Origin of the sequence: Pseudomonas sp. NPDC087615 (assembly GCF_044743445.1) — a bacterium.
GTDB lineage: Bacteria > Pseudomonadota > Gammaproteobacteria > Pseudomonadales > Pseudomonadaceae > Aquipseudomonas > Aquipseudomonas baetica_A.
The window spans coordinates 170733-227695 of the sequence record NZ_JBIUWM010000002.1 but is presented as its reverse complement, the minus strand read 5'-3'; the positions used below and the strand labels follow the sequence as shown (position 1 = coordinate 227695).

The window sequence follows — 56963 nt, the reverse complement described above, 5'->3', positions numbered from 1 at the left end:
CAGGCATTCAATGCCGAACGACAACAGCAACGCCCCGCTCATGCCCCAGATCATCGCTTCCGGGGTCAGCAGAATCTGATAGCTGTAGCCGTTCCAGGTTTCCTTGCGAATATCCGGATCGGCAGCCAGCACCACTTGCAGGAAGCGGATGTACCAAGGCCCCTGCATCGCCTGGAACTGTTTATCCAGCGCCAGTTGACGATTGAGCAACGTGCTCAGGCTGTCGGCATCGCTGCGAAACACTGGGTCTTCACTGGCGCGGTAATGGGCGACCAGCGCCTGCAAGTCGCCCTTGAAGAATTGCTCGGCCGTGCCCTGGAAACCGCGCAGGCCGGTCTGCGCCTCGATCAGATGCGCCTCGACCCGTTTCGCGTAATCGTTGATGAACCCAGGCACCTGGACACCAATCAACAGGCCCGCCGCAAACAACACCAGCCGTAGATAACTGAGCAACATGGGGTGCAATCCTTATTCGGTAGTGCCCTGGCTTACGCATTCGCCGCGTCGCCACAGGCTCCATTGGCCCGGTTCGTAGCGGGTCCAGTTTTCATTTTCGGTCAAAGGCTCGGTGGCAATCACCGTGACCACGTCGTTGGGCGTGGTTTCGGCCTGGAAATCGACAATCACATCGACATCCTTCAATCGCGCCGGGCCGAACGGTGCGCGTCGGGTGATCTGTGCCAGTTTGGTCGAGCAATAGCAGAACAGCCAGTCACCATCGCTGAGCAGGCAGTTGAACACGCCTTTGCTGCGGTAGTCGGCGCACGCGGCGACCAGGTCCGGCAACAGCACTTCTATATCGACCGGTTCCGGAAACGCTGCACGCACGCGGTTGAGCAAATCGCAGAATGCCGCTTCGCTGTCGGTATCGCCGACCGGACGATAGAAACTTTTGATCGGGGTGAAATCGGCGAGTTGACCGTTGTGCGCAAAGCACCAGTTGCGTCCCCACAGTTCGCGGACGAACGGATGGGTATTGGACAGGCAAACCTTGCCGACATTGGCCTGACGAATATGGCCGATGACCACTTCGCTCTTGATCGGATAACGCTGCACCAGATTGGCCACTTCCGACTCGCAACTGGCGGCCGGGTCCTGGAACAGGCGCAAGCCACGGCCTTCATAGAACGCGATGCCCCAACCGTCGCGGTGCGGGCCGGTGCGACCGCCGCGCTGCATCAGCCCGGTGAAGCTGAACACGATGTCGGTCGGCACGTTGGCACTCATGCCCAGTAATTCACACATGTGCGGGCTCTCGGGTTACAGACGCGGCTCGACCCGCATGCGCTGCGGATTGCTCGGCACTGGCGCACGACCGTAACGGTCATCACCGGCACCGCCGAACGGCTGATCATCGTCGCGTTCATCCGCGCGGGCTGCGGCGTTGGCGGCTTTGGTGGCTTCAGCCTGTTCGCGGCGAGCGCGTGAAGCACGCTCGATCGGAAAGCGGATCAGCACGAAAACCAGGTAAATACCAAAGGCGATCATGCCGTACATGAACAGGTCGGAAATCGCCCGCCAGGCGTTGTTGCCGACCTTGAACGCCAGATCCAGCGTGGTGATGGCAATGGCCGGAGCGACCTTTTCCTTCACCGGGTCAATGATGGTCGGGCTGAACAACAGCACCGCCATCAAGACACGCAGCGGCTCGCGCAGCCAGCGCCACATCCAGCGGGTCAGGCGCATCCATACCAACAGGCAGCCTACAGCGGCAAAGGCGTAGAGGCCCCAGGCGATCAGATAGTCGTTCTCGGTCATGGTGTCCATGGCAAGGCAGGCAAAGAGGCGCTTATAGTAACGACTTTTCGCCCGCCAGGCTTGTCCCAATAGACACACAACCTGTGGGATGAGCCTGCTCGCGAATACGGACTGTCAGTTGAAACATTGTTGTCTGACCCACCGCTTTCGCGAGCAGGCTCGCTCCCACAGGGTTTGCGCTGGTACCCAGAGCTGCGAAACCCCCTATTCCGTACATTGTCCGAGAGCCATTCATGCCTGAATCCGCGAACGCCATCAGTGCCCCGATTGCCCACAAGGCCGCCGGCGCCGACCCGTATGCCTGGCTGCAGGAGCGCGACACCGACGCGGTGCTCGACTACCTCAAGGCCGAAAACGCCTGGCAAGAGACGCAAACCGCCGATCAGGCGCAACTGCGCGAAACGCTGTTCGAAGAGATCAAGGGCCGGATCCTCGAAACCGACCTGTCCCTGCCCTCGCCATGGGGGCCGTATCTGTATTACACACGCACCACCGCCGGTGACGAATACGCCCGGCACTACCGCTGCCCGCGTCCTGCCGACGACAGCCTGACCCTCGACGAAAGCCGCGAGCAATTGCTGCTCGACCCGAACGTGCTAGCCAATGGCGGGTTCTTTTCGCTTGGCGCGTTCAGCATCAGCCCCGATCACCAGCGTCTGGCCTACAGCGTCGACGCCTCGGGCGAGGAGGTTTACACGCTGTTCGTCAAGGAGTTGGCCAACGACAAGGTCAGCGAACTGGCCTTCGAGGATTGCGACGGCAGCATGACCTGGGCCAACGACAGCCTGACCTTGTTCTTCGGCGTGCTGGACGACACTCACCGCCCACACAAATTGTTCCGTTATCGCCTCGACGGCACCGCTGCCGAAGAGGTGTTCAACGAAGCAGACGGACGTTTCTTCCTGCATTGCTATCGCTCCAGCTCCGAACAGCAATTGCTGCTGTCGCTGGGCAGCAAGACCACCAGCGAAGTCTGGGCGCTGGACGCCAATCAGCCGCATCAGCCCTTCACTTGCCTGGCGCCACGGGTCGAGGATCACGAATACGATGTCGATCACGGCCTGCTCGATGGCGAGTGGACATGGTTTATCCGCACCAACCGCGACGGCATCAATTACGCGCTGTATCAGGCGCCGGACACCGGCGTCGCGCCGAGTGAAGCCGACTGGCAGAACCTGATCGCGCACAGCGACAGCGTGATGCTCGACGACGTGAGCCTCAACACCCAAGCCATGACCCTGAGCCTGCGCGAAGGTGGCTTGCCGATCATCGAAGTTCACCCACACGGTCTGGCGCCTTATCGCGTGCAATTGCCGGACGCGGCCTACAGCCTCTATGTGCAAAACAGCCTGGAGTTTGAAAGTGACCGGATTCGCCTGCGTTACGAGGCGTTGAACCGTCCGGCCCAAGTGCGCCAACTGATCCTCGCGACCGGCGAGCAAACCGTGCTGAAAGAAACCCCGGTGCTCGGCCATTTCGACGCCGACGCCTACGTCAGTCAGCGTTTGTGGGCGAACGCGCCGGACGGTACGCAAGTGCCGATCAGTCTGGTGATGAAGCGCGAAATGGTAGGCAAACCGGTGCCGCTGTACCTGTACGGTTACGGCGCATACGGTTCAAGCCTCGACCCGTGGTTTTCCCATGCACGCCTGAGCCTGCTCGATCGCGGCATGGCCTTCGCCATCGCCCATGTGCGCGGCGGCGGTGAGCTGGGCGAAGCCTGGTATCGCGCCGGCAAGCAAGAACACAAACACAACACTTTCAGCGATTTCATTGCCTGCGCCGAGTTCCTGATTCTCAACGGCATCACCACAGCGCAAAAACTGGCGATCAGCGGTGGCAGCGCCGGGGGCCTGTTGATTGGCGCCGTGCTCAACCAGCGTCCGGATCTGTTCGGCGTAGCGATTGCCGAAGTACCGTTCGTCGACGTACTCAACACCATGCTCGACCCGGATCTGCCACTGACCGTCACCGAATACGACGAGTGGGGCAACCCCGAAGAGCCGGACGTCTATGAACGCATCAAGGCTTACGCACCGTACGAAAACGTCGCCGCGCAGGACTACCCGGCGACGCTGGTGATCGCCGGCTACAACGACAGCCGCGTGCAGTATTGGGAAGCGGCCAAGTGGGTAGCGAAACTGCGCGCGACCAAAACCGACAACAACCCACTGCTGCTCAAGACAGAGTTGGGCGCCGGGCACGGTGGGATGAGCGGGCGTTATCAAGGATTACGTGACGTAGCGCTCGAATATGCATTTGTCTTCAAGGTTTTGGGGCTGGCCTGAGGAACTCCGTCGGTCACTTGGGTCTTAACTACAGACCCAAGAGGCCGATACCCCACAAAGGTCGATGTACAGCCTCGAAAATGTGAAAACAAAAAGATCGCCAAGACATGTCTGAGCCCACTTTACTGAACAACGAAATCCGCGACTGGCTGATGGACTGCGGTCTGTTCGATCAATTGCAACTTGCAGACTTCGCCGCCGCCTCCGGCTACTTCAGCATCAGCACGGTGGCCGAGGGCGAAGCCATCTTCCGCGAGGGCGATGCTGGCAGCTTCATGTGCATCCTCCACACCGGCCAGGTGGCCGTGCAGAAAACCGGCCCCGACGGCCAGACCATCACCATGGCCACCCTGCGCAGCGGCCGGGCATTCGGCGAAATGGCCGTGCTCGACGGCGAACGGCGCTCGGCGACCTGCATCGCGGCGAGCAACTGTCAGTTGCTCAACCTGGGCAAAGACTCGCTGGAAAAAATGCTCAACGACGCACCGAAAATCGCCGCCAAAATCATCCGCGCCCTCGCTGTATCCCTCTCCAAACGCCTGCGCATGGCCGACGGTCAACTGGCGGCGCAACAGGTCTAACCGCCGGGAGATTTGGCTTTGGTGCCGGTCGGTTCAATGCCCGGCACCGGCTGATCCTTGCTCGGCGGACTTGGCATTTCGATCGGCACCAGCGGCGGGCTACCACTGCCGGCGCCAGACTTGGGAATATTGATCGGCGTGATCTGCGGATAGGGTGTTGGCGTTGCGGTGCCGGGCGAACCGGGTTGCGGCATTGGGCTGACCGGAATGGTCTGCTGCGCCTGCACGGCACTAATCGAGAGCGCGGCCAGGGCAATGACCGTTAGAATGGTGCGCTTCATCAAGGGCTCCGTTGGCCTTAGTCTGCGCTCAGGCTACTCCCAACGGGCCTGCTTGCCTTCCCCCTTGTAGAGATTTCCATGAAACGTTTCGTTCTGCTCGACACCACGCCGATCCCTGAAAACGGCGGTGCCCTGTGCCTGTTCGAATATGGCGAGGATTTCGTCATCAAAATTCAGGGCGGCGATGGCGGGCAATTGATGAACACGCGCATGCACGGTTCAGAAGATGCGCTGGCCGAGATCCCTTGCCGCAAGGTCGCCGGCCGACCGGATTCGCGGGTGCTGATCGGCGGGCTGGGCATGGGTTTCACCCTCGCCTCGGCGCTCAAGCACTTGGGCAAGAGCGCTGAAGTGGTGGTCGCTGAACTGGTACCGGGCGTGGTCGAATGGAATCGTGGGCCGCTCGGTGAAAAATCCGGCCGCCCCCTGCTCGACCCGCGCACAGTGATCCGTCAGGACGATGTCGCCAAGGTGCTGCAAAGCGAACCCAATGGCTTCGACGCGATCATGCTCGACGTCGACAACGGCCCCGAAGGCCTGACGCAGAAGGCCAACAGTTGGCTGTACTCCGCCGCCGGGCTCAATGCGTGCGCCAAGGCCCTGCGCCCCAAAGGCGTGCTGGCCGTGTGGTCGGCCAGCGCCGATCGGCAGTTTTCCGACAAATTGAAGAAGGCCGGTTTCAAGGCTGAGGAAGTGCAGGTCTTCGCCCACGGCAACAAGGGCACCCGCCATACGATCTGGATTGCCGAGAAGCTCAAAGGCTGAGCTAAACTGCGAACATAACCGTCATCAGTCTTTCTACAAAGGTGAACCCATGAGTTCGTCCACCCCAACCAACACGTCGAAGCTGGATCGCATCCTCGCCGACAACCAGCGCGACAAGGAAATGGGCTACCGCGACAAGGCCCTGAAAATGTACCCGCACGTCTGCGGTCGCTGCACCCGTGAGTTTTCCGGCAAGCGTCTGAGCGAACTGACCGTGCATCATCGTGACCACAACCACGACAACAACCCGCAGGACGGTTCGAACTGGGAGTTGCTGTGCCTGTACTGCCACGACAACGAACACTCGCGTTACACCGACCAGCAATATTTCAGCGAAGGCTCGCTGAGCACGCCGACGATTGCCAAAGCGACGCATAACCCGTTTGCGGCGCTGGCCGGGCTGATGAAAAAAGAAGAGTAAAGATCTTCATTGGCCTGACGGGCCTCTTCGCGAGCAAGCCCCACATTGGTTTTGTGTACAACGTCGATCCAATGCGGGAGCGCGTTTGCTCGCGAAGGCGCCCGCCCAGGTACCGCCAATCCATGACCTGACCACAACCACCCAATCCCCGTATAATCGCCCTCTTTTTCCCGAAGGCTCCCCGCTCGTGGCAGACAAACGTTACAGCTGCATTGGTTTGTACAACCCCAAATCACCGGAGAACGTCGGTTCGGTGATGCGCGCCGCAGGCTGTTATGGCGTGTCGACCGTGTTCTACACCGGCAAGCGCTATGATCGCGCCGCCGACTTCGTTACCGACACCAAACGCGTGCACTACGACATCCCGCTGATCGGCATTGATGACCTGAAAAAGATCCTGCCGCTCAACTGCGTGCCCGTCGCCGTGGAACTGGTCGAAGGCGCCCGTCCGCTGCCGGAATACACCCACCCGGATCGCGCGCTCTACATCTTCGGCCCTGAAGACGGCTCGCTGGATAAAGAGATCCGCGACTGGTGCGAAGACGTCGTGTACATCCCGACCACCGGTTGCATGAACCTCGCCGCCACGGTCAACGTCGTGCTCTACGACCGCATGGCCAAGGGCCTGAACACCCGCTCCGGGCCGAAATTCCGCTAAAACGTCACACATCCGATGGAACAAGCTGTCCGCCCGCGCAGTCAGCTTGTTTATCCATTACCCAATGCCTGGAGAAAGATCATGACCGAGCTCAAACGCGTCGAACGTATCGAATCCACCCCGTTTCAGAGCCGTTCCGAACAGAACGTCGAAGGCTGGGAGCGTATCGGCTCGCTGGCCGGCGGCGTGATCATGGTCGGCAAGGGCCTGCGCCGTGGCGGCGTTTTCGGTTTGATTCAAGTAGCGATCGGCGGTGTGGCCATGGCTCGGGGGATTACCGGGCACAGTTCGGTGAAAAGCCTGTACGAGAAAAGCCGTCAGGACATGAATAACGTGCGGGCCAGGATCGAGCGTGCCGGGGAAGAGTTGAGCAAGCTGAAGGCCAATGCCGAGGCGGCGACCAGCACGGCGACGGTGACTGGCAATGATTCGGTGAAATCGCCGAAAGCCGGGGGCTGATTCAGGATTTGCTGTGAGGTTACCGGCCTCTTCGCGAGCAGGCTCGCTCCCACACTGGTTTTGTGTTCGACACAGATCAAATGTGGGAGCGAGCCTGCTCGCGAGTGGCGATGTTACTGAAGTAAAGCGCTATCAAGCACTTTGGAAGACTCGCCCAGAACACGCTCGGCCAGTTGCACAAACGCCTTGGTACTCACCGTCCCCAGATGCATCGCCCCACGCAACACGTCATCCAGCGAGCGCTTGTTGCGCGTCTTCAAGCGAATCTCGCCATCGAGCTCCTGCAACATCACCACCGCCCTTGAAACCTGCGCCGGGCTGATCTGTTCGCCGCGCAGCGTCGTGACCTTTGCGCCATCCCTGGCCAATTTCGCCTGCAAACTCTGATAGCGCTCATCGCTCATGCCGCCAGCACGGCGCACCAGTTCGATCGCGTAAAACTCGGCAAAACCCTCGCTGATCCAGTCGCTGCGCTGCTCGTCATTGATTCGTGCGAACACCTGAGCCAACTCACGCACCAGCGCGCTGCTGCCACTCTCACTGACCAACGGCAAACGCGTGTTGAGATAGATCGACTCGTGCGCGCCCAGGCTGCCGCGCCACATCGGATCGCTGGCGCCGACGACCAACAGTTTGGCCGGATGGCGCGGATACAGCGCCTGCACTTGCGGCCAGACAAACGTCAGCAACGTCAGCACGTCCATCCGGCGCATCCCCTGCCCTTGCGGCGAGGCCACGGTGACTTCGGTTTCACCCAACCGGGTGCGACGGCTGCCGAGGTGGCCGGCCAGCATCCAACCGGTCGGGCGGTCGAACAAGCGTGATGGATTGTCGATGCGGAATTTGTTCTTGCCGATGCGTGGCCAGGCGGTTTCGATGCTTTTCCAGCCGTCGGGCAATTCAAATTGAAGGCGCGAGACCAGTTCGGTGCCGTCCTGTTGATCCAGCTTGGCCGGCGGCACCAAATCGTCACCGCGCATCAATGCCCAAGTTGACGTCATGCGAGTGTCGAAGCTGCCGTTCTTGCGGCCGTGGCTGATGCGCACGCGATAGGTCAGGCTGGCCTTTTCGCTCGTCGGACGCCAGACTCCGCGCGCCTGCTTGCCCGGCGTCAGTTGCCATTGGCCATCGGCCTTGAAGTCGCTGTAATGGCTGCCGTCGCCGAGGTCGAAATCGAGGCTGCGCACAACAGCGCCCTTGGCCAGGGTCAAACGCACCTCAGCCTGATCGCTTTTTGGCAACAAGCGAACGTGATAATCCAGGTCGACTTTCTTCGCCGCCCACACCGGCGCGCTCAACGCCAGCAGCCCGGCGATCAACGCCCGCCGCATTCCCACAGCCATACACACTCCTTGTTGAAACTTGAATCCGTGGACGCTTAGCCGGCCCGAAAAATCAGATGATCTTCCCAGTCGTCTTCCGGCACGCTGCCTTCGGCGAGCATGCGCCCGGATTGGGAAATCCGCTCGTGGTGCACCGCATCGCGATCACCGCACACCAGGTGATGCCATAACGGCAGATCCTTGCCCTCGCTGACCAGCCGATAACCGCAGGTCGGCGGCAACCATTTGAACGCTTCGGCCTGCCCCGGCGTGAGCTGGATGCAGTCCGGGACAAACTTGATGCGATTCGGATAATCGCTGCACTGGCAGGTTTTCAGATCCAGCAGTTTGCAGGCGATGCGCGTGTAATAGACGCTGTTGTCTTCCTCATCCTCAAGCTTTTGCAGGCAGCACAGGCCACAGCCGTCGCACAGCGATTCCCATTCCTCGTGATCCAGTTGATCGAGGGTTTTGCGTTTCCAGAACGGTTCGACTTTGGCGGCCATGGCTCAAGCATCAACATCAGGTGGTGAAAAGGCCGCCAGTCTAGTGCCAGCGGGCTTGCGGGCCAAGCGCTGGCGACTGTCGGTAAAACGCGCTTGTCAGCCCAAGCGCCGCCCAGTAGGGTTTTGCCTCGCTTCTTTTAAAAACGTAGCCAGGAATTTCTTGATGAGTGCCAACCCTCGCGTTGCCGATTACGCCATTCACCCGCAATTCACCGATCGCTGGTCGCCCCGCGCCTTTACCGGCGAAGCGATCCCGGAAGAAACCCTGCTGAGCTTTTTCGAAGCCGCACGCTGGGCGCCGTCGGCCTACAACTCGCAGCCATGGCGTTTTCTCTACGCGCGCCGCGATACACCGAACTGGGAGCGCTATCTGGGCCTGCTCAACGAATTCAACCGCAGTTGGGCGCAACATGCCTCGGCGCTGGTGATCGTCATGTCCAAAACCACCTTCACCGCCCCAGGCGCGACTGAAGAAACCCCGGCACTGTGGAGCACTTTCGATACGGGCTCGGCGTGGGGCCATCTGGCGCTGCAAGCGAGCATCAGCGGTTGGCACACCCATGGCATGGCCGGTTTTGATCAGGAACTGACCCGCCAGGAGCTGAACATTCCAGAAGGTTACGCACTGCACGCCGCCGTGGCGGTGGGCAAGCTGGGGGACAAGGCGACCCTGGCCGATTACCTGCAAGCACGCGAGGAGCCTAGCCCACGTCGTCCGCTGAGCGAACTGGCGGCTGAAGGTGACTTCACCCTCTAAGCGGCAACACAAAAAAACAGTGGGAGCAGGCTAGCTCGCGAAGAGGGCGTGTCAGTCAACGTTTCTGGTGACTGAAACACCGCTTTCTCGAGCAGGCCCGCTCCCACTATTGGATCGGGGAAACTCAATAGCCGCGGTTGAAATCCACTTCCCCGCGCAACGCCTCACCGGCCTGATACGCCCGCAGGTTGTCGACAAACAACTGCACCATCAACGCTGGTGAAGTCGGCGCCGAGCTGTGGCCGGTCAGCAACAAGCCCCACGCCGTCCAGAATGGATGACGTTGCGGCAACGGCTCCTGCCGGCAGACGTCGACCACCGCGCCCGCCAGATGCCCTTCCTTCAGGGCCTCCACCAGATCCGCATCGACCACCGCGACACCGCGCCCGGCATTGATGAACAACCCGGTCGATTTGAATTGCTTGAACAGCGCCGCGTCGTAGATATCGTGGGTGTGTTCGGTGTTGGGCAACAGGTTGACCACGTAATCCACTTCGCCTACCAGCCGTGGCAAATCGGCCATCGAGCCCACTTCGACAAACGGCGCCTGCTCTCGGGCGCTGCTGGCAATACCGTACAACTCGACGCCAAACGGCCGCAGGAACTGCGCCACGCTCAGGCCGATGTCGCCGGTGCCGACGATCAGCACCTTGCGTCCGACCAGACTCTGGCCCGTGCGGTTGTCCCACTTGCGCTCGACCTGGCTGACCAGACGCGCCAACACTTCGCGTTCGTGGCCGAGCATGTAAGTCAGCACGTATTCGGCCATCACCTGACCAAAAATTCCCACCGCGCGGGTCAAGCGGTAATCGCGGCGCAAGCCATCAGCCAGCAGTGGCGTGATACCGGCCCAGGTCGATTGCAGCCATTGGGGTTGATGGCCCTGACGCAACAGGGTCGCTAGCAGATCCGGCTGCCCCAGCCAAACCGGACAATCGGTGGCCTGACGAGCCAGTTCAGCGGAGTCGCCGCTGGTCAGTACTTCGAGCTCCGGCGCTGCCTGACGCAGCAGCCGGGCGTATATCGCGTGGTCGTGTTCAGCAATCAGAACGCGCATCTTCAAACCTTTCGCAAACCGTGCAGACAACCGCCGTATTTCGGGCGGTCATCGCGGTAAAAACAGTTCCAGGGTTACCAGAGGCCCAGAACAGGGCCCCGCCAATCAGATCGGGTCGTTGCGTCGCAGCAACTCTTCAGGCAAGTGTTCGATGTACTCATCCTCAGCCGGCGGCATTTGCAAGTGATAGCCCTGCTTTTCGAGGTTTTCCAGGACCACAACGATGTCTTCGCTGGCCAGTTTGCGCTCGGGTGACAGCACCAGATCGAAAGCATGTTTGGCTTTGCCGAAGGCCAGCATCAGCGCTTCGGGCACTTGTTCAAGTGCATCGCTTTTGAGTACATAAAGGTACATGCCGCTGCGCTTGGAGCTTTGGTAAATGGAGCAAATACGTTTCAAGGCTGTTCTCCGGCGGTGGCCAGGCTGTCGAGCAGCTTCTGACCCATGAGTTCGCGGCGCCAGCCACGCAGCGACTCAGGTAATTGGTAAGGGCCCTCGGGGAAACCGCTCTTGAGCAGTGCTTCGAGGGTTTTCTTGCGCAGCATCAGTTCTGGCGCGATGTTCAGGCGTTCAGCTTCGGCCTGACCGAGCGCGCGCAATTGCTTGATCAACGTAGCCGCTTCGATCGGCAACGGTTCCGGCACCGCAGGCGGCCATTGATCGGGGCCCACACTGCCAGAGCGCTTGATCAGATCAAGTAGAAATTCGCCGTCCTGACGCACGGTACGCGGGTGCATGTCTTCGATCTTGCCCAGCGCACTCAAAGAGTCCGGTTGCGTACGGGCCAGCGGCCACAGCGAATGCTCACGCACAACGCGGTTGCGCGGCAGGTCTCGGGCGCGGGCTTCGCGCTCGCGCCAGGCACACAGTTCACGCAGCACGGCCAGTTGCGCGCGGGACAGTTTCCACGCCAGTTTGGCCTCGCGATACACCTCGTATGGATCGGTTTCCCGACGCAGGTTGGCAACCAGCTCGGCGCCGTCCTCCAGAACCCAGTTGAATTTGTCGTCAGACAGTTTCGGACGCAGCTGGACGAAAACCTCCGCCAGATGCACGGCATCTTCGGCGGCATAGCTGATTTGTGTCTCGGACAACGGTCGCTGCAACCAATCGGAGCGGGTTTCACCTTTGGGCAGTTCGATGCCGAGCACGGCCTGCACGAGCCGCGAGTAGCCCATCGAGAAACCGAGGTTCAAGTAAGCCGCGGCCAGTTGGGTATCGAACAGCGGCGCCGGCATGCTGCCGGTCAGGCGCAACAGGACTTCGAGGTCTTCGCTGCACGCGTGCAAAACCTTGAGTACCGCCGGATTTTCCAGTAACGCGGCCAGCGGTTGCCAGGCGTTGATGGTCAGCGGATCAATCAGGTAGGCGCGTTTGCCGTCACCCACCTGCAACAGGCCGGCAATCGGGTAGAAGGTGTCGACCCGCATGAATTCGGTGTCGAGGGCCACGAAAGGCAGTTGCTGCCACTCGGCGCAAAATTGCGCGAGGCTTTCGTTGTCGCGAATCCAGTGAATATCGATGGCCACACGGCTCTCCCTTGAAGAATGGCGCGCAGTATATATCGCCACTGGCGATTTACGCGCCTGCGAAGGACAAGAGCTGTAACGAAATGTCCTGCCAAACAGCAAGAATAGTCTGATAGAGGAAGCAGGCAGGCCCGTCGTATCAGGACAACGGGCCCGAAACTGCTCAGTCCTTGGCCAACACGCCATCAATCCCTGCGCCACGGCAACCGGCAAACATGTCCAGGCCCGGCTGATAAACCTTGCTGCGTACTTCAAGCAAGCCGAGCATCGAGTGAAACAGGTTGTCCTGACTCAACGGTTTGTCTCGGTTCATTTGCAGGCAGTGAGTATCGACCGAATAAGCCTTCTGATAACTGTCAGAGAACCACGCCAGCATCGCCACATGTTTCTGTTGCTCCGGCGCCAGCATGTAAGGCGTGCCGTGCAGGAACAAATTGTATTCGCCCAATGACTCGCCGTGATCCGACAGGTACAACATGGCGGTATCAACCTTGTCCTGATTGGCGCGCAGTACATCGATCAGGCTCGACAACACATGGTCGGTGTAAACCAGCGTGTTGTCGTAACCATTGACGATACTTTCTCGGCTGCAATTGTTCAGCGCGTTACTTTCACAGACGGGTGTGAAGTGTTCGTACTCCTTCGGATAGCGCTTGAAGTATTCCGGGCCATGACTGCCCATCTGATGCAGAACCAACACAGTGTCCTTGTCCAGATGATCGATAAAGCCTTGCAGACCTTGCAGCAGGATTTCATCACGGCATTCGCTGTTGGCGCACAGCGCCGGGTCTTTGAGGTTGCTGACATCCTGCAGCGTGACCCGATCGCAAGTGCCTTTGCAGCCAGACTGGTTATCGCGCCAGATCACGTCGATACCGGCACGCTTGAGCACGTCGAGCAGGCCTTCTTCGTTCTTGGCCTTGCTGGCGTCGTAATCCTTGCGGTCCATGTTGGAAAACATGCACGGCACCGAGACCGCCGTTTCAGTGCCGCAGGAATGTACGTCGGTGAACGCGATCAGCCCGGCTTCCTTGTCCAGTTTTGGCGTGGTGTCACGGTTATAACCCAGGATGCCGAAGTTCTGCGCCCGGGCACTTTCCCCCACGACCAGCACGGTCAGGGATTTGCGTGGCTGTACTTTCAAGTCCGGATTGCGTTGGGCGTCCTCGCCGATCTTGACGAACGGCTGGTGCGCCGAGGCTACTTGCTCACGCAGGTAACCGGCTGACGCGCCAATGTAGTTGCTCGGCACCAGCATCAAGTGCAATTCATGATGATTGCGAAACAGCGAGGAAAGCCCCTGATAGTTGGCCAGTGCAACCCCACCGATCACGGCAGCCGATACGAAACTGACAATAACTTTGCTGAACAACTCGCGATGCCAGCGACGATAGTTGACCGGCACTTTCCACAACAACCAGGAAGGCAACACACCAAGAAACAGCAAGTAAGCAAACAACTTCAACGACAGCAGATCACGAACTTCCGTGGCATTGGTTTCGGCGAAGTTACGAAGCATACCCGCATCAATCATGACGCCATACTGACTCATGAAATAAGCCACACCGGCACTGATCAAGAACATCAGTGTCAGAATCGGCTTAAGCAGCGGACGAAAGGCGAGAAAGGTCAGCACGATGTTGAACGCGGCAAGGATCATCACGCCGAAAGCCACGCGCATGGCAACGCCGTTGCCATCTGCGGCTGTGATCTCGACCAGGTGCTGCCAGAGCACAAAATTGAAACCGATCAACAGAAAGGCACTGGCAATCAACGTCACCCACTCCGGGCGCACGGAATCTAACTTCAACATAGTGGTGGGTTATTCCTGAAAAGAAGAGCCCCGGTTAATTGTGAAAAATTCATTAACCAAGGCCTGCCAAACTGTAGACAGGCAACCATCAATTTTTCGTGAAAAAGACGCCAACGAATAGTTAGGGCTTGGTAATAAGTCAACATCCGTAAAGTATTTGAGAGTGGTTCAGATTTGCTTCTGTTCTTTGCTCGCCCCCCCCCCTGTGGGCGCGAGCAAGCCCACGGAGGGGGATTCGCGGTTATCGAATATTTAAATACAGCAGCGGATTTTCTGGTTTGCCCGCACCGAGTGGCCACGCGCCTAATCCTCAGCCCTGATATCAAAGGCCTGACGATGGAACACATCCGCACCACCTCCCGCCCCGCCGTCGGGCTAATGCTCGCGATCATTCTGGTCGCCCTCAATCTGCGACCGTCGATGGCAGCCGTCGGGCCACTGCTTTCGGCGATTCGCGGCGACATCCCGTTGAGCTTCAGCCTCGCGTCGTTGCTGACCATGTTGCCGGTGATGACCATGGGAATGGCGATGTTTTTCGGTATCGGTATCAGTCAGCGCCTGGGTGAACAGCGCACGGTGCTGCTGTCGCTGCTGATCATTGCTCTGGCGACGCTGTCACGGCTGTTTATCGACTCGGCTGGCGACCTGATTGTCAGCGCCATGTTGGCGGGCATCGGCATCGCGCTGATTCAGGCGTTGATGCCGGCGCTGATCAAATCGCGCTTCGCCGACAACGTGGCGCTGTGCATGGGCTTGTATGTCACCTCGATCATGGGCGGCGCGGCGATTGCGGCCTCATTCGCGCCACTGGTGAGGGTACAAACCGGTAGCTGGCGCCTGGGCTTGGCCATTTGGGCGGCGCTGGCGCTGCTGGCGTTCGTGTTCTGGTGGTCGCAACGCAGGTCACTGCCAAACACCATGACGGGGGCGGCGAGAAACGAATCGTTTTTCTCCAATGCTCGCGCCTGGTTACTCGCAATCTTCTTCGGTCTGGGAACAGCGTCCTACACCTGTGTACTCGCTTGGCTGGCACCGTACTACGTGGAAAAAGGCTGGAGCGAACAAAACGCAGGGCTGTTGTTAGGTTTTCTGACGGCCATGGAGGTCATTTCCGGACTCATAGTCCCGGCTATCGCTAATCGCAGCCGTGATCGGCGCGTGGTACTGATGGCGCTGCTCGGCCTGATCATCGCCGGTTTCTGCGGGCTGATCCTCATCCCGCAACACCTCAGCCTGCTGTGGCCGTGCCTGTTGGGCCTGGGCATTGGCGGGTTGTTTCCGATGAGTCTGATCGTCGCCCTCGACCACCTCGACAACCCGCAGCGCGCCGGTGGCCTCACCGCATTCGTGCAAGGCATTGGTTATCTGATTGCCGGCCTCTCACCATTACTGGCCGGGATGGTCCGCGATCAACTGGGCAGCTTCGAATGGGCCTGGGGGGCGCTGACGGCCATGATGGTGGTCATGCTGCTGATGGTGTTGCGTTTCGATCCCCGGCATTACCAACGACATATCCGGTGACCGCAAGCACGCAGTAACTGAAGGCTTCTGGCCATGTTTTAGCGCTTTGTCGGACGACGTCGTGTTGCTAAAACTTTCTGTCCCACAACTGTCCGTGAAATATCCTACAGGGCTTTCTCCTGGCACCATCGTTCCGCTAGGATCGTTCGCACACGTTTGCGCGGATTCAGCGCAAGGAGCACAGCGAGACAGAACGGATGCTGAACAGTAACTTGCTTCGAAAGCTCGACATGCAGGATCTCATGGTGTTTATCGCCGTGTATGAGCAGAACAGCGTCACCGATGTATCGGAAACGCTGTTTGTCAGCCAGTCCACCGTCAGTTATTGCCTGAAAAAACTGCGCACCAGTTTCGAAGACGAACTGTTCATCAACACACGCACCGGCATGCGTCCGACCTACAAGGCCTGCACCATGTACGGCCATGTACAGAAGATTCTCGAGAGCATCAATCTTTGCCACGCCGGCGCCCCGGTGTTTGATCCTACCCAGCAAGCGGTCACTTTCAACATCTGTGCCCCGGAATACTTCGAACAACTGATCCTGCCGCGTTTATTGAAGCGCTTCGACTTCAATGATTTGCCGGTGATGGTCAACATGCACAAGTTTGAAACCGATGTGCCAGCGGATGAGCTACGCGACGGCAGCCTCGATCTTGTGATCAGCTTCGGCCCCAACTTCCACCGCAACCACGCTGACCTGAAGTCTCGGATGCTGCTGGAAGATGATTTGGTCTGCGTCTTCGACAAGCGCGCCACGCCACTGGAACCGCGCCTGAGCTTGCAAGCCTTCACCCAACGCCGGCATGTGTTCCCGACACCCTGGACCTCCACCACCAACATGGTCGATGGCTGGCTCGCGCGACAGGCCCAGAAACGCCAGATTGTGGCGCGCTCGAACAGCTACAGTGCCGCGTTGAAATTGATCACCGGCACCGACTTCATCCTCACCCTGCCCCGACGCATTCAGCGTTTACTGACCAACGAAGCCGTGTTTAACCACTGTGAGGCGCCCAACGGCTTGCCGGGGTTCACGCTCGACATGCAGTGGAGCCAGAACGTCGATCAGGACAGCGCCAACGTCTGGCTCCGCGAGCAGATAATCCAGGTATGCAGCGAGCTGGATGCGGCCTGACGCTTACATGCCAATGGCGGTTTTGCTGTAGCAATCACGGTCGATATCAAGCAGTTCAACGCACAACTGCACCTCAATGTCGGCAGGCCATTCGCAAAGTTCTTGCAACACCGTCAGCAGGCTTTGCGACAGCTGTTTCTTGATCTCCGGCGAACGGCCGCTGAGCAGGGCCAGTTTCACATGCACGAAAGCACGCTGGCCCATGGTGGTGCCAACCTTGAAGGTTTCCACTTTCACCGCACGGCTCTTGATATCGAACTCTGCCGCGAACTGACCGGAACCCACCAAGGTGTTGTTGAGCCGGATCAACGCGACATCAGCGTTCAGTTGCGGCAGGTTGGCGGTGTATTCCATGTGCAGGTGTGGCATCGGGATGCTCCAGTCGGGCGGCAGAAAGGCCGTACATATAACACAGCTGCGCCCTACTCCCTTGAGGCTTTTTCTGACACCACGGGTGACGATGTCTGACGTAGCGCCAAGGTTTCCCAGACAGCGACCACGATCACGATCGTCGTGGTCAGCGCGCCCAGTTGCAACGCTGAAAACCAGTGATTCAACGCCAATGGGAAGGACAGCATCAGCAGAACCAGCCCGGCCAGATGCGATAAGGGTGGCAGCAGCCGGTCGGCCATGACCCATTTGAACAGCGCATTGCCGAGCAAAAACAACCACGGTCCGGCAATGATGGCGAGGATGCCAGCGTCACTGGCGTGATCCGGGTGCACCAGCACCAGCTCATCGGCCACGGCACTGACGATCACCCCGGCAACGATCAGCACATGCAGATAGGTGTAAGCGATCCGCGCCTGGCGCCCAGGATCAGTGGAATGAGCGATGCGATGGTGCGCGCGTTCGGCGCCGCTGTCGAAATACACCCACCACATGGCGATGCTGCCCAGCACCGAGACGAGAAAGGCGAGCAATCCGCCAGCACTCAGCGGTAAATCGGCAAACGTCGCGCCGGTCACCAGCAACGACTCACCCAGGGCAATGATCACAAACAAGCCACAGCGCTCGGCCATGTGATTGCCTTCGACGTTCCAGTCGCTCAGCGACGAACGCCCAAGGCCCGGTACCCAGAAATACAGCGACGGCGAAATCAGCTCGATCAACAAAGCCGCCGACCAGCACCACAGGCGTTGCTCTGCCTCGACAAACGCCCCGGCCATCCAGAAAACCCCGGACAGCATCAGCCAGACGAGGATGCGCTGAAAGTTGCGGGTCATGCTCAGCGATTCGCCGCGCACCGCCCAAATGGCAAACAACGTGCGCCCGACCTGCATGAACACAAACGCTGCAGCGAACATCAAGCCGCGTTCGGTGAATGCCTTGGGAATGGCCGATGAGAGCAACAAACCGGCAATCATCAAGCCAAACAACCCGATACGGATCGGTAGTTTTTCCGGGTCGAGCCAATTGGTGATCCAGGACGTGAAGATCCACACCCACCACACTGCGACCATCAGCAACGCTACCTGCACCGCGCCGAGAATCGATAAATGGGCGAGCAAGGAATGCGACAACTGAGTGACGGCGAACACGAACACCAGATCGAAAAACAGCTCGACCATGCCAACCTTGCCACTGTCGAGACTGCCGCGCCCACGCAACAACGAACGGGTGATGCTCATGGCACAGGTCTCCGCCAGATTCATATTTCACAGCAAAGCAGGCAGACACCCTCCCGGCAAGTTGAACACCGTCCCACAGGGCTATGCCGTGTGTTTTACAGCGGTGTCGGGGGCCGCTCGCTCATCAAGGCTTCAAGCCGCGAACGCAACCAGCGCTCCGCCGGGTCGCTGTCGACGTGGCTGAGCCAGACCATCGACAGGTCGAGTGTCGGCGTCTTGAACGGGAACGGTTCCTTGAACAGCAACCCGGAGGTGGCCATGGCGGCGGCGGCGTAATCCGGCAGGCTGGCAATGAGGTCCGTGCCGGCCAACAACGCCGGCAGCGCGCTGTATTGCGGCACCGACAGCACCACCTGACGGGTACGGCCAAGCTCTGCCAGCCACTCGTCGGCGAAACCACTGACGTTGGCGGTGTGGGACACCAGGACGTGGGGACGTGCGCAATATTCATCGAGGGTCAGCGGTGTATCGCAGGCGTCGGCACGCAAGATGCTCGGCTGAATGTGCCGCAACAGTTTGCGTTTGGCGTTGGCCGGCAGGCCACGGGTCTGACTGATACCGACCGTGATGTCGCCGGCGGCCAGCAGATCGGGAATTCGCCAGTAGTCGACGTGTTGCACCACAAACACCACGTTCGGTGCTTCCTGACGCAAAGCGCGCAACGCCGGCGGCAACAGGCCGAATTCGACGTCATCGGACAGACCGATGCGGAACGTCATGGTACTGACCGCAGGATCGAAATCACGGGTCAGGCTCAATGCCACTGACAACGAATCCAGCGCCGGTTTGAGGTGACGGAAGATATCTTCAGCGCGGGCCGTCGGCTCCATGCGGTGCCCGACACGAATGAACAACGGATCGTTGAGCATCGTGCGCAAACGGTTGAGCGCCGAACTGATGGTCGGCTGACCGAGAAACAGCTTCTCCGCCGCCCGGGTCACGTTGCGCTCGAGCATCAAGGTTTCGAAGACCACCATCAGGTTGATGTCGGCCTTGCGTAGTTCATTGCGATTCATTCACTGCCCCCGCTCCCCGGAATACGGGCAGTGTAGAAAGGCCTGGGGTATGCCGTCTACGAATGTCTGAATCAGTTGAGAGTCATCGCCTTCAATCCCAAGGCCAGCAGTCGTTGGTCATTGCCCATACCTAACGCCTGAGGACTGATCGCGTCGGCAAACTGCAATCGTAACCGCAGTAAACCGTCTTCCCTGATACGTTGATGCATGGCCGGCGTCAGCTTCAACTCCAAAGTGTTGCCGTCGTTTTTCTCCAACGTTGTAGTCAATGCCTGAAGACCATTGATTGTGGCCAGGACACCCTGTCTGGTATGGGTCGCAGACACCAGCGCGGTAGCGTCCAGGCGCAGAGTTCGCGCGGTATCAGGGACACGCATGACGATTTCGGCGTCGACCCCGCTGGACCACACCCCCCACGATTCAGCATCCGCCCAGCCTCGGGCGAGAAACACACTGCCCGCCGCACCATAACTGAACTGAAGAGTTTGCCCAGGCGAGAACTCGGGAACCAGTTGCGCAGGCGTCTGTTCAACGGACACCTGCAGGCAGCTACCACACTGCTTCCAACCAGGCGCCAGCACGTAGAACCCGTCGATGCGCGCGAACAAATCGTTACGCGTATTGACGGTCGACACCGCCTGCAGCAATGCCCGATCGCTGAGCAGATATAGCGAGTCGGCTTCGTATTGCCCGGAGTCAAGCATTTCAGAGGTGTGTCGATCAGCGCGCTGCCATTGATCCTTACCCATGCGCCCAAGATACACGGCGTCGGTTGGCAACCCATGACTGGCTGCGAATGAGGCGACCTTGAGCCATTGCGCTGAGAGGTTTTGCGGCAGGATCCAGCGAATTTTTTTGTAGTGCGCTGCGGCGCTCTGCCAAAAGGGATCCTTAAAAGGTGTAGCCCAATGCGCGGACGGCTCCACCATCAACATCTTGCGCACCAGAGACCATCCACTGCGCGTATCTGCAACCTGAACCACAAGTGCCAATGACAGCAGGCAGATGGCCGTTCGCGGAGGGTTAGCGCGAATCACCAGAAACACGATGACCAGGATAATGGCGTAGTAAACCGGCCAGAACATACGCCCCGAAGCCCGAAAAATGTTAGCAATCGCGATGATATTGTCCGGCAGTGGATAAACAAAATTCAGCCCACCCACCGCGATGTTGTTGGACAGTGCAAACACCGTCAGCCCCACCAGAGCGAGCAGCAGAAAGACATACCGGCGCAATGCCACACCCAGTCCGGTTTGGCCTCGCAAAACACCCACCAGCCCACAAACAGCCAGCAACAACAATCCCAGACCGAGGAAACCGAACCCCTCCGAATCCCCCAGACCATTGGGTAGATCCTTTAGGACATAAGACCAGTTATTGGCATTGAACAACGTCAGCACGTTGGCACGGTACAGGCCAAAACCGTCAGAAACAGCATCGGCGCCATTGACCGAGAAGTAACCGGCCTGCCAGCAACAGAAACTGACCAGCGTGAACAGCAATACCAATTCGGCCGCCGCGTTACGCAGCGTCAGCCTCGACTTGAAGCAGCGCGCGGCCAGATCGGCCAGCCAGATCAACGCCACCATCGCCAGTAGATACGCATGTATCAACGCCGTACAACCCAACAGAACGCCCCAAGCCAAACGTCGGCGCTCATCGTAGGGACGCAGCGCCAGGTACAAGGCAGCGAGAATCACGAAATGCCCGGCTAGCGACAGATGCACCGGCATGCGCACAATCATCGGCGGAGCAAACAGAAACAGCGCTGCGCCCAACGCTCGCAGGGGGATATTCGCCGTGATCAGGCCCAGCAACTTCCACGCGAACCAGGCCTGCAAGACGAAACACGCCAGAAACCAGAAACCGAAATACTGAAAGGTGTCTGGCAACACGCCGTCAAACGGCTTGAAAAAAAACGCCAGCAACGGGTTAGAGTCAGAGAAGATCAAACCGTTGCCCAACTCCAGCCCATAAGTCGGGTTCAGGCCCAGTGGAAAGGTCCACGGCGCATGCCGAAAAAACACCCATCCCAGGTAGTGGGTAGCTGGATCGCCCTGCCCCAGCCATGCAATGTTTTGTGGGTTGAGTGCGCGAGGGCCGACCACAATGAAAAAGGCCAATAACCCGATCAGTACCGGCAGCAATATGACCGCCAAGCGTTTTGCCGAATCCTTCATCGATACGTCCAGAAATTGTGCAATACAAACGTGAAAGCAGGAACCGTCAACGCTACCGCCCCGATGCCCAGCAAATAGTGCATTCCGGCCATTTGCGCCGCCCAGGCAACAAACATCGCCAGCACAAATCCACCCAACGAAACCAGCAGGAAACGCAGCAACGTTCTGCCATGCAATCGGGCCGAGAAACTCCAGGTGGTATTGATCAGATAGGAAACGACCGTCGCAACGGCAAACGCCACGCCATTGGCAAGGGGTGGCTGAGGGGTGACGAAATTAATGAACATCACCGCGACCAGCGCATGCAGCGCGGTGACAAACACACCGGTCACGGCAAAGCGTATACCGCGCTGGATTAACGCGGACTTTTCGGCTGACGTCACGGTTTTTGCGCCAACACAAAAACGCTCAACCCGGCCAGACGGTTCAGGCCCATCAACGGCAGTTCAAGGCGGCACAGGGTCTTGAGCACTGAGTTCACCAGCGGGTGATGACGTTTGAGTTGTGAGTGTGGTGTCGACGCCTGCGCGCCTTGCGGTAACAAACGCAAGGCTGCCGCAATCGGGAACACCGCGCCGAAATAGTAAGCGCCGCGCTGCACCGTCAAACCAGCATCGCGAGCCAGTGTTTCGAACTGCGCCAAGGTGTAGCGGCGCTTGTGTTCAAGAAAATCATCGTGACCGCTCCAGAGAAACTGGAACGCCGGTACAGTCATCAGGAAACGGCTGCCGGACGGCACTTTTTCGACATACGCCTTGAGCAGACCGAGGTCGTCATCGACATGTTCGAGGACGTCCATCAGCAGCACCAGGTCGGCGTCGATGGTTTCAATGCCGCGCCGGTAATGCACGGGCTTACCGGCGGTGCTCGCGTCGGAATCGGCGGGGTAGCTGATGTCCACGCACCATGCTTCGCGCGCATCGGTGCGGATCAGCAGGTGGTGGGAGAAAAACCCGGAACCGGCGCCCACATCGAGAATCCGTCTGATCGGCGCGTCACCGAGCAACCGCCGGGTGGCGGCCGCTTTGGAGCAGTAATACCAGTGCTCGCCGATACTGTCACCGAGGATGTCGGTTTCCTTGAGATCCATGTTTCAGTCCTTCGGGTCGTAGACGCGACGCACCAGAAAAACCGGCCGGCGTTTGGATTCGATATAAGTGCGGCCCAGGTACTCACCGAGAACGCCGATGCCAATCAATTGCAGGCCGCCGAGGAACGTTACAGCGACCATCAGCGAGGCATAACCGGGCATGTCGACGCCATGTATCAGCGTGCGCAAGACAATGAAAATTGCGAAGGCGAAGGATACGAGAGACACGAAAGCCCCCAGATACGTCCAGATCCGCAGCGGTTCGGTACTGAAACTGGTGATGCCCTCCAAAGCAAAGTTCCACAACCGCCAGCCGTTGAACTTGCTATGCCCGGCCACGCGTTCGGGACGCTCGTAATCGACGTGAGTGGTGCGGAATCCGACCCAGGCGAACAGGCCTTTCATGAAACGTCGGGATTCGGGCAAAGTCAGCAGGGCATCCACCACGCAACGATCCATCAGGCGGAAATCGCCAACGTTCTCGGGCAATGGCTGTTCGGCGATTTTATTGTGCAGGCGATAGAACCAGTGGGCCGACGTCTGCTTGGCCCAGGTGTCACTGTTGCGACTGATGCGGTGACCGAGCACCACTTCGAAGCCCTCTCGCCAACGCTCAATCATGCGCAAAATGACTTCAGGCGGATCCTGCAGATCGGCATCGATCGGCACCACGATCTGCCCGGTAGCCATCTGTAAACCGGCGGACAACGCCGCCTCTTTGCCGAAGTTACGGCTCAGATCGACGATGCGCAGACGCGAATCGCTCTGCAGGCGTTCAAGCAAGCGCTCAAGCGTGGTGTCAGTGCTGCCGTCATTGACGAACACCAGCTCAAGGTCAATCAACGCTTGCGCCTGGAAGACCTCATTTATACGCAGGAGAAACGTGCCGAGACTGTCCTCCTCGTTAAAAACGGGGACAACCAACGACAATGTCACCCGAGCGGCCTGTTGCGTTCCATGCTCAGTCAAAGGAGTGCTCTTTTTATAGTGATTGTCGGTCGCCGAACGATTTTCGACGCCATGAGCCGTCACGTATTAAGCAGTAGCGCCGAAATCGATGCAAGGACGAAACGGCGACATTCCAGCCAAACCAGAGGTCGATTACTGCGCTCTAGCCCGCCCCCTTCAGAAACATCCGCGAACGATTGGAAACAAATGTCCGATAGCCAAAAAAACCGTCTGCGCTAGGCTTGCGACCATGCGTCAAAAAGGCTGTCGCACAAATAAATCGCATGGAGCGAACTGAATGTATTTCGAGATTTACAGACAATCCAAAGGCACCCCGAGCACCGGCAAAGGGCAATGGCGCTGGAGGCTGCGCGCAGGCAATCACGAGACCATCGCCAGTGGTGAGTCTTATGTGAACAAAGCGGATTGTTTACATGTGATCGAGTTGATCAAAGGAGCAACAGGGGAGACGCCGGTGAAGGAGATTTAACCGCGAGAGTGAATGAGCGACTGCGTCCTACAACCTTTTCCTTTTTTGTTCGAACGACTGGCGGGCCGTCTTTACGTCCCTACGCTCAGTGACGTATGGGGCAATCCGGCCCTGTTTCTCCACATCATTTGAACCCAAAAGGAGCCGCACAATGGCTAGAGACAAAGCGAAAGACGACAAGTACTTCAACTGCACCCAAGAACATGAGGCCGACTACGTCGCCAGCCTCTACCCGGATGCCAAAGAAGAAGTCAAAACCTTCCTGGCTTCGGCATGCCAGGACAACACGCTGCATAACTCGACGCACAAGGAAGTTTATGAGCTGATCAAACAGGAGCTAGGGCACTCGCTGTCGTGAGTGGCTGAGTGCGGGGAGCGGTAGCTCCTGCAAAAATAAAAAGGCCCCGCAGGTTTGATCCTGCGGGGCCCTTCCATGTTCGGTGAAGTAACTCGTCGGCAGAATGCGGCAGCTCCGGAATCGAGGGAGCTGACAAACAAGCAACCGGTTAAACCCGCTTCGCCTGCACCGCGATACAAGCCTTCTCTGATCACACGTCTCTATGTACGGAGGCGCAAAATGACCGAAACCCAGAAGAAAAAACCATCGGATTCACCCCGTTCATCTACGACTCAGACAACGCACTGTTCCATGTCAGCGCCGGCGTCCGCGTCAGCGAAGCGCTGTCGCAAGCTTCCGATCTGCCAGGCCTCGCCAAATCCTTCGCAGAAGACGCAGCGTTCATGAGACACACCGACCGTTACGCCTGGGTTGCGTATTACCTGACTGCGATGGGTAAAGCGGTGATTAACGATGTGAAAACCCAAGAAGTCGGCACTCAAAGCCGGAAAATAGCGGTTGGCCGATCTTACTATCCACCCAGAAACGAAAAAGCCCCGCAGATTTTCATCTACGGGGCTTTCTCTATGTAATGGCGGAGAGATAGGGAAAATACGCCACCTTCTCTACAGCCCTTACACCCCCAGCCCTCCGAAGACTCCGCTTCATTTTGGTACAAAATACTGGTACAAAACAGTATCTCCACCGAAAAAGGCGTGCCCTAGCATGGCAGCGGACAATCTTATCCTCAAAGCGGGCACATGGCACGCCAGATTCGTGATCCCAGAGGACCTACGAGAATATTTCGGGAAGAGTCAGTTTTCCCAATCCTTGAAGACTGGCTCCAAAGCCGATGCTCAAAATCTCAAAATCCCTCACATCAAGCGGTGGAAAGCTGAGATAGAAACGAAGCGAAAAATGCTGCGTGACGAAAGCGGTGATTTAAAGCTGAATATGGATTTTGAAGAGGTTAAAGAAGTAGCCGTGTCGTACATGGCTACAAAGGCGGAAAAAGAAAAGGATTATCTAGCCAAACTGGTAAATGACCTGATCGGCAATGGCGCAGAATTTGGCGAAACTGAATTAGTAATGAAAAGGGATGAACAAAAAGAAAGGGTTATGCACCTTCATGTTCAAGGCTATATTTCTGATCAGGAATATGAAGACCTTATAGAAGAGTTTGATGTCTGGTACGTCAAACACAGCATGATCATTGAAAAGGAAGGTAAGTTAGGATTTGAAACCATCGTCGCCGCAGTAAAGTACTTAAACAGATTAACCACTCAGCTTGATTTAAAAATGCTTATGGGAGAACTTTCCGAAACAGATGAGTTCACCATTACAGAGCGAAAGGATGTGGTGGAATCCGCTAAACATTATGAAGCTCACGCACCAGAAACGCCCTTCACCAAAGCAAACCTAGAAAAGTTTTCAGAATATCAAAAGAAGATTCGGAAAGTCATTGATAAGACAGTAGACATGCAAGTTAGCCGCTTAGATAAGATTAACGATTGGCTAAAAAAAGAAAAATTGCCGTTGGAACATAAAAGCGTGCGTCTCTTTCTTGAATCGCAAACATCTCTTTCACCTAAAACAAAGAAACAATATGTTTTGGCAGGCAATACATTTTATAAATGGGGAATGAATAACCTTACACGCTTCGAAGCTAAATACCAGAATATGAAACCCCCATTTCAAAACCACGAATTCCCTACATCGCGTAAAGGTAAAGCTCAAGTAGAAGCAGAGCGTAAAAATTACACGGTCAAACAAGCCGAAGAAATTTATGCCAACGCAAAAGAAGTTAAAGGTAAAAACCGGCAACACTTGATGGATGCGATACGCATTGGTGCTTTCACAGGCATGAGAATTGAAGAAATATGCCAGCTAGAAATTCAACGAGATTTGGTGGATGACGAAGGTGTTTACTGTATTTCCTTGGATGAGGGCAAAAACCGCTCGTCAATTCGTAAGGTGCCGATCCATCCTAATTTACTCCCAATTATTAAACGCATGAAAGAAAACTCCAAGGATGGTTTCCTCGTCCCCTCCCCGGCTGGAAATAAGTACGGCATAAGGTCGGATTTTCTAAGCAAGGCGTTTGGGCGGTTGAAAACCTCGATGGGTTTCAACGAACAGTACGTTTTTCACAGCTTTCGAGGCACAGTAATTACACAGCTTCAACGGGCTGGCGTTGCGGAATTGACCGTCAAATGTATTGTTGGGCATGAAACCGGTGAAGTGACCTGGGACATCTACAGCGATGGTGCGTCTCCAGAACAGAAATTTGAAGCTATAAAAAAGTTGAAATATGACTTCGCTGACTAGGTAGAGGATCTACTTTTCAATATCTACCCAAAACCCGGCTTCTACTGGCTCCTTTCAGCCCGCGTCTCAGTATCCAGAATGACCGGGCTGAAGTGCCTGTTTTTGTTTTTCGAAACCGTGCATCTACCCATCAAGCCCTGAAGGCAAATATCCCCGCGCAGCGGAATGCGTCAAATGCTAGATTCTCGAATCGCCCGAGGATTTTTACCATCATGCTCATGCAGTTCTTGACCAGCCTCTTGCCTACCCTGACACCCGATAACACCAAGATCCATTTGGCACAGCACAACGGGATCGAACACCCAATGGACGTGTACCTGGCTGGGGACTTTGATGAGTGGCAGTCGTGGCAGTCGAGGAAGAATTTCGAGTGCCAATACGTCATCGGCCTTGTTGAGATTCCAGAGTCCAAGAAATGGCTCCTAGCTGGGATCTACGATTCGTTGAAGGTGAAGGAGGTACGCCAAGGCAAGGTCAATCGTGACTACGTTTACGAATACCGCCGTGTGCCAGAGTTCGAAGAGCTGGCGGGACGTTTGGTCTTGGAGTACAAAAAACCAAGGGCCAACTACCTCTACCTCAAGACATGCATGCCCACGATGAAACTGTCCGAAATCCTAGAAAGGAAAATGACCGTGGGGGGATTCCCCGGCTTTAAGGATGTAGACATTAGCTTCCAAGAATTGAAAATCATCGCCAGGGAAGGGATCGTGTCGTGGCAGACTGCTTTGAGCAGCGTTGCAGGCGTATACCTGATATCCGACCGCACCGAGGGTGAACACCAACTATATGTAGGCTCTGCCACGGGCACAGGTGGCTTGTGGGATCGTTGGGTGACTTACTCAAAGAATGGGCATGGCGGTAACACCCGAATACGTGACCTTCACCTGAAACGTGGTGAGTCGTTTTCTGAACATTTCAGGTTCAGCATCTTAGAAATTGCCGATAAGCACACTGGCGCTGACGAGATGAAGGATAAGGAAATTCACTGGAAAAAGAGACTATTGACTCGTGACAGTGGATTGAATGGCAACTAACTAAAATACGAAAACTTAAAAATCATTCATTATTATTGTGAAAGCAATACTTATAAGGAAATATACATGGCAGTTAAAAGCAAGGTAATCCAGGCAGAACCTCAATTTCTTCTACGTCCGGAAAACGCCGTCAAAAAATATGAAGCGCTTTTCCTTGAAATTGATTCTGGCCAAATTAAACTGCCGATGTTTCAACGTGAATTTGTTTGGGATAAAGAACAAAGTTCCAAATTAATCGACAGCATTCTCAAAGGATACCCCATCGGTACGTTCATTTTATGGAAGACCAAGGATACCTTGCGATCCGTAAAAGATATTGGAAATCATAAGCTACCAGATACGCCCAAAGGGGACTATGCGCAGTACATACTGGACGGTCAGCAACGCATCACCTCCCTATATGCTATTCGCAAGGGCATTCGCATTACCAAAGACAAAAAAGAAATTGATTACAAAGATATTTATGTAAATCTCGACTACGACTCTTTAACTGATGAGCAAATTGTCACCAGCGATCAGGAAGATGAAAAAACATATGTATCTGTACATGACCTACTCACTTTAGACGCCTTAGACTTTCTCGATGAAATTGGAAAAGAGAGGGCTAAAATATTCCAAGAATTCAAAACAAATTTAACAACGTATGACTTTGCGACTATTACAATCAAGGACTACCCAATAGAAATTGCTTGCGACGTGTTCGCCCGGATAAATACAGGCGGAAAGCCGCTTACGCTTTTTGAAATCATGGTAGCTATGACTTACGATGAAGCTAGGGGGTTTGACCTTGCGTTAAAGTATGAAGAACTGATCAATGGTAGCGACGAAGTAGATAAAAGCTTAGCCAAGGCTAAATTTGATACGATTCCGGCTGCAGCAGTACTTCAGTCCGTAGCAGCAATCTCCGTTAGAAGTATTAGAGCTAAAGATATTTTAAAGATTGGTCGAGAAAAGTTCATTACGAATTGGAACCCAATGGTTTCGTCGATGTTCACAGCAGTTGATTTCGTAAGATCTAACCTGCGCGTGCCTGTATCTCAGCTTCTACCCTATTCCTCTTTGTTGGTTCCACTGACATATTTCTTTTACAGAAATGATAATAAGCGACCAACCGAATCTCAATCAAAGCTTTTAAAGCAATTTTTCTATTGGGTTGGTTTAAATTCCCGATATAGCGGGTCGACAGAAACAAAGATAGCAGAAGACTTAAAACGAATGGCTCAGATCCTTAGAGAACACAAACCAAAATATCCAGCGGATGAGCTTTCAATATCTGCAGAAGACATAGCTGGAACTTGGTTTTCGGCTGGCAACTCTCGTATCAAAACTATCCTTTGCCTATTTGCCTCGAAAAAGCCAAGAAACCTGGATGACAACAGTGACGTAATGTTAGACAACTCAAACTTGAAAATCGCGTCTAGCAGAAACTACCATCATTTCTTCCCCAAAGCTTTTATTAATAAGCACTTTGAAGGTATCCAGCCCAATTTAGTTGCAAATATTACGCTAATTGATGCCGCTTCAAATAACAAGATTCGCGCCAAAGCACCTAGCCTTTATGTAAAAGAGTTTGAAGGAACCAACTCAAAGCTCGCATCAACTCTCAGATCACACCTTATTGGCGCACCTAAAACTTACGGAATCCTTGATGATGATTACTTAAAGTTTATTGATAAACGGTCAGCCGCGATTGCTGCAGCTCTCAATGAAGCGTTAAATCCAGAGCTATAAAGCACATAAGGAAGCTGATGCTCGCAGTTGCAGGAACAGCTTCCTAACAAATCTGGTTCGTCCACTTCAATTTTCGACATGCCGAGTGCCTCTATTAACTGATTTCGGACGCATCGATATTGAACAATTCAACTCTCAATTTCTTTGCCATTTCGGTAGCAGCATTAGTAAAGCCGTTAATTGAAAAAACCGCAAAGCGAGTGCATTCATAATAAGCACCACCAGAATACACCTGCATGACCGCATCAGGTCCAACGGGAGTAGCGTATTTCTTACACTGAATTGCAATCTTTTCTGTATTTGAAATAGCTATTAAATCGACTCCAAAATCACCAGTAGCAGGCGTGGTGGTAACGGAGTATCCGAAACCTCTATAAAGTTTCTCTACGTGATTTTCAAAACCCAAGCCAACTTGAAGCGTGGATGGTTGATAGGTTTCCAGTGTTTCCGTCGAATTCATTGCGGTATAAACAACTGCCCCCCACCATATCAAGCTATGCGGATAGTCATAACCAAAATTCTTTTTTAGAATTCTATATATTTTCGCGTAATCAATCTCGCCATTGATGTACGTTATTTTCTGTGAAGAAAAAGCGTTCCTTATCAAGTCAATTTGATTGTATATTTTTACAAAAGCGGACTCAAACCTACTGACCTCAAGACTTAAAGTGGTGAGTCTAGATATAAATTCATTGACTGCTTCTAAGCCACCACTAAATCGAAGTCCATTTGCGATTTCAGCAAAAAGCTCCAGCGCATTCGGCTGGATGAGTCGCAAACCAGGTCCATTCTCAACGAATTTTAAAAACCCGTGGATTTCGACCGATGCTAAATCCTGATATCGTTCCTGATTAAGTGGTTCGCCTACATTCCGATCTTTTGCGTTCTCAGCAACTAAATGCGCAGACCACCACTTATTATTAAGATTACCGTCATCAGACCTACCCTCTTCGGTGATAAGGTCGATTTCATGCTTAAGATCATCTGCTATTTTTTGGTAGTGAGCTTGCTCATGATAAATATCCGAATCACGAAGCTCTTTAATTTGAATGTCTAATGAATCACGGACAGAATTTAGATAGCTACAAATTCCTTTTAAAGGATGAAGCTGTATTTCCCCCGCCTTTTTAAACTCCTCATCCATGAGTTTAGATAAATAAAATGGATCAAGAATCACTGCACATGAATTTCTGTTTCCTAGCCCGGTTTCATACATCATTTTATTTTCCTTAAAATCACTTCCTTCTCTGAAATCTACCACAGCTTGATCTGACTATCGACGCTAAAAATCTGCCCCACACATGCCAGTTATCAGATTGGAAATAGCCAATACAATTGACCTTTCTGGTCGCAAAAATGGTTAATCTACGCTCCTACGCTACGAAAGGATTTGAGTCAGCTCATGCAGCCACCTAAAAAATACCTGATAGTGAAGGCAGGCCAGGATGGAGCCAACGACCTCCTCCCAATGAAAGAGTGGTGCAGGCAGAACCCGACTGAAGCCCCTCCAATGAATCCCAACGAAGCTAACTCACAGCAGCTTCGCAAAGGGTTTGCCCGCATGGGTTGGGTCATAGAAGAAACCGAGACACAGGTTTTGATCCTTCACCCAGGAACGCCGCAAACAGCACTTAAAGACCTGGAAAACGAAGAGCTAGAGCAGGAAGGTGGTGAAACGCCTGACGATGCTCGGGGCAGCGTCTTTGAGCTGGAATGGCAGCTGCGTGACTTCATTGCTCATAACATCGAATCACTGTCTGTTGATGGCAAAAGCTTGCGCCTATACGTCGATGACCAAGGACGAGACGGCGTTGAATACCCCACTGGTGTTGGCCCTATAGACATTCTGGCAATAGACAGCGATGGCGCCTATGTCGTCTTTGAGCTGAAACGCGGTCGCGTAGCCGACAAAGCCATAGGCCAGATAAGCCGGTACATGGGCTGGCTGATTACGAACAAGGAAGAGGGAACGAAGGTGAAGGGAGTGATTGTCGCGAAGGACATAAGCCAGAATTTGCGTCATGCCGTTGTGGCAGTACCAAACGTCTCACTTTTTGAGTATCACATCAGCTTCACATTGAACGAGGTCAAAGCCGCCAATTTCAGAGGTTGATGAATACCAGCTCTACCTACCAACCGAAGACGGATCAGCGTCTATGCTGCACTCATCCCTTCGGCCCGAGGTGTTATGGATGCGCCTGCTCTCTGCCATTTTGATAGCTCTGGTACTTGTAGGCTGCGATAAGCCTCCTACCCTAGAGCAAGGCATGTATTTCTATACACAGGGCCAGCACGGACCCGCCGTATCAGCTCTTCTGCCTTATGCCGATAAAGGTGACTACCGTGCACAGCTCGTCTTGGGCATGGCCTACCTCCAAAAGGACCTGAAGAATGATGCCAAATCGGCCCATTACTTCAAGCTAGCTGCTGACCAGGGCGACGTTGATGCAATGTATTTCCTTGGAAGAGCTTACCTAGATGGAAATGGCGTGCCTCAAAACAAGCCACTGGGTGAAAGCTATCTAATCAAAGCCAGTGAAGCAGGCTCAATTGCAGCCTTTCGAGACTTAGGGAATATGCTTGCAGATTCCTACAGAGACAGTAATTCTTCTGTTGAAGCGCTCAAAGCAATTCACTTCTACGAAAAAGCGTTTTTACTGGGGGAAGGTAGTGCCGCACTGATGATTTCTACAACGTATGGCAGCGGATCGATCAGTAATAGATATCTAGCATCGGTATGGGATGGGGTATTTCAATTAACTAAAACAAGCCAAAAGACATACGATGCTTTTCGATTCTTGCCTGCAGATCAGAAAGACAAGGCTATGATGGATTCTTACGCCTTGTATTCAAAATACTCATCAATGAAACCGGTAAAAAGCTTTCTAGATGAGGTAAAAAAATATAGAAAGCCCGCCGAATGATTTTCGTCACGGTCTTAGAAGCCAGAACCTGAAGGCGGTGCTGAACCAGCCACTTCTTTAGAAAGCGATTTATGCGTGTATGTCAGGCAAAGGTACTTGACGTTCCCACACGGGGCCTCAAGCGTAATAGCGGAATCCGGCTTGTTCCAGCTCAGAGTGGTAGCCTTGATTTCTTGCCCTAGACCGTTGGTTGCTGTTGAAACGACTGATTTGCCAGCTCCCCATTTTTGGGTAAGACCCGACTCAGCAATCGGATAATTTCTACGGTCAGCCATGAGCATAATCATGTAAAGACGAAGCTCGCCGCTTTTGTCTTTGTCGAAATGATAGTCACCAATTGCAGGGCCGTAGATTTGCCCAAATGGATCATCACCAACGCGGTGACACACCAGCTTCCCCGATCTCTGGTCACACCACCCGGCCTTGCCGTCAGGAGTCAGTCTCCCATTGATAACAGGAAGGGCCTGAAACTCAGTGAGCTTCATTCCTAACACAGCACCATTGAAGTCAAATTCTTGAGCTTGAGAGGCAGCGCAAAAGAAAATCCCTAGAAAAGCCGCTGTAGCTTTACTCATGCTTGTTATATCCCTTTGAAAACGCGCTGATAAGGCGATGGTACACCTAATCACTTCATCAGAGATCAAGGGAGAGTGAGAAAGGAGAAGCCTAATGAAGCACATGCCGCCATTGCGGCGGCACGATAGCTGGTCTTACTTGCTCAACCAGGATTCAACGGTGTCAGCACCAAACTCGCTTTTCCACTCTTTCAGCTGCTTGTGGTTGCCACCTTTAGTTTCGATGGTTTCACCAGTGTGCGGGTTCTTGTAGACCTTAACAACGCGCTCGCGGCGGGTTGCTTTGGCAGCTACAGGAGCAGCAACACCTTTGCGGTTAAGCGAAGCTGGATCGAGGATTGCGATCACGTCACGCAGACTTTTGCCATATTGGCCTAGCAGATTGCGCAGCTTCTCTTCAAATTTGATTTCTTCAGCCAAACCAGCGTCACCTTTCAAGGCTTCCAGTTGGGCCATTTGTTCTGCAAGGTGTTTTTCAAGCTGACGGAATTCTGCAAGCTTCGACATGATGTAACCCTTTAATTAGTGATGATTGGATACTACAACAAATTAATTCAGTTTGAAAATAGGTCAGTCCATTTTCATTTTGAATGGTTTGGATTTAGCTACAAGTTCAAATTTCTTAGCCTTTTCATTCCAAAGCACCACACCATCGGATTGCATCATGTCCGGGCTACCCGCTTTGTAGTAACGCAAATCGCTCATGAAAATTGCAACGCTACTGGCTTTGTGTGCGACACCACCGTTTGCTGGTGCAAGGCTGTCAGCTTCGCTTGGGAACTGCATTGGGGCTTTGTAGAGCTTCCCATCGTTCACATCTACGAAGATCGTGGCTTGGCATCCCGTGCCGCAACCATAAGTAGCAACCACAAAGTGCCCAGCAAAATCGGCTTTCTTGCCAACGGTGCCTTCGATAGATTCTTTGATACGCCACTGCCCTGCCAGGGCTTTGTTACTCGACCAATCGACCTTTGCCAAAGCCTTGCTGGAAACCGTAGAGGCTGGGTATTTCTCAAAGCTGAATCGATCATCTGCATGGCTTGCAGAAGCTACGCACATGGCAAGAGCTACAGCAGTCAAAATCCTTTTCATTTGAATCACTCGATGTTGGTTAGAGGCAAAACCATAGCTCCAGTCTTGAGGATCAATCAAGATCGATCCTAGAAATATTTTAGTGCCTGCAAAACCCGGCAGATATAGCTTAAAAATTGCTTTTCCCTGCAACGCCTAACAGTTCGTCTAGACACAGTGTCCCTGGCTTTATTTCGCGTAGCGAATGCCTTCTAAAAATCAAATGGTAAAATCAGTCATATAACAACCAGAAATTAAATGGCAGTATCTAAACGAAAATCATACAAAGAAAAAAAGGTGTACATCGACAACAGCAAAGAGAAGCTCGAGGGATTCCTTGCGGATAAGGTCGATAGCATCCACGCAATGCTCCAGGCGGAAAATCCAGACGTGCCGGTTTGGAATTCGCCGTGCTTCAAAATTCGATACCTGAACCCGATATCAGGAACAGTCTACAACCTCGAAAACTCGATGCTGCTTTCGATGCTTGGCAAAGAGAAAGGCTTTGAACTGCCTTACTACCTCACCGCGAAACAGGGCTACGACGCTGGCCTGTCAAACAAGGGTGAGAAGGGAGACTTCGTTGTTCACCACTTCGGTATGCAGATAGGGTTCATCAAAGACGGCGAAAAGCCAGGTACTGGGGGTAACGATGATCAGGACAATGCGGAAGGCAAAGTCATCTATAGACGTGCTTCAAAGCTATCCCCTGTCTTCAACCTGCAGCAATTTACAGGCGAGCTACCAGACAAGATAAAAGCGCAGATGGCGCAACGCGCCAAGATCCCAACCCCAGACGAAGTACAGACGGTGCTTCAGTCAGTCATGGATACGATGCCAACACCGCTCAAAAGGCACGCAGGGGCGGAACACAGTAATTACTTCTCTCCCGGTGAAGACACCATCTATATGGCACCGTCTAGCTACTTCAAAAGCGACCTCCACGAGCTATCCACGCTTCTCCACGAAGTCAGCCACTCCTATGGAGTACCCAGCCGAAAGAATCGTGAGAGCCTCGCAAAATATGCCCAGAGCGATGAACACAGGGCTTATGAAGAGCTAGTAGCAAACCTATCAGCGCAAGCCGTGATTAAGCACCTGAACTTCAACCTCACGGACGGCATGCGCGAACAGTTAGACGATGCCTTTTTCAAGAACCACCAGACCTACGATGTGGGTTGGGCTCTCAAGGGCTTGAGGGACAAACCCAGTCAGGTTTTCAAAGCAGCAGCAGACGCAGACCGCACAGCGAACGAGATCATCTACAAGCTTGAGAATGACCTCAAAGCCAAGTTTGACCTGGACCCTACCCTGCCTGTTTCTGACTTCATCAAACAGCGCCTATCTAGGGCTGATACGGATTCCATGCCGCAGGTGAAGCCGCCGACCATCAGCGGCCACGACATCCAGGTAGAGACTGCCACACCCATACAACAACAAAAAAAGAGGACATTGAAAATATGAATAATTTCGAGAAAACCAGACAACAAGCCTTTGAAGATCTCATTGATGGAGACGTAGAGCTAACGGAACTTTACGAGCATGGAATGCTTACAGAGGAATGCTTTGTAGAGGAATCCACAAATGAACCGTACAAAGAAATTCCACCAGAAAGGATTTACTAAGAAAACAAAATGTGATCTTAGAAACCAAACAGGATGAAAATCCTGTTTTTTTTCGTTTTGATATCCACAAATTAGAAATTACAGGGTTTTGATATCGCTTCAGTCTAACACCAGGGAAATCTTAGCTGGAGCTAAGTAATCGTGATATTTATGATCCCCCCTATGAATTCATTCGGAGCCAATTCCGAATACGCTCCGAACAAATTCATAAAGAATTCAGAAGAAATTCCGACATCATTAATAAAGGACTAGGAAAATATTCCTAAAATATTCCTACTAACCCCCTATTTCTATAAATCTAAATGCTACGATATTTAAAACAACCTAAAACTAAAGGAAGAATCAAATGAAAACAGCCATAACGCTTGACCAGATTGAAAAGAAAAAAACTAAAACCATCGTTGCTGCCTCACATAAAAGCAGTGGGAAGACTACATTCCTACTTAATCTCGCCGACTACCTTTTGCAACTTGGCTTTTCAATTCTGTATGTGGATCTTGATCCCATTAGAGCCGCTGATGACTTCTATGTCCAACGTCAAGAAATGAAAGACAAAGCAATTCAAACCCTCACAGACTTGATCACAATAAACACTGATAATGAAAACTTTAAAAACATACCACATTTAAACCAGAAAATTAAAAATTTAACCATGAGTGCTAAATTGAAGGTTTACGGTTCGGCTATCGCAAGCTTCAATATTGATAACGTACAAAATACTCACACAGAATTTGATTTCATCTTAGTAGACATTCCTGCAAATATTTACACTTCAACAGATGAGATAAAGCCAGAGTTCCTTGAGATTTTGAAAAAATCCGACCTTGCAATTTTCCCCTTCAAAGCAGATGTACAAGAATTGAAAACAGCACCTTACATAGGTCGAGTAGTCAAAGAATTGAAAGCTGGTATGGATTCGAAAGGTAAGAGCCTGGACACCATCATTCGCAGTTTGATCAGCTTCGAATCATCCAAATACAAGGGTGCAAAGGGTATCAGCCGTATCGAAGAGACACTGACAGATTTCCATTTTGCGTATGGGGAAACTCATCCACCTCTTTTAGCACCAATGGTTTATCGCGCTATTTATCCAAATATGCTTGCGCAGGCCAAATCAATTTTCAGTTCCAATAGCGCAGAAAGTGATATTGCGAAAGCAGAATTCAAAGCTATCGCTGATCAAATTTTCGCAGAACTTAACATCAATAATTAATAGGAGAAATAACATGAGCAAAACTATAGACATTCAAGCAATGCAAGCACGTATCAACAAAAACCAGTCAGAAAGCCTTTCAAAGATTTCAGTAGGAATCCAAGCGCCTTTGGTTGAGCAAACGATTGAAGAAAAAATCCAGGCGGTTGGTAGAGCATTTCTGGATGCGCCTAGCACTACAACCGTGGGTAAGAAGCACGTCTCAGTGGCTACACCTGACTACTACCATGCGTTATTGAACGGCACCGTAGTGGTAACAGGGACAGCCCACTATGAAGAAAACGCTACCCTGCAATCGCACCTTCAGGACGTTTTGCAAATCAACCTTCTGCGGTTACACGCCCAAACAGATCCAGCACTGCAGGATCTGCTCACAAAGGTCGCAGTCTTATCACTCGCACCTAAAGAGCGTAACCAGCTTTTGAAAGCCATGGGAGCGGACGCACGAAATGAGGTCTTGAGCATCATTGGCTTGAACACAGATTGATGTGACTGATTCACCCCCAAGCCCTTTAATCAGGGCTTTTTTTGCCTGTAGCGTACTGAATCTTCTCCGAGGAAACTTCGAGTACATTCCGAACATCCTCTGAAAAAGCTAGGAACGCGCTCGGGAACAATTCCTAGGTATCCCCTAAGAACCTATGAACAGGTGGCAACGAATCGGATATGACCACTATCAGAGTGAAATCGGAATTTAGTCCTAGATAATTCGGAACGCAGTAGGAGCGCATCCCAACCTAGCTCCTAACCCTTTCCGATTCTATTCAGAAGAAACCACGAATGCATTCCTAGTACCGTCAGACTCGGCTCCTATCGCTTTCCGCTTCCATAGCTTCCAGGTAGCCGCGCCCACGAATCCAACATGTCAATTTTCTTTGGACCTCTCCGGCCCTTCTCTGCTGTCTTGTCAGGGGTTGGTTTTTTCGCAGGTAAGGCGATCTTAAATTTCCTTGCAGCGAATTCTTCAAGACTCACCTTCCAGCTCATGCGCTCGTTAGCCGGATTACCACTACGAGCAAATACAGCCCCATTCGGACCCATCTTGCTCACCAAACCAAGCCGTTCACACAGCCAACCATTCACGAACAATCTGTAGTCTCGGGTTTCAAAGACGTTCACTAATGCGCCCAGTAGTGAATACTCCCTATGGGTTATCGAATGGTCAACACAATGGGTTATCGCCTGACTGTACAGGGTCGATAGCAGGACCTTCTTCTCATCCAGCAATGGGCGTAGCACGTTTTTGTTCAGCGACACCAACAGCTTGTACGACTCCTTCATCACCCACCCTGTCCTTTTTCAACCGTGGAAACAGCCTTTCAGCGCTCAAGCATAGGCGCTCCGTGCTGAATTCTGGGATTTTTTGCGAGGCATTGCCCTGCCAATTTCAACACAGCGCGTGTGCGGAAGCCTCACCAAGCCGTATCCGACCCGTAAACCTCCAACAATTTAAGAACTACTTAATAAACACCTCATAACCATTTCATAAGTAATTATGAATAATTTCGCTAATGGCAAATGAGGCAAAAACAGAATGGTATAATTAGACTAAACAAACAATTACCATTATGAACAACTCATGCGAACTGATTCTACCCATCCAAATCGGATTAATATTACCTAGCCAAAATTTGATTATCCCCAATGAACAAGGTTTGATTCTGCCTAAACCGCCTATAAATGCTTTGTTGGATTTTTACTGTACTTCCCTGCCATTTAGCGCACTCAATAAATTACCCACTTGCAAAACCAGATAAATCCCAATCTACGGCGGTAGCCGGAATGCAACCACCAAATCAAACCCAATAAAAAAGCCACTGAAGAGTGGCCTTTTCATATCCCGTTGTATTCATGCAGTTCTTCTATTGTCGTTGCGCAAGCTTCTTTTTTTCATCTGCATCAAAGTGTACATTCCAAACAGCAGAGCTACCGGCCAGATAATAGTGAATGAAAACATAGCCCCGAACATTGCTGAAGGATCACTTCTCTTAAAGCTCATTTGAACCTGTGTAAGATCGACGTAATACAATTCATGGAGGAAAAACTTCACTACTGTAGCTTCCCCCGCAAAGCTCCAAAATGGCACCCCGAACAACATGACCATGGATGCCCTGTAGATGAAAACCCATACCAGGATATTCATTATCAACTTGAACGCTTTGATTCGCTTATCGTAAATATCAGGACTGAAAAAGTTTGGCTTGTAATCAATCTGATTGATTAAATAAAAAACTGGCAACGTGATCAATCCAAAAATGAATGGCGCGACATGAAAGAGAATCAGGTGAGCATCATAATACGCACTATTAACATTTGAAGTACCTTGTACGAGAACGTTCCCGATTGGCAACGTTGAGATGCCTGCGTACATAATTATAAATCTCTGTAAGAAATTTAACCTAATCTTTTCCTTCTTCATGTTGCTCACCTTCTTCTAGTTATCCAAATTATAGCATTTGCAAATAAAAAGAAAATGATTAAGCGACAAACGCATCAACCCCTTTGCAATAAATTCCTATACCCTTATAACAAATTCCTTATTTAAAACTCTGCAATTTTAATGAGCCTGTGAATTTCTCGTTTGCGCCTTTAACTTTTTCAAAGCCGTTCTCACCCATTCTCTTATCTTCAACAATGTCTTTTGCCACTAGCAATTCCTTGAATGAAACGTTGATGGATTTCACCTGCCTTAAGAATACAATAAACATCACGATACTTATTATGTGATGCAAGAACAACATCACGAGCATTCTTATAAAATCAAAGATAATCCCTGTTCCGCCCGCCATAAAGATAGACGATAAATGGTAGACCACCTCATTGACTATTACGAGTATATTTGAAATCAGAACGATGCCCACAACAAACAAGACAATCGTCATAGGACCGTGCAAACAAATCCAAGCGTGCTGCAGAAGAATATTTTTGAACACATCAAAAGCATGATCTTCACTTTTCCCTGGCATTATTGCCTTGAGAATTCTTACGCAAAGAATAATTGTGATGCCCACAATACCAGCAAAAAGAGTTCCTAATTCCCCCATAAGATAGATGATCGGAAGAATTCCGAACAAGATCTGGCTACCCATAAAGAACAAATACATAAACATTGAGATCTTGGAGATACCCGAAAGGGTATTAGTCAAATATCTTTCATTCTTATTAAATGTCAAAATTCCGTTTCTTAACACTTCTGCACCGTAGTAAATCGACAGTGACATTTGTGTGTATTCAGCTGAGTTACTGAAAAGCGCTGCTGGTGCGTTCAAAACTGGCGAATAGCAATTCGCACCGGTTTTAAAACATGACTTGAACTGAAAACCAATATTTTCATAATACTTTGCTGTCATCATGTTTAAGAGTTTTTGAATTGTTCCTAACGTTAAACCTGATAAATCGTTATTTCCGCCAGTCAGGTACACGTCATAAATTGATTTCTTAATGTCGAAGAGCTTCAAATTTTCAGAATCACTCAATAAATTACTTCTACTATTGCCAGCATCATTTTCATTCAATGCAGCAGATGAATCAGCCGCATTCAGCTTTTGATCCACAGTAACCACAAAGCCTTTATATTCTGCGTCTACCGCATCATGGATTTTCTTTTGGAAGCTGTTAACGTGCATCAATGATATGAACATTGAAACCAAATCAGAACGAATTTTCTCTTTTTCCGTTTTATCCAACAATTCTCTAACCACTGTGTCTACAGTGTCTTTGACAATGCCAACCAGTTGATCACGGTTTTCACGTAACTGGTCAGCAGTCACGCTTTCCCTATATTCATGAACAAACGTATCCTTGTCAGCAACAGATCCGTCCACCTTTATGTCTAGACAGTCGTTTAGTAATAGCTCACTGTCAGCGTAGGTTTGACGATTCTCGCCCTTATCTAGGCCGGTATTACACATGTAGATTAGGTTTTTCCTGGCCTCTTCATAAGCACCATCAAACAACCTAATGTTTGCCATCTTTACGATTTCAGACTGAGAAGACTTGATGATCCCAGGTGAATATACGTTTATCTGTAGACCCTCTTTCATACACTGTTTGGTCTTCACTATCTCACCAACCAGTAAAGCCTCACCATCGTAGACGGTTTGTGGTGCAGGCTGTTCAAGGCAACGGGAGAAAGCAGTCTCGACGAATTTGAACCTACCCGTGTTCACATCTTTTATTAGGTTGTGCTTCACTAGAAGCTTTCTACGAAGCGAAATGTCTTCGGCGGACATTTGAATAGCATTCAATATGACATTATTATAATAAAGCTCGGCAGCGATCTTTCCTCTTGTTGTAAATGCAGATTCATCCTTTACCGACGAGTCAAATAAAATACCAAACAAGAATATCCCTGCCTGTATTGTCAGTACAAAACAGACTATCGCAGCCGCTAAAATTGTTTGAATTATCCATCCATAACCGACAAGAATAATGGCGACTATCCAGCAAAATATTAAAAGGGCTTTGTTTTGATTTGCTACAACGCTAGCGTCAGATGCATTCTTGTAAATATTATAAAGAACCGCAAGACCAACAATTAGAAAGGCAAATATACCAATTACGTCCACGGCACCTTTCACGATAGCCTGTATTGCTTCACCTTCTTTTGATTTATCAGCAACGATTGATAGGTCATCGTAGTAAGGTGACAAGATCAATCGAGCTATCATGACCGATTGCGGGGTTAGCATTTTAGCGGCTGCGCTAAAGGCAAAATCATTTTTAGCTGCATGCCCAGCGCATTTCCCTACCATGTCACTCGTTGCGTAGTAACAATCTGCCTGTTGTGCTTCTTCTAATGTGTTTGCTTGCGCTTGTGAGAAGGAGGAAGAAAACAACAAAAGCAGCAGAAAAATATTTCTTGTGAAGTTCATCTATTTAGTATTCATTTCCTTAATTATACCATTTGCAGGCCTCCATTTTAAATCTGCACAGACTTTAATTTATGGGTATATCTTTTTCGTAGAATATTTGATCCGTCTTTAAATCGAGCAAATCTTGGCGTAGATAATCATTTGAACACTTTAAGATTTCGGCAGAATAAACCTCATGGAGAAATTTTGTTACTGCCCAGCCCCTATTTTCACTTGCTTTAAATTTATCAAAAAACTCATCAAACCCAACAATGTCTAAGACCTGTATGAGCTTTTCATACTCATCAATCGAAACCACTAGGTAAGGGTATTCGGACTGAATTTCAGGGGGAAGTCCTTCGATAGCAAGTTTATCTAGAATTTCAGTTTCGAACCTTGCAATTATCACTGGGTCCATCATCACAAAGTCTCCTAGGGTAACGACCATCGGATACAAATGGCGACCTAGGTATTTCCAGCTCGTATTCCCATTAACAACATCCACCAAATTTTTATAGTTTTGAACCACAAACTCAGCTAACTTCTCGATTTCGGAAATTAAACTTTCCTCCCCATAGCCATACCTGGCATCCCAAACCATTTTTTTAGTCTTACATTCTATCAATATAGCTGTATTAGAACTCTCAAGAATAAGGTCTACACCATGCTTTTTGTCTTTCCCAACTTTATACTCACTACCCTCAATAACGGTGAAGAAACCACTCTCATTTAGCTGTTCTGTTATCCCTTTCACATAACTCTCAAATGCAGCTCCGTATGAGTTGCCGAAACCTTTTACATTTTTAATATCAAAAAATAAACCTTCTGTTATTCGCTGAAGCAAATACGACGGGATCGGACAGACAGCCATGTGCGGATCTGTTGTCAACCCTTTAATCATAGGTTTATCCATTAGCGGATTAAAAGTATATGCCCAGTCGTCATCATATCTTTGTACAGTCCTGACAGCAGCACGCAGATCACTGATGTTGCTCGAAATCCGGTCCCAAAAAGAATCACGCATTTGGTTAGTAATACCGAATGCCTCAAATGATTGCAGTGGACTATACCAATAACTTCCAAGTAAGTGCCCTGTTATTGCCGCCCCCATTAGCATGTTATGCTTTATTGACATACCCGTAGCCTTCAGCAATACGTCATGCAGAGCGGGAAAGGAATAAATTCTTAAGTATCTTGCGATAGTCTGCAAATCTCTCCCACGCTTCCATGTACTTTGCTGGCTGTAAATGCGCGACATCTCACGCATGATGCGCTCTTGCGGCCTCAAACCTATTAGGGTATCGGGAATATATCTTACCAACCTGAACGCACAAACGAAGTCAGAAATCACAAAGAGATTTTTATCGCCTGCTGTACCGGCGTGCATAATTATTTCTTTTACTAAAATATCTAGTTCCCACGGAAAAACTTTACCTTTCACAGATGGGTTGCCTTCACCAAGTACGTGAAACTCATAGGGCAAAAGCTTATCGTTAACGATATTTTGGAATATCTCCCAAACCTGGACTAGTGAAGTGTTCAGATCGAGTTTTTTTGAGAAATTACGAAGTGGCTTATAGTAGTGGTACATCATTTCGTCCTTGACCCGAAGCCATATTTTCTCAACCTAACATAAAACCCTTTTGAGCTGATTCCAATCAGTGACAAAACTATCTGATAGGTAATCCCTTTTCATTCCCCACTGGGGAATGGGTGGCTCCACAGCGAGCCTGATACTACCCCGGCCATACCTGGCATTGATCCCATCCAACACTTTCATCAACGTCTCTGAATTTCGCCTAGGCTCTGGTGCAAACAGATCCGGCTGATAGCCGTCGCCACTCACGAATTGGCTCAACACGATCCCGGCCTTGGCGTACCTATAGCCAGGTACATAGATCTTCTGTAATCCCTCCAAAGCCAGTGCTACGAATTCCCGTGTATCATTACTGGGCACCGGCAAGCCACAGATCACAGCACGGCTGTAGGACTTGTCATCGAAGCGTGAGGTTTGAATGAAGACCTGAAGGCAGGAAGCAAGCTGCCCTTCCGACCGGAGCTTTGCGCATGCCCTACTCGCATATGTGGCAACAGCTTCACGCAGCCCCTGGAGCGAAGTAACACGCTCACCAAAGGATCGAGTGCTTGCAATGGTTTGCTTGGTTTCAGGGGAGTCTTCAAGCGCGTAGCAGCTCACCCCTTCAAGCTCCATCGAAGTCTTTTCCACGTTCACGTTGAACACCTTACGCAGGCTCTTTCGGTCATAACGTGCAAGGTCAATAGCCTTATGGATTCCCATACCTTGAAGGCTCGCAGATAGCTTCCGACCTATGCCCCAAATCTCATCAACTGGCATCCATTTAAGAAGCTTGTCACGGCGCTCTACGTCCATGAGAACAACGACACCGCCAGTCTCCTTCCGCCATTTCTTCGCGCTGAAATTGGCTGCTTTTGCCAAAGTCTTGGTCGGCCCAAACCCTACCCCTACACCTATGCCGGTTTGCTTCTTCACCGCCAATTGAATCTCACGCCCAATCTTCTCCAGGTCGCCCTGGACGCCGGTGAAATCCAGCCAGGACTCATCAATTGAGTACACCTCGATCCGAGGCGCAAACGTCTCTAAAACGCGCATCACACGGTTACTGACTTCTTGGTACAAGGCGTAATTGGAGGACACCACACGAAGCCCATGGGACTTCATCAGGTGCTTAATTTCGAAGAACGGCGCGCCCATCTTGATCCCCAGCCCGCCGTTGGCCGTGTCCTTGCTTTTGGCTATTGGACAGCGGGAAACGACGCAGCCATCTGAGTTCGACAATGCGACCACGGGAACACCGATCAACGTAGGGTCGAAAAGACGCTCTGCGCTCACGTAGAAGCAATCACAATCGACCAGACAGAAGACCGCCATAAATCACCGCCCCTTCAACACAAGGTCGGTCTGCTTCATCACAAAGACAGAGGCAACACCGGCAAGATGATTCACTGTCTGAGCTAGATCTGACGTAGGTGGGGTGTATTCATCATCCTTGCCATGAGAGACGCTTTGGGCGTTACGGATGGTCCCTACGCCGAGGAAGATGGTGCCTACTCCACGCATCATTTGCGAGGTAGCTTCGTCGATAACCGAGGACTTTTTCAGGATGTCCAAAACCTTGCTACCAAGCTTCTCAATCGCGTCTTTCTGGTAGCCCGTTTCACCTAATGATTTCAGGCATGCTTTCAGCACTGTCTCTATGTGGCTGCAGCTCAACGTGATGGAAAGCTCTGGATCAGTCAGCACACATCCCCGAGCTTTCAACCAGGAATCCGAGAGCATTTTATTGCCCTGGAAGAGCCCATCGAGATCGGCATCCATCGCGGCCTTCTCGACCGTGACAAACTGAGAAAGCGACTGAACCACAGAGGCCGTTTTCAGGTACTCCCTATCCAGGTTTACCAGCAGATCAGCTACCAGTGAATTCAGAACCTTGTGGTCACTGACGCGCCGCTGCATATCAGTGCCCGCTTCCTCCAACTTGCAGTAATTCCAGTAATCGAATTCACTTGGCCGAGGTGCCTCTTTCCAGCAGATTTTCAGCTCTCGACCAGTGAAAGTGAGATAGCACAGCGTGTGCCTAATGGGCTCATCTTCTTGGTCAAGAATTTCATCAAAAACTATGGTTTCACTGTTGCCACCACACCCAAGACCTTCAACCAAATCGAGAAGCTTTTGCTCGAAAGCTCTCAGACCAAGCAGCAGTTGCAGGTTCTCATTTTTGACCTTCGCTGATCGAGCAGCCAGCTCAGAAAATCCGTCATCACTCATTTTCTGCAACCATCCGCTCTTTAAGTTTTTCAAGAATGTAGATCGCCACTGCACCCGCTAGATTATTTGACAGGCGCGCCTCATCAGCATTGGCGGTTTTATCCCCCCCATGGGCCGTACCCAAATGTGTTCTCAAAGCCCCGGCACTTTGAGATATTCCCTTAACGCCGCCAAAAAAAGCTTTAATATCTGCGGTATGGTCTTCGCCGTTTGGAAATTTCAGCGGGGGAAAATCGGCTACTACAGCATTTATGAAATCTGTAATGGTTTTCTTGTTACCCAAAGGAATTTTACGTTTTTCCAGGTAATGGCGGCAGACCGATTCAAGGAATTGGGTTGTGCGCGTTAAGGAGTCACTTGCATCTGTCTCAATTGCAAGTCTTGCGCGAACCCATTGCCTTTCAAAATAGTCGCCATCCATTAAGTTTACTAATTCTTTATGGATGCTCTCACTTTGAACATCCGAAAATTCGGACAAGAGTTTAGCGGAGCTTTTAGCCTCACCAAGCATCTCCTTTGCCTGATCTTCCAATGCGTTCCAAATAGAGTTTATTGAGTCAGAAGAAGTTAGTTTAATAATCGCATTGTCGTCTTTGATCTCACTCATATGCCGCGAAGTCATGTGCCCCTCGTAAGGGGTTCCGTAATTTTGACCATCCTCCATAGTTGTGGAAGTAAGAATCCTTAAATTTTCCCCGTCGAAATGCAACATTCCATATTCCCAGTCCCATTCGTCGATTCTATATAGATCTATTCTTTTACCGGTTGCGTATATTCTCAGACCATTAACTGACTCACGTAATTCTATCTCTACAGATTCCAGACCTGCTCGTACCTCACTTCGCGTTTCCAGTACCTGCTTAGTCAAACGGGAAAGAGCTTCTTTTCTGCTAGTCATAAAGCACTCAATTATCGAGACACACGGTGTAGGTTGTGCAGGACGATACCCCACAGCTCGATGTCTTCCCACTCTCCCACCTCAATGCTTGCATTGAGGGGATTGTGGGCCAGCAGAACGGGCGATTTTCCCATGCGCTCTCTGTACTCCTTGCAGCAGAAATCTGAGCCAATGACCACGACAACGATGTCACCAGTGAGGGGTTCCATAGCTTTGTCCACGACCAGCACGTCACCATCGTAGATGCCAATCCCTTGCAGGGAATCACCGTCAGCACGGAGCAGCCAACGCGAAGGCTCACGCAGGCACACCAGCTCATCGAGGCTCAAAGGCGGTTCAGAGTACTCAAGCGCAGGGGATGGAAACCCACACGAAACCCTACCAACTATGGGCTTTCGCAGAGGATCTACAGGTGGATTGATAGGACCGAGGATGGAAAACATGGGGGCTTGCTCGTACTGTACATACGAACAGTATGGCGCGACGTGCCAGCAGCCGACAAGCGACCTACAGATCCGTCCGACAGACGAGCTTCGCTTTCGGTAAAAGAGCAATGCCGGTACATAACCAAAAAAAAACAAATGGCTTTCAGATAATTACATAATCATTAATTACTTCGACACTTTTACCAACCTTAAATCTTTTATAGTAATCGATTTGATATTTAGATAAAGGGCCTGAATTTTTCGGACTCTCATTAACTCCAGAAAATGAACTGCCTTTGTTTTTTGCTTCGAGCTTATATTTCCGCATTATTAAAATATTTGTTTATAGCTCCATTATACACTTTATCCAAAGAACCAATCCAATATTATAATAATAATCTTGACAACCACATTTAATTCGATCTATATTTTCGCCGTCATTACTGAATAGGTGAAAAATGAATGAATTAAAAAACCAAATCGAAACCCTTAGAAAAACCATATTTAAGATTTACGAAAATCATCCTGAAAACGATAGAACAAACCAAGAAAACTCATTCAAGCTGTTCGTGAAAGGCGCGCTGAATATTCAGCTAAAGCTCTTCATCGAACGGTATAAGCGATTGGGTTTGTCAGACGCAGAAACTATGCAATGCATAGTGATCCACCCTTCCCTCTACGAAATCTCTTCAAAACAGATCGATGATTGCGACTCCGAAGCACTCTGTATCGCAGTGGCACAGTACTTTGAAATCGTGTCTATAGCTTCTGCATACACTGACGTTCTGTCACTTCTCCTAGAAAGCATACTGCTCGTGGGCAAGCGCGGGAAAGGACTCGGGCAGTGTCTGACACCGCCAAGCCTCGCAAGCGGATGCTCCGAACTCATGCCTATGCAGACAGACCAGCCATTCAAGCTTATGGAAATGTGCTGTGGGGCAGGTGCATTAGTGTTGGCACCACTGCAGCAAATGATGAAGCGAAATCCCCATCACGCGAAAAATGCCACTGTCATAGCGAACGACATTGACCCTTTCATGTGCTGCACCACGACCCTCCAGATCATTTCCAACACAGTGATTAACGACATAGACCTTTGCGAGTTCACACAGCACTGCTCAAACGTGATTACAGAGTGGACTTCTGGAAATCCTTACCTCTTCAGGTTCATAACCCCCGCAAAGGTTTATGAATCTCGCGCCAGGACTCGTGAAGAGAAGCTTCGTGCGTGTGGCTATTACGAGATATTTGGCTACCCGGAGAATGTCATGCCTCTTAGTGATAGCGAAGCCAGGAGAGTACACAGCGCTACACAATTGGTAGGTGCAGCATGAGCCTACCTATTGAACAAAGAATACGATTACATATCAGACCATAGCTTCCAGAAAACTTTCTCAGAGGGCACGCCGAAACCGAGCAAAGCGAGTCGATTCTTTTCAAAGGAATTTGGAGACCGAACGGCTACCGTCCAAACAACGTCACGGTTGCTCAGTCCTTTCACAACGGCCTTGAAATACATCTGATCGACTTTCGACAAGCCGTGCCCCAGTACCACCACTTCCTCCACAGAATCCAATCTCTCAAAGAAATCAGCGTTTTCAGCAATGATTTTTTCAGAAGGTTTGAAGGTCTTTTCAAAGTAGCTATCAAGCTCGTCCAGGGCCTCGGTTAGCCGCGTATCTTGAGTTTCCAGATCAGAGCTGTGGTTCAGTGATTGACGTTGGCTAGGTGCCCAACCGTGACCGAGAATCAGGTCCGCACTTTCGTCCTCACCTCTTCCGTGAATGTGCAGAATCCGATTGTCATCAATTCCATACACCGTGGATAAGGTTGGTGTGTAGTTAAAGGTTAGGTAAAAGCCTTGCGGATCGAGGCTACCAAATCGTACCGGGGCGCTCGCGGCATCTGGTATGGGCAGGCTTCTCACCCACCGAGCAAAGAGCGTTTGCAGCCTTGATGACAGTCCGGATGCGACCCGCTCAACTTCATACTGAAAATCATGGTGTCCCGAATCACTCCACTCATCCGAGCTATACGAGGGCATGAAATGCTCCAGACTCTCGATGATGGAACCCGTATCCAATTCTGCCAAAGCAGTTTCGAGATGCCCCCAATCTTCTCCCGCTGGAATGAATTCCTCAACCCATCCAAAAACGTCATCGTCATGAAGCTCAACGAATGCCTTGAAGTCTTGGTAATCAGATGGAATACCATGCTGCCGGTCGAAGCCGTTGCCAACGATGTAAAGCGTCTTAGCATCCATACAAGACATCCCGGAAAATTGAGTGGAACCGCATCATAAGTCTGGCAGACTTCTGCCGCAGCCTACCTCTACAGCACGAATCAATCGCGGCTAAAACGACCTTTCATCCACTGCCAAAAGCCCTTCTTTTTCTCAGCCACTAGCTGATCACGAGCTTGCTTCAGTTCCAGCTCTTTGCGATCAAGCGTGGCTTTCAGGTCGGAAGATTTACCCTCCAGCTCATTGAGGTCTGAACTCGATTTCTGCCAAAGGCCATGAGCTTTTACAAGCCTGCTGTTAGTGACATTAAGCTCTTCATCCTTTGCAGAAATCTTTTTCTCAAGAAGCGCACACGCAAGTTGGGCGTTAGCCACCACCCCCTTGAGCTTGTCAGATTGGGCAGAGGCAAATTCACGGTGAAATTTGGTGCTGACGGGATCAGAAATAATCTTGGCGAAAACTTTTTCAGTTAGCAGCTCTTTTGTCTTGGCAAATCGTCTCTCAAGGCTACCTTCAATATCGTCCTGGCGAATGTGCTGCTCGACTCTCAAACCTGGCCCCACCTTCACCTCAATGATGGGCACGCAATGCGCCTCAAAATCATTGATTTTAGGACGTTCGCACTGATGCTCCACCCACACCTCAATGGCGACCTTCCCACCCCATTTTTCATAGTAGGGATTGTCATCTGTGAACTCTCCGTAGAGGTCAGGGTAGTAAGTGCGTCCATTGCCAAAGCGAAGCTCTCCTTCGTCAGCTACGAGCCTTGTGAACTTGAACGGAACCATCTGGTTGCCAAAGACGAAATTGATGGTTTCGAGCTGCGCCAATGCGGCGATTACGAAAGCATGGGAAATCGACTCGCCGTCACTATCTGAATTTCCACCAGGTGCCTTGTCGAGGTTTTTGTATCTGAACCAACCGTTTTTAACAGCCACCATCGGCTTACGCTTATGCTCGCGTGAGTGAGTGCTGTAGAAGGACAAAGACTCGAAATACTGGTAGTTCTCACGCTTGATCTTCAACGCTTGCCAGATGAAAAAAAGCTTGTATCTGCCATCTTCACGATTGATAAATCCATTCACATCTTTTGCACAAGCCCAAATTTTCATACTGAACCCAGGGGTTTCCTTTCCAAAAATGACTAGCTATTGCGGGACTGTACAACACCAGGGCGAGCCCTTACAAAAGGGTGAACGGGAGCTTACCTACCAGCCACGGTAAATGGTTCAATGTCCTCACCAAGAAGTGCCTTCAACACGTTTGTCTCCTCCCCTTCCCGAAGAGTGAACGCAACCACAGAACAGGTCACAGGCCATGCCACACAGTTAGAGGCAACGAGGGAAGCCAGGTCCATGGCGCTAGGCATCACCGCAACAGGCCAAGGCTGTATACCCGCGCTAGAGAGTCGATCACTGCCAGCACTGGCGGACGCCAAGCTCAAGGCAAGGAAACCGCACAGAAAGGCTCTGGTGACACAAGCAAGAAACCTCATCAATCACCAAGCCCGAGCTTTTCAAGTCTCTTCTTTCTGACCTCATTCTGGCGCGCCATTTCCAGTCCCATCAGAGTTTCGTTGTGTTCAATCACATCACGATTCGCAGCATCAACTTCTTCAATCTTTGCATTTAGCTTCTTATTTATACTCACACCCTTGAGAATTGACCAAAATAATACCGCGCAAGCGAATGCAGTTAACAACATCGCACCAAAACTTAAAACGGTAAAAACCTTCACCAGACCTAGCACGACGATAGCTACCAAAAACCAATAGTAGTGCTTTTTAGATTGCTCATTCATATTCAAGCCTCCCCTTCAGTGGTTTGTTTATTTTTATGTTCTTCCTTACTGAATTCTTCTCGAGCTTGTCTATTTCTCTCTTTCCTTTGGGCCTCGTATTGCTTGGCCTTCAAATTGTTAGCCACAAGATTTTTGAAGCCTTTCTCAAGTGCTGGGACACTAGAACTGATCGCATTTTGCATTCTATTATTCGCAAACAATAAAGCATACATTCTGTTTGCTGAATCATCAGCAGGGGCATCCTCATTACCGATTACTTTCATTGTACTGTCGAATTGGTCCATCCCACTTTTATAGATACTGAAAATACAGAAAATGATAAATATTACCGTAGCAAGAATTGCAAGAATATCTCCAATAAACGACCCATCACTCATACCTAGAATTCCAGCAATTAAACCTTGAGCATTCATATTGTCTGCAGTGAATGAAATCACTTTCATAAACAAAGCGAGTACTGGCATGTACCAAGCTAAATAAACCAACTTCCACCCTGCTCTTTGTAAATGGATAGGATTACCGCTTATGGCACCGTAGCTGAAAAGCACTGGGGCTTCGATAAATTTGAAGAAAAACGCGAAGTAGATAAATGAAATCAATCTACCCAACAACATGAAGAATAAGGCCAAAGGAATAACGTATTTACAGAAAAAACCTAGTGCAGCAAATACATACCCCAACGGTAAATACGCACTCATAATAATATCCATGGATTTGAGAGCTATCTGTACTGTCTTACCGCTAAACGAACCTAGGAATTTAGCGATATTTCCGGTGAATTGTCCTGTCTTGATACCTGCTGATGATGAATCACTAGAACCGATCATCTCAATAATCGAATCGAGTGTTCCATCTGCAACGGCTGTAAGCGCCTTAAGCAATATGATCTTCACACCAAAGTCGAACATCTCGTTACCAAGCATGTACATCCCACCAGCGAGACCTATATGGTAATTGTTCGCACAGCTTTGTGGATTTGCTGCACACTCCGCTCTACCTTTCATAATCGACAGCGAGGGATCAAACCCGGCCATCAATTTGATAGAGGTGAAATCAAAACCGATTGCATCCATGATTAATTTGTTAAAGTCGAACTTACTAAACCAGCTTCCATCGTCCAAAAGAGTAGAAGGTGTTACGTTGATAATTGCTGAAAGGTAAAGCCCTTTGTAATCAACCGGAGCAAACGGTACAAGGTTACACGAGCTTGATTGGCCTTCTGGCCTAACATCCTGTATACCACAAAGCACCTTTCTATTCACGTAGTTATAGTTTTTAATATCGGCGTTATCCCAGTGAACAAAGAAAGCATTTTTCAATGTTTGGGTACTGATGTTTTTATTGTTACGGAATTTCGACATGGATGAAGCTGACAAAGCACTACCCAAAATCCCCTTCGTCGAGTTGCTTAACACTTCATAAGTCAGCATGTCTATGCCTTCTTTGTTCTCTTGCAGTGCCTTCTTTACGCCTATGTAATAAAGCTCGAAAGCCCTATTAGCAGCTGTTAGGTAAGCTAACTGCACCGCTCTGAATTTGAGAACGTCAGCTTGATTTTCGCTTCCCAATATCTCAATTTTCAATGAGATTGGGTTAAGGGTCGCGCACTGCATGTCAAAATCAGAGATTGAATCCCATCCTTGATCACGGTTTAACTTGGAACCTTTCACGTCATTCGGTAATTCGTTATATTGCTTTATAGCCCTCCTGGAAGATTCATGCTCAGACCATGTATCAGTGCAATATTCGTTTAGTTTGGCTTTTACAATCGTATTCTTAAAATAGTTAATAATGTTTTGAAATGAAGCACCATCAGCATCAAAGTCATGCCCCATGTACGCTGAAAGAAATCCCGATGCAAATTTCGATTTTATCACTTCAGCAACTGATGACGTACTGACTCCAATTTCGTCAAGCTTTAAAATGCCCATCACTTCTTTTGATTTAGCATAAGCATCATCAACAATGGCTTGCTCTTCTGCGTCGAACTTACCATCAACAACATTCATTGAGTTCGTTTGGAAATTGTCATCCATGATTTGAGCGTAATACTTACGACCTAACGTACCAGTATTTTTTAGATAGGTAGAAGATCCTCCCAACATTTCATTACTAGTCTTTGCCCCCTTTTCAAACATAGACCTCATCGTACCGTCATTAAGACTCTCACCAGTCAATTGCTCAACATCAGCACCATTCGATCCAATGATGAATTTACCAAAACTAGCGGGATAACCTTTAAGCACTTGGTCTTTGAATGGGTAATCGTCAGCAGACTTTTTCATTGAATAGTCTTTGACTTCGTTAAGCCAGTTAAGAATGTTTTTCCAATTTGTTGTTGCGTCTACGTTTGGTGTACCCCAGCTTTTATCCTTCGAAACCTTCAAACCGGCGTCAGCAGAAATTTTAAGTATCTCACCTCTTGTATACCCGGCTTCACCCAACGCCACACGATTATTGGCAAACATTGCGTCTATGGTCCTAAGATCTTCCGTAGCTATATCGTTTACCCTCTCGATGTTAGCCGAGAAAACCATCTTCTCTTCAGATCTGATAACGTTGTAATCTTCCGACTTTGCAAGCTCATTTAAATTAGATGATAGTAAATGCTGATTCGAGATCATGAAACCGAAGATTGCAAACAACAACATTACAACGCTGACAATGACGAGATGACAAAAAAGAAGAAGCAGTGCAACCATTCTTATCGTGTTGTTTTTGATAGCTGCTTCAACGCTACCGGTTTTCGCCTTGTCATATAAAAACTTCCAAATCAAAAAAACAGCAATCAGACCTGTTACGCCCAAACCTATATTGGTTAAATATGTAGTCATTGAATCGAGAAAAGGGCTTGGCTTTGAGAAGCTGGCATCGGTACGACCAGCGTTTACAAGAATCGGCTTGATCGCTTTAACAGCAGTAGAATTACTACCCTCAAGGGCAAGCAGTACGCTTACTCCCTGATCGGCATCACAAGCGAACATGCCTAGGGTTATCTGAGAAGCCAACCCCTTGGATTGAGGTGTTGCTGTCTTCATAACTTCACAAAGATTTGAATATTCGAGAGCTTGGGCTTGGTTGCCAACCAACAGAAGAAAAAGCATTGCGAACAGAATTTTGAATTGACGCATTAAGTTTAAGATTTGTTTTCTTAATTATACCATTTGTAAACATACGGAAACGAAGCTAGTGCGCACTTTAGAGGAAGAGAGCTAGCAAAGTTGCTTATACCTGCAGCTAAAGCTACTATAGCCAATGCTAGAAAAAAATCGGCAATATTGTGCTGCAGCAGGGGGTCGAAGTGAACATAGAAAGAATTCAAATAGAAGGCGGTTTTTTAAATGGGGTTGATTTGACCTTATCGGCTGGGTTGAATGTTCTAATCGGCGCTCGTGGCACAGGCAAAACGTCAATCATTGAATTGATCCGTTACGCTTTAGACGTCAGAAATATGACAAGCGAGTCTAAGAGCCGCTCTTTAGATCATGCTCGCGCAGTACTGGATGGCGGCGAAATCTGTGTAACACTGAATGATCTTATAGAAAATATAAGCGTAAGCAGAAGCGCGGATGAAGATAAATTTAGAGCCTCTTCAACTTTCACCTCACCTATCATATTGTCTCAGACTGAGATTGAGACTGTTGGTTTGAGTGAATCTGGTAGGCTCTCATTAATCGACGGCTTCCTTTCCAACAGAACTTCGATCAAAGGTGCGCTAGCAGAAACCGCGAACAACATACGATCTTTTTACAAAGAACTAGAAGCTCTAGAAAAGGAAATAATTAGCCTAGGCGAAGGTATTGAAGAGTTTCAAATACTTCAAGATAAAATCAGTCAACTGGAACTGGAACAAAAAAAATTCCTAGGCGAGTCAGATGAAATTTCAATCAAACAGCTAAAGTTCGGAGTGGTTTCGTCGAAACTCTCAGAGTTGAGCGTAAAAGATGAGGTTTTGCAAAGATTTAGCACCACCGTTGAAAATTGGTTCCAAAAATTGGAGAGCCAAGTATTCGAAGATTTCGGACCTGAAGAATGGGATGGCTCACCGGAAGATGATCCGTTGTCTGAGCTGCGCATTAAATACTCACAGACAATAATGCAATTAGATGATGCTTTAGGTTCATTCATGCAAATGAAAGAGGCAGCTAAAAACAAACTAGATGAAGTGCATAAGTCTAAAATCGAATTAGAAAAAGAGTCGCGTGCAATAAGAGGTGAGCTTGACCATAACACAGCAGGTGCTGGAGCTTTGGCTCGACAAATTACACTACTGAGAGCCAATGCTGCGCAAATTCAATCTCGACAAAAGCTTATAAACGAAAGAAAGGCTAGGTTAGCAGCCTTAAGAACTCGTCGCGATTCAAAGCTAGAAGAACTGTTAGAGTTGCGAGCAAACCGATCTACTGAACGTAAAAAAATCGTGGAAGACTTAAACGAAGCTCTGACACCTTGGGTTAAAGTAGAACTTGAAGGTTCCGCGCAATTCACTGAGTACACTCGTGCAATTGCGAACGCACTGCGCGGCAGTGGTATGAAATATAATGAACTCGCTTTAAATATTTCAGAAAAAGTAAGCCCCCAAGAGCTTATGGATTTTGTTGAATATTATGATTTTGAAACACTATCCCAGATTACCAGTATCCCGAAAGAACGCTGTGCCAGGCTATTAGGTGTTCTCGCGGAAACGGGAATATCAGATATTGTTACAAGCGAAGTAGAAGACAACATAAAACTAACACTTCTTGATGGATTAGACTACAAGGACGTAGCTGCATTATCTGCAGGACAGAGATGCACTGTAATATTATCAATCGTACTACAACACCGTGAACGCATGCTGATCATTGATCAACCTGAAGATCATCTAGATAACTCGTTCATTGCGAATACAGTAATCAAAGCGCTAGTCAATAGAAAAGGTTATGGACAAGTAATCCTTTCAACGCACAACGCAAACATTCCAGTACTTGGACAAGCTGATTTGATAATAGAAATGACATCAGATGGGCGTAATGGATATGTTCAAATGTGTAAGCCTCTCGACGATCTTGAGGCTGTAGAAGCGATTACAAATGTCATGGAAGGAGGCGCGCAGGCATTTGCTACCCGTGCGCGCTTCTACGCAGGGCACAGTTAAAAATGAATGCTGAAGAAGCCAAAATAGTTTTGATTGCAGGTACTGTTAAAGAACGCCTACAAGCAGCTCGGTACTTTTCCCAAAACCCTACTGAGGTTAGCACTGATTTATTGCGGGATGCGCTCGCGCAAGAAGGAGTTAGCTGGATTAAAAAAGCCCTACTGCTTGCACTTGAGCGGGCTGATGTTTCAGTCATACGACCCGCAAATGTTGATGATTCGGCTGAAGGCGAAGTAAATATTAAGCTCATTCGATCCATAATGGCGCGAGCTACTGAAGAAGTCACAGGGACTATCCTTCATGAGTTTAGTACGATTATCGGCGAAATCAACATGAAGGCGCAGTCTGAGTTTGAGCATTTCTCAGAGTCTCAGACGTTTAGACTGATGTCGCGCTTAAAAGAAATTCTCAGAGCAGTTAGAGAGTTAAAACAGGCATCTGCTTCACCAAATTACAGCGCATTTGATTTGGGTGAGCTGATTGATCAGATCGTAGAAGAGAATCCGAAAATCTTCGAAGAGATAAAACTGCTTGACGGAGGGCTGCGACCGTTTTTGGTTACTGCAGATCGAGGCTCTATGTATTTGGCAATCATCAACGGATTGAGAAATGCTAATGAAGCAGTTCTTAGCTATAGCAGAAAGAACCCGCCCGAAGTGTTGCTAACATGGGGTCGTGCGGGAGATGAGGTTTTTTTCGCCATTATTGATTCAGGTTCAGGCTTTAAAGGTAACCCTGTTGACGCGATGAAGATT

Annotated in this window: 57 protein-coding genes (2 of these 57 cut by a window edge); 24 read left to right on the top strand and 33 right to left on the bottom strand. The window is 50.5% G+C overall.

Annotation, left to right across the window (positions count from 1 at the left end):
• The 3 genes in view from ACIOU6_RS02565 to ACIOU6_RS02555 are tightly spaced (at most 15 nt apart) and all read right to left on the bottom strand, a layout consistent with a single transcriptional unit that may run on beyond the window.
• Window positions 1-456 carry the 5' portion of a DUF2937 family protein gene (locus ACIOU6_RS02565; RefSeq protein WP_285416984.1) on the bottom strand. It extends 87 nt beyond the left edge of the window, so the window shows 456 of its 543 coding nt (coding positions 1-456); the start codon lies at window positions 454-456; its stop codon lies beyond the left edge, outside the window.
• Between the two features lie 12 nt (window positions 457-468).
• A complete protein-coding gene (locus tag ACIOU6_RS02560; protein WP_221729379.1) occupies window positions 469-1245 on the bottom strand; it encodes a class II glutamine amidotransferase in 777 nt (258 codons plus the stop codon).
• Window positions 1246-1260: 15 nt separating this feature from the next.
• The gene (locus tag ACIOU6_RS02555; RefSeq protein WP_401133550.1) at window positions 1261-1767 is read right to left on the bottom strand and encodes an MFS transporter; all 507 of its coding nucleotides are present in this window, start codon (window positions 1765-1767) and stop codon (window positions 1261-1263) included.
• Window positions 1768-1991: 224 nt separating this feature from the next.
• Here ACIOU6_RS02555 and ACIOU6_RS02550 point away from each other — a divergent pair, with 224 nt between their 5' ends.
• Both ACIOU6_RS02550 and ACIOU6_RS02545 read left to right on the top strand, forming a co-directional pair.
• Complete coding sequence (locus ACIOU6_RS02550; protein WP_401133547.1) at window positions 1992-4046, top strand: S9 family peptidase; 2055 nt, start codon at window positions 1992-1994, stop codon at window positions 4044-4046.
• A gap of 107 nt (window positions 4047-4153) precedes the next feature.
• Window positions 4154-4627: a cyclic nucleotide-binding domain-containing protein gene (locus ACIOU6_RS02545; RefSeq protein WP_339431034.1), complete on the top strand. Its 474-nt coding sequence runs from the start codon at window positions 4154-4156 to the stop codon at window positions 4625-4627.
• Here ACIOU6_RS02545 and ACIOU6_RS02540 read toward each other — a convergent pair.
• Window positions 4624-4908, bottom strand: a complete 285-nt coding sequence (locus ACIOU6_RS02540; protein WP_221729382.1) for a hypothetical protein — start codon at window positions 4906-4908, stop codon at window positions 4624-4626. The genes ACIOU6_RS02545 and ACIOU6_RS02540 overlap by 4 nt on opposite strands.
• A gap of 78 nt (window positions 4909-4986) precedes the next feature.
• Here ACIOU6_RS02540 and ACIOU6_RS02535 point away from each other — a divergent pair, with 78 nt between their 5' ends.
• The 4 genes from ACIOU6_RS02535 to ACIOU6_RS02520 all read left to right on the top strand — a co-directional run bounded on the left by ACIOU6_RS02535 (window position 4987) and on the right by ACIOU6_RS02520 (window position 7211).
• Complete coding sequence (locus ACIOU6_RS02535) at window positions 4987-5673, top strand: spermidine synthase (RefSeq protein ID WP_221729383.1); 687 nt, start codon at window positions 4987-4989, stop codon at window positions 5671-5673.
• 49 nt (window positions 5674-5722) lie between these two features.
• Complete coding sequence (locus tag ACIOU6_RS02530; RefSeq protein ID WP_221729384.1) at window positions 5723-6094, top strand: YajD family HNH nuclease; 372 nt, start codon at window positions 5723-5725, stop codon at window positions 6092-6094.
• A 187-nt stretch (window positions 6095-6281) separates the two neighbouring features.
• Window positions 6282-6752, top strand: coding sequence for an RNA methyltransferase (locus tag ACIOU6_RS02525; RefSeq protein ID WP_221729385.1), 471 nt, complete (start codon window positions 6282-6284; stop codon window positions 6750-6752).
• Between the two features lie 81 nt (window positions 6753-6833).
• Complete coding sequence (locus tag ACIOU6_RS02520; RefSeq protein ID WP_221729386.1) at window positions 6834-7211, top strand: DUF2892 domain-containing protein; 378 nt, start codon at window positions 6834-6836, stop codon at window positions 7209-7211.
• Window positions 7212-7324: 113 nt separating this feature from the next.
• On the opposite strand, the gene ACIOU6_RS02515 is transcribed toward ACIOU6_RS02520, so the two are convergent.
• Both ACIOU6_RS02515 and ACIOU6_RS02510 read right to left on the bottom strand, forming a co-directional pair.
• On the bottom strand, window positions 7325-8554 hold the full coding sequence (locus tag ACIOU6_RS02515; RefSeq protein WP_401133542.1) for a hypothetical protein: 1230 nt from the start codon (window positions 8552-8554) through the stop codon (window positions 7325-7327).
• A gap of 35 nt (window positions 8555-8589) precedes the next feature.
• Window positions 8590-9039: a YcgN family cysteine cluster protein gene (locus ACIOU6_RS02510; protein ID WP_047292311.1), complete on the bottom strand. Its 450-nt coding sequence runs from the start codon at window positions 9037-9039 to the stop codon at window positions 8590-8592.
• 163 nt (window positions 9040-9202) lie between these two features.
• Between ACIOU6_RS02510 and ACIOU6_RS02505 the strand changes: the two genes are divergently transcribed.
• On the top strand, window positions 9203-9796 hold the full coding sequence (locus ACIOU6_RS02505) for a nitroreductase family protein (RefSeq protein WP_221729388.1): 594 nt from the start codon (window positions 9203-9205) through the stop codon (window positions 9794-9796).
• Window positions 9797-9920: 124 nt separating this feature from the next.
• On the opposite strand, the gene ACIOU6_RS02500 is transcribed toward ACIOU6_RS02505, so the two are convergent.
• The 4 genes from ACIOU6_RS02500 to ACIOU6_RS02485 all read right to left on the bottom strand — a co-directional run bounded on the left by ACIOU6_RS02500 (window position 9921) and on the right by ACIOU6_RS02485 (window position 14195).
• Window positions 9921-10853: a D-2-hydroxyacid dehydrogenase gene (locus tag ACIOU6_RS02500; protein ID WP_401133539.1), complete on the bottom strand. Its 933-nt coding sequence runs from the start codon at window positions 10851-10853 to the stop codon at window positions 9921-9923.
• Between the two features lie 105 nt (window positions 10854-10958).
• Window positions 10959-11252: a YcgL domain-containing protein gene (locus ACIOU6_RS02495; protein WP_221729390.1), complete on the bottom strand. Its 294-nt coding sequence runs from the start codon at window positions 11250-11252 to the stop codon at window positions 10959-10961.
• On the bottom strand, window positions 11249-12382 hold the full coding sequence (gene rnd / locus ACIOU6_RS02490) for a ribonuclease D (RefSeq protein ID WP_221729391.1): 1134 nt from the start codon (window positions 12380-12382) through the stop codon (window positions 11249-11251). Before rnd ends, ACIOU6_RS02495 begins: the two co-directional genes overlap by 4 nt.
• A 163-nt stretch (window positions 12383-12545) precedes the next feature.
• Window positions 12546-14195 carry a phosphoethanolamine transferase gene (locus ACIOU6_RS02485; RefSeq protein ID WP_401133535.1) on the bottom strand — a complete coding sequence of 550 codons (1650 nt, stop codon included), beginning with the start codon at window positions 14193-14195 and terminating at the stop codon, window positions 12546-12548.
• A gap of 336 nt (window positions 14196-14531) precedes the next feature.
• On the opposite strand from ACIOU6_RS02485, the gene ACIOU6_RS02480 reads away from it, so the two are divergent.
• Both ACIOU6_RS02480 and ACIOU6_RS02475 read left to right on the top strand, forming a co-directional pair.
• Window positions 14532-15716 (top strand): cyanate transporter, encoded by a 1185-nt coding sequence (locus ACIOU6_RS02480; protein WP_401133598.1) that lies wholly within the window; start codon window positions 14532-14534, stop codon window positions 15714-15716.
• Between the two features lie 197 nt (window positions 15717-15913).
• Window positions 15914-16849, top strand: a complete 936-nt coding sequence (locus ACIOU6_RS02475) for a LysR substrate-binding domain-containing protein (RefSeq protein WP_401133533.1) — start codon at window positions 15914-15916, stop codon at window positions 16847-16849.
• A 3-nt stretch (window positions 16850-16852) separates the two neighbouring features.
• Here ACIOU6_RS02475 and ACIOU6_RS02470 read toward each other — a convergent pair whose 3' ends face one another.
• The 7 genes from ACIOU6_RS02470 to ACIOU6_RS02440 all read right to left on the bottom strand — a co-directional run bounded on the left by ACIOU6_RS02470 (window position 16853) and on the right by ACIOU6_RS02440 (window position 23735).
• Complete coding sequence (locus ACIOU6_RS02470; protein WP_221729394.1) at window positions 16853-17218, bottom strand: 5-carboxymethyl-2-hydroxymuconate Delta-isomerase; 366 nt, start codon at window positions 17216-17218, stop codon at window positions 16853-16855.
• Between the two features lie 53 nt (window positions 17219-17271).
• A complete protein-coding gene (locus ACIOU6_RS02465; protein WP_401133530.1) occupies window positions 17272-18480 on the bottom strand; it encodes a low temperature requirement protein A in 1209 nt (402 codons plus the stop codon).
• 95 nt (window positions 18481-18575) lie between these two features.
• Complete coding sequence (locus tag ACIOU6_RS02460; protein WP_221729396.1) at window positions 18576-19496, bottom strand: LysR family transcriptional regulator; 921 nt, start codon at window positions 19494-19496, stop codon at window positions 18576-18578.
• Between the two features lie 71 nt (window positions 19497-19567).
• On the bottom strand, window positions 19568-21676 hold the full coding sequence (locus ACIOU6_RS02455; protein ID WP_401133527.1) for a DUF6311 domain-containing protein: 2109 nt from the start codon (window positions 21674-21676) through the stop codon (window positions 19568-19570).
• Window positions 21673-22059: a GtrA family protein gene (locus tag ACIOU6_RS02450; protein ID WP_221729398.1), complete on the bottom strand. Its 387-nt coding sequence runs from the start codon at window positions 22057-22059 to the stop codon at window positions 21673-21675. Before ACIOU6_RS02450 ends, ACIOU6_RS02455 begins: the two co-directional genes overlap by 4 nt.
• Entirely contained in the window at window positions 22056-22766 is a 711-nt protein-coding gene (locus ACIOU6_RS02445) for a class I SAM-dependent methyltransferase (RefSeq protein WP_401133524.1), read from the bottom strand. Before ACIOU6_RS02445 ends, ACIOU6_RS02450 begins: the two co-directional genes overlap by 4 nt.
• 3 nt (window positions 22767-22769) lie before the next feature.
• Window positions 22770-23735, bottom strand: a complete 966-nt coding sequence (locus ACIOU6_RS02440; RefSeq protein ID WP_401133521.1) for a glycosyltransferase family 2 protein — start codon at window positions 23733-23735, stop codon at window positions 22770-22772.
• Window positions 23736-24012: 277 nt separating this feature from the next.
• Here ACIOU6_RS02440 and ACIOU6_RS02435 point away from each other — a divergent pair, with 277 nt between their 5' ends.
• From ACIOU6_RS02435 to ACIOU6_RS02410, 6 genes are all read left to right on the top strand, one after another.
• A complete protein-coding gene (locus ACIOU6_RS02435; RefSeq protein ID WP_221729401.1) occupies window positions 24013-24204 on the top strand; it encodes a DUF1508 domain-containing protein in 192 nt (63 codons plus the stop codon).
• A 151-nt stretch (window positions 24205-24355) separates the two neighbouring features.
• A complete protein-coding gene (locus tag ACIOU6_RS02430) occupies window positions 24356-24562 on the top strand; it encodes a hypothetical protein (RefSeq protein WP_221729402.1) in 207 nt (68 codons plus the stop codon).
• Between the two features lie 245 nt (window positions 24563-24807).
• The gene (locus ACIOU6_RS02425; protein WP_401133595.1) at window positions 24808-25134 is read left to right on the top strand and encodes a DUF3077 domain-containing protein; all 327 of its coding nucleotides are present in this window, start codon (window positions 24808-24810) and stop codon (window positions 25132-25134) included.
• Complete coding sequence (locus ACIOU6_RS02420; RefSeq protein ID WP_401133518.1) at window positions 25061-26869, top strand: tyrosine-type recombinase/integrase; 1809 nt, start codon at window positions 25061-25063, stop codon at window positions 26867-26869. Before ACIOU6_RS02425 ends, ACIOU6_RS02420 begins: the two co-directional genes overlap by 74 nt.
• Before the next feature lie 212 nt (window positions 26870-27081).
• On the top strand, window positions 27082-27906 hold the full coding sequence (locus tag ACIOU6_RS02415) for a GIY-YIG nuclease family protein (protein WP_401133515.1): 825 nt from the start codon (window positions 27082-27084) through the stop codon (window positions 27904-27906).
• Window positions 27907-27972: 66 nt separating this feature from the next.
• Window positions 27973-29637 (top strand): DUF262 domain-containing protein, encoded by a 1665-nt coding sequence (locus ACIOU6_RS02410; protein ID WP_401133513.1) that lies wholly within the window; start codon window positions 27973-27975, stop codon window positions 29635-29637.
• 94 nt (window positions 29638-29731) lie between these two features.
• On the opposite strand, the gene ACIOU6_RS02405 is transcribed toward ACIOU6_RS02410, so the two are convergent.
• The gene (locus tag ACIOU6_RS02405) at window positions 29732-30856 is read right to left on the bottom strand and encodes a restriction endonuclease (protein WP_401133511.1); all 1125 of its coding nucleotides are present in this window, start codon (window positions 30854-30856) and stop codon (window positions 29732-29734) included.
• Window positions 30857-31039: 183 nt separating this feature from the next.
• Between ACIOU6_RS02405 and ACIOU6_RS02400 the strand changes: the two genes are divergently transcribed.
• Window positions 31040-31750, top strand: a complete 711-nt coding sequence (locus tag ACIOU6_RS02400; RefSeq protein WP_401133509.1) for an endonuclease NucS domain-containing protein — start codon at window positions 31040-31042, stop codon at window positions 31748-31750.
• A 79-nt stretch (window positions 31751-31829) separates the two neighbouring features.
• Entirely contained in the window at window positions 31830-32561 is a 732-nt protein-coding gene (locus tag ACIOU6_RS02395; protein WP_401133506.1) for a tetratricopeptide repeat protein, read from the top strand.
• Between the two features lie 14 nt (window positions 32562-32575).
• Here ACIOU6_RS02395 and ACIOU6_RS02390 read toward each other — a convergent pair whose 3' ends face one another.
• The 3 genes from ACIOU6_RS02390 to ACIOU6_RS02380 form a co-directional block, all read right to left on the bottom strand.
• Window positions 32576-33136, bottom strand: a complete 561-nt coding sequence (locus ACIOU6_RS02390; protein WP_401133503.1) for a hypothetical protein — start codon at window positions 33134-33136, stop codon at window positions 32576-32578.
• Window positions 33137-33271: 135 nt separating this feature from the next.
• Entirely contained in the window at window positions 33272-33643 is a 372-nt protein-coding gene (locus tag ACIOU6_RS02385; RefSeq protein ID WP_401133501.1) for a histone-like nucleoid-structuring protein, MvaT/MvaU family, read from the bottom strand.
• A gap of 63 nt (window positions 33644-33706) precedes the next feature.
• Window positions 33707-34288, bottom strand: coding sequence for a hypothetical protein (locus tag ACIOU6_RS02380; protein WP_401133498.1), 582 nt, complete (start codon window positions 34286-34288; stop codon window positions 33707-33709).
• Window positions 34289-34465: 177 nt separating this feature from the next.
• Here ACIOU6_RS02380 and ACIOU6_RS02375 point away from each other — a divergent pair, with 177 nt between their 5' ends.
• The 4 genes from ACIOU6_RS02375 to ACIOU6_RS02360 all read left to right on the top strand — a co-directional run bounded on the left by ACIOU6_RS02375 (window position 34466) and on the right by ACIOU6_RS02360 (window position 37532).
• On the top strand, window positions 34466-35671 hold the full coding sequence (locus ACIOU6_RS02375) for a zincin-like metallopeptidase domain-containing protein (protein ID WP_401133496.1): 1206 nt from the start codon (window positions 34466-34468) through the stop codon (window positions 35669-35671).
• A complete protein-coding gene (locus ACIOU6_RS02370; RefSeq protein ID WP_164651253.1) occupies window positions 35668-35832 on the top strand; it encodes a hypothetical protein in 165 nt (54 codons plus the stop codon). The genes ACIOU6_RS02375 and ACIOU6_RS02370 overlap by 4 nt, the downstream gene beginning before the upstream one ends.
• Before the next feature lie 346 nt (window positions 35833-36178).
• On the top strand, window positions 36179-37045 hold the full coding sequence (locus tag ACIOU6_RS02365) for an AAA family ATPase (protein WP_401133493.1): 867 nt from the start codon (window positions 36179-36181) through the stop codon (window positions 37043-37045).
• 13 nt (window positions 37046-37058) lie between these two features.
• Entirely contained in the window at window positions 37059-37532 is a 474-nt protein-coding gene (locus ACIOU6_RS02360; protein ID WP_122767683.1) for a hypothetical protein, read from the top strand.
• Between the two features lie 323 nt (window positions 37533-37855).
• Here the strand turns inward: ACIOU6_RS02360 and ACIOU6_RS02355 are convergent, their stop codons facing one another.
• The 8 genes from ACIOU6_RS02355 to ACIOU6_RS02320 form a co-directional block, all read right to left on the bottom strand.
• Window positions 37856-38326 carry a hypothetical protein gene (locus ACIOU6_RS02355; RefSeq protein ID WP_122767682.1) on the bottom strand — a complete coding sequence of 157 codons (471 nt, stop codon included), beginning with the start codon at window positions 38324-38326 and terminating at the stop codon, window positions 37856-37858.
• 568 nt (window positions 38327-38894) lie between these two features.
• Complete coding sequence (locus ACIOU6_RS02350; protein WP_401133490.1) at window positions 38895-39464, bottom strand: hypothetical protein; 570 nt, start codon at window positions 39462-39464, stop codon at window positions 38895-38897.
• A gap of 118 nt (window positions 39465-39582) precedes the next feature.
• A complete protein-coding gene (locus tag ACIOU6_RS02345) occupies window positions 39583-41919 on the bottom strand; it encodes a hypothetical protein (protein WP_401133488.1) in 2337 nt (778 codons plus the stop codon).
• A 64-nt stretch (window positions 41920-41983) separates the two neighbouring features.
• Window positions 41984-43489 (bottom strand): hypothetical protein, encoded by a 1506-nt coding sequence (locus ACIOU6_RS02340; protein ID WP_401133486.1) that lies wholly within the window; start codon window positions 43487-43489, stop codon window positions 41984-41986.
• A 36-nt stretch (window positions 43490-43525) separates the two neighbouring features.
• Window positions 43526-44809, bottom strand: a complete 1284-nt coding sequence (locus ACIOU6_RS02335; RefSeq protein ID WP_401133484.1) for a Y-family DNA polymerase — start codon at window positions 44807-44809, stop codon at window positions 43526-43528.
• 3 nt (window positions 44810-44812) lie between these two features.
• Window positions 44813-45706, bottom strand: coding sequence for an abortive infection family protein (locus ACIOU6_RS02330; protein WP_401133481.1), 894 nt, complete (start codon window positions 45704-45706; stop codon window positions 44813-44815).
• Window positions 45699-46604, bottom strand: coding sequence for an abortive infection family protein (locus ACIOU6_RS02325; protein ID WP_401133479.1), 906 nt, complete (start codon window positions 46602-46604; stop codon window positions 45699-45701). Before ACIOU6_RS02325 ends, ACIOU6_RS02330 begins: the two co-directional genes overlap by 8 nt.
• An 11-nt stretch (window positions 46605-46615) precedes the next feature.
• A complete protein-coding gene (locus ACIOU6_RS02320; RefSeq protein ID WP_401133476.1) occupies window positions 46616-47047 on the bottom strand; it encodes a LexA family protein in 432 nt (143 codons plus the stop codon).
• A 440-nt stretch (window positions 47048-47487) separates the two neighbouring features.
• Here ACIOU6_RS02320 and ACIOU6_RS02315 point away from each other — a divergent pair, with 440 nt between their 5' ends.
• Window positions 47488-48363, top strand: coding sequence for a hypothetical protein (locus ACIOU6_RS02315; protein ID WP_401133474.1), 876 nt, complete (start codon window positions 47488-47490; stop codon window positions 48361-48363).
• A gap of 26 nt (window positions 48364-48389) precedes the next feature.
• On the opposite strand, the gene ACIOU6_RS02310 is transcribed toward ACIOU6_RS02315, so the two are convergent.
• The 4 genes from ACIOU6_RS02310 to ACIOU6_RS02295 all read right to left on the bottom strand — a co-directional run bounded on the left by ACIOU6_RS02310 (window position 48390) and on the right by ACIOU6_RS02295 (window position 54202).
• A complete protein-coding gene (locus tag ACIOU6_RS02310; protein WP_401133471.1) occupies window positions 48390-49292 on the bottom strand; it encodes a bacteriophage abortive infection AbiH family protein in 903 nt (300 codons plus the stop codon).
• Window positions 49293-49372: 80 nt separating this feature from the next.
• Complete coding sequence (locus ACIOU6_RS02305) at window positions 49373-50383, bottom strand: hypothetical protein (RefSeq protein WP_401133469.1); 1011 nt, start codon at window positions 50381-50383, stop codon at window positions 49373-49375.
• A gap of 382 nt (window positions 50384-50765) precedes the next feature.
• On the bottom strand, window positions 50766-51071 hold the full coding sequence (locus ACIOU6_RS02300) for a hypothetical protein (RefSeq protein ID WP_401133466.1): 306 nt from the start codon (window positions 51069-51071) through the stop codon (window positions 50766-50768).
• A 2-nt stretch (window positions 51072-51073) separates the two neighbouring features.
• Window positions 51074-54202: a hypothetical protein gene (locus ACIOU6_RS02295; protein ID WP_401133464.1), complete on the bottom strand. Its 3129-nt coding sequence runs from the start codon at window positions 54200-54202 to the stop codon at window positions 51074-51076.
• A 170-nt stretch (window positions 54203-54372) separates the two neighbouring features.
• Here ACIOU6_RS02295 and ACIOU6_RS02290 point away from each other — a divergent pair, with 170 nt between their 5' ends.
• On the top strand, window positions 54373-56208 hold the full coding sequence (locus ACIOU6_RS02290) for a hypothetical protein (protein WP_401133461.1): 1836 nt from the start codon (window positions 54373-54375) through the stop codon (window positions 56206-56208).
• A 2-nt stretch (window positions 56209-56210) separates the two neighbouring features.
• Window positions 56211-56963 carry the 5' portion of an ATP-binding protein gene (locus ACIOU6_RS02285; RefSeq protein ID WP_401133458.1) on the top strand. Its footprint extends 165 nt past the window's final position, so only the first 753 of its 918 coding nucleotides appear in the window; its start codon is at window positions 56211-56213; the stop codon falls past the right edge of the window.

What these genes read in the sequence shown, in the direction of transcription:
- ACIOU6_RS02560 (WP_221729379.1), bottom strand. Translation starts at nt 1,245, where the DNA reads ATGTGTGAATTACTGGGCATGAGTGCCAACGTGCCGACCGACATCGTG.
- ACIOU6_RS02555 (WP_401133550.1), bottom strand. Translation starts at nt 1,767, where the DNA reads ATGGACACCATGACCGAGAACGACTATCTGATCGCCTGGGGCCTCTAC.
- ACIOU6_RS02550 (WP_401133547.1), top strand. Translation starts at nt 1,992, where the DNA reads ATGCCTGAATCCGCGAACGCCATCAGTGCCCCGATTGCCCACAAGGCC.
- ACIOU6_RS02545 (WP_339431034.1), top strand. Translation starts at nt 4,154, where the DNA reads ATGTCTGAGCCCACTTTACTGAACAACGAAATCCGCGACTGGCTGATG.
- ACIOU6_RS02540 (WP_221729382.1), bottom strand. Translation starts at nt 4,908, where the DNA reads ATGAAGCGCACCATTCTAACGGTCATTGCCCTGGCCGCGCTCTCGATT.
- ACIOU6_RS02535 (WP_221729383.1), top strand. Translation starts at nt 4,987, where the DNA reads ATGAAACGTTTCGTTCTGCTCGACACCACGCCGATCCCTGAAAACGGC.
- ACIOU6_RS02530 (WP_221729384.1), top strand. Translation starts at nt 5,723, where the DNA reads ATGAGTTCGTCCACCCCAACCAACACGTCGAAGCTGGATCGCATCCTC.
- ACIOU6_RS02520 (WP_221729386.1), top strand. Translation starts at nt 6,834, where the DNA reads ATGACCGAGCTCAAACGCGTCGAACGTATCGAATCCACCCCGTTTCAG.
- ACIOU6_RS02515 (WP_401133542.1), bottom strand. Translation starts at nt 8,554, where the DNA reads ATGGCTGTGGGAATGCGGCGGGCGTTGATCGCCGGGCTGCTGGCGTTG.
- ACIOU6_RS02510 (WP_047292311.1), bottom strand. Translation starts at nt 9,039, where the DNA reads ATGGCCGCCAAAGTCGAACCGTTCTGGAAACGCAAAACCCTCGATCAA.
- ACIOU6_RS02505 (WP_221729388.1), top strand. Translation starts at nt 9,203, where the DNA reads ATGAGTGCCAACCCTCGCGTTGCCGATTACGCCATTCACCCGCAATTC.
- ACIOU6_RS02500 (WP_401133539.1), bottom strand. Translation starts at nt 10,853, where the DNA reads ATGCGCGTTCTGATTGCTGAACACGACCACGCGATATACGCCCGGCTG.
- ACIOU6_RS02485 (WP_401133535.1), bottom strand. Translation starts at nt 14,195, where the DNA reads ATGTTGAAGTTAGATTCCGTGCGCCCGGAGTGGGTGACGTTGATTGCC.
- ACIOU6_RS02480 (WP_401133598.1), top strand. Translation starts at nt 14,532, where the DNA reads ATGGAACACATCCGCACCACCTCCCGCCCCGCCGTCGGGCTAATGCTC.
- ACIOU6_RS02475 (WP_401133533.1), top strand. Translation starts at nt 15,914, where the DNA reads ATGCTGAACAGTAACTTGCTTCGAAAGCTCGACATGCAGGATCTCATG.
- ACIOU6_RS02470 (WP_221729394.1), bottom strand. Translation starts at nt 17,218, where the DNA reads ATGCCACACCTGCACATGGAATACACCGCCAACCTGCCGCAACTGAAC.
- ACIOU6_RS02465 (WP_401133530.1), bottom strand. Translation starts at nt 18,480, where the DNA reads ATGAGCATCACCCGTTCGTTGTTGCGTGGGCGCGGCAGTCTCGACAGT.
- ACIOU6_RS02460 (WP_221729396.1), bottom strand. Translation starts at nt 19,496, where the DNA reads ATGAATCGCAATGAACTACGCAAGGCCGACATCAACCTGATGGTGGTC.
- ACIOU6_RS02455 (WP_401133527.1), bottom strand. Translation starts at nt 21,676, where the DNA reads ATGAAGGATTCGGCAAAACGCTTGGCGGTCATATTGCTGCCGGTACTG.
- ACIOU6_RS02445 (WP_401133524.1), bottom strand. Translation starts at nt 22,766, where the DNA reads ATGGATCTCAAGGAAACCGACATCCTCGGTGACAGTATCGGCGAGCAC.
- ACIOU6_RS02435 (WP_221729401.1), top strand. Translation starts at nt 24,013, where the DNA reads ATGTATTTCGAGATTTACAGACAATCCAAAGGCACCCCGAGCACCGGC.
- ACIOU6_RS02430 (WP_221729402.1), top strand. Translation starts at nt 24,356, where the DNA reads ATGGCTAGAGACAAAGCGAAAGACGACAAGTACTTCAACTGCACCCAA.
- ACIOU6_RS02415 (WP_401133515.1), top strand. Translation starts at nt 27,082, where the DNA reads ATGCTCATGCAGTTCTTGACCAGCCTCTTGCCTACCCTGACACCCGAT.
- ACIOU6_RS02410 (WP_401133513.1), top strand. Translation starts at nt 27,973, where the DNA reads ATGGCAGTTAAAAGCAAGGTAATCCAGGCAGAACCTCAATTTCTTCTA.
- ACIOU6_RS02405 (WP_401133511.1), bottom strand. Translation starts at nt 30,856, where the DNA reads ATGATGTATGAAACCGGGCTAGGAAACAGAAATTCATGTGCAGTGATT.
- ACIOU6_RS02400 (WP_401133509.1), top strand. Translation starts at nt 31,040, where the DNA reads ATGCAGCCACCTAAAAAATACCTGATAGTGAAGGCAGGCCAGGATGGA.
- ACIOU6_RS02395 (WP_401133506.1), top strand. Translation starts at nt 31,830, where the DNA reads ATGCGCCTGCTCTCTGCCATTTTGATAGCTCTGGTACTTGTAGGCTGC.
- ACIOU6_RS02390 (WP_401133503.1), bottom strand. Translation starts at nt 33,136, where the DNA reads ATGAGTAAAGCTACAGCGGCTTTTCTAGGGATTTTCTTTTGCGCTGCC.
- ACIOU6_RS02385 (WP_401133501.1), bottom strand. Translation starts at nt 33,643, where the DNA reads ATGTCGAAGCTTGCAGAATTCCGTCAGCTTGAAAAACACCTTGCAGAA.
- ACIOU6_RS02375 (WP_401133496.1), top strand. Translation starts at nt 34,466, where the DNA reads ATGGCAGTATCTAAACGAAAATCATACAAAGAAAAAAAGGTGTACATC.
- ACIOU6_RS02370 (WP_164651253.1), top strand. Translation starts at nt 35,668, where the DNA reads ATGAATAATTTCGAGAAAACCAGACAACAAGCCTTTGAAGATCTCATT.
- ACIOU6_RS02365 (WP_401133493.1), top strand. Translation starts at nt 36,179, where the DNA reads ATGAAAACAGCCATAACGCTTGACCAGATTGAAAAGAAAAAAACTAAA.
- ACIOU6_RS02360 (WP_122767683.1), top strand. Translation starts at nt 37,059, where the DNA reads ATGAGCAAAACTATAGACATTCAAGCAATGCAAGCACGTATCAACAAA.
- ACIOU6_RS02355 (WP_122767682.1), bottom strand. Translation starts at nt 38,326, where the DNA reads ATGAAGGAGTCGTACAAGCTGTTGGTGTCGCTGAACAAAAACGTGCTA.
- ACIOU6_RS02350 (WP_401133490.1), bottom strand. Translation starts at nt 39,464, where the DNA reads ATGAAGAAGGAAAAGATTAGGTTAAATTTCTTACAGAGATTTATAATT.
- ACIOU6_RS02345 (WP_401133488.1), bottom strand. Translation starts at nt 41,919, where the DNA reads ATGAACTTCACAAGAAATATTTTTCTGCTGCTTTTGTTGTTTTCTTCC.
- ACIOU6_RS02340 (WP_401133486.1), bottom strand. Translation starts at nt 43,489, where the DNA reads ATGTACCACTACTATAAGCCACTTCGTAATTTCTCAAAAAAACTCGAT.
- ACIOU6_RS02335 (WP_401133484.1), bottom strand. Translation starts at nt 44,809, where the DNA reads ATGGCGGTCTTCTGTCTGGTCGATTGTGATTGCTTCTACGTGAGCGCA.
- ACIOU6_RS02330 (WP_401133481.1), bottom strand. Translation starts at nt 45,706, where the DNA reads ATGAGTGATGACGGATTTTCTGAGCTGGCTGCTCGATCAGCGAAGGTC.
- ACIOU6_RS02325 (WP_401133479.1), bottom strand. Translation starts at nt 46,604, where the DNA reads ATGACTAGCAGAAAAGAAGCTCTTTCCCGTTTGACTAAGCAGGTACTG.
- ACIOU6_RS02320 (WP_401133476.1), bottom strand. Translation starts at nt 47,047, where the DNA reads ATGTTTTCCATCCTCGGTCCTATCAATCCACCTGTAGATCCTCTGCGA.
- ACIOU6_RS02315 (WP_401133474.1), top strand. Translation starts at nt 47,488, where the DNA reads ATGAATGAATTAAAAAACCAAATCGAAACCCTTAGAAAAACCATATTT.
- ACIOU6_RS02310 (WP_401133471.1), bottom strand. Translation starts at nt 49,292, where the DNA reads ATGGATGCTAAGACGCTTTACATCGTTGGCAACGGCTTCGACCGGCAG.
- ACIOU6_RS02305 (WP_401133469.1), bottom strand. Translation starts at nt 50,383, where the DNA reads ATGAAAATTTGGGCTTGTGCAAAAGATGTGAATGGATTTATCAATCGT.
- ACIOU6_RS02300 (WP_401133466.1), bottom strand. Translation starts at nt 51,071, where the DNA reads ATGAATGAGCAATCTAAAAAGCACTACTATTGGTTTTTGGTAGCTATC.
- ACIOU6_RS02295 (WP_401133464.1), bottom strand. Translation starts at nt 54,202, where the DNA reads ATGCGTCAATTCAAAATTCTGTTCGCAATGCTTTTTCTTCTGTTGGTT.